Annotated in this window: 64 protein-coding genes, 1 pseudogene and 1 riboswitch (2 of these 66 cut by a window edge); of the genes and pseudogenes, 33 read left to right on the top strand and 32 right to left on the bottom strand. The window is 73.9% G+C overall.

The window, feature by feature from the left end:
- The 10 genes from ITJ40_RS03345 to ITJ40_RS03300 all read left to right on the top strand — a co-directional run.
- Positions 1 to 159: the final stretch of a DUF4012 domain-containing protein gene (locus ITJ40_RS03345; protein WP_194665730.1), read on the top strand. The gene continues 1713 nt to the left of window position 1, outside the view; the window shows 159 of its 1872 coding nt (coding positions 1714–1872); its start codon lies off the left edge, out of view; its stop codon occupies positions 157 to 159.
- A 157-nt stretch (positions 160 to 316) separates the two neighbouring features.
- Complete coding sequence (locus ITJ40_RS03340) at positions 317 to 907, top strand: YdcF family protein (protein ID WP_194665729.1); 591 nt, start codon at positions 317 to 319, stop codon at positions 905 to 907.
- Between the two features lie 67 nt (positions 908 to 974).
- Positions 975 to 1796, top strand: a complete 822-nt coding sequence (locus ITJ40_RS03335; protein ID WP_228511768.1) for an endonuclease/exonuclease/phosphatase family protein — start codon at positions 975 to 977, stop codon at positions 1794 to 1796.
- Between the two features lie 52 nt (positions 1797 to 1848).
- Positions 1849 to 2832, top strand: a complete 984-nt coding sequence (locus ITJ40_RS03330) for a RimK family alpha-L-glutamate ligase (RefSeq protein ID WP_194665727.1) — start codon at positions 1849 to 1851, stop codon at positions 2830 to 2832.
- Positions 2833 to 3043: 211 nt separating this feature from the next.
- Entirely contained in the window at positions 3044 to 3412 is a 369-nt protein-coding gene (locus ITJ40_RS03325; protein WP_194665726.1) for a DUF6507 family protein, read from the top strand.
- 228 nt (positions 3413 to 3640) lie between these two features.
- On the top strand, positions 3641 to 5647 hold the full coding sequence (locus ITJ40_RS17385) for a DNA/RNA non-specific endonuclease (RefSeq protein WP_194665725.1): 2007 nt from the start codon (positions 3641 to 3643) through the stop codon (positions 5645 to 5647).
- 12 nt (positions 5648 to 5659) lie between these two features.
- Positions 5660 to 6106, top strand: coding sequence for a hypothetical protein (locus ITJ40_RS03315; RefSeq protein WP_194665724.1), 447 nt, complete (start codon positions 5660 to 5662; stop codon positions 6104 to 6106).
- A gap of 58 nt (positions 6107 to 6164) precedes the next feature.
- On the top strand, positions 6165 to 6305 hold the full coding sequence (locus ITJ40_RS03310) for a hypothetical protein (RefSeq protein WP_194665723.1): 141 nt from the start codon (positions 6165 to 6167) through the stop codon (positions 6303 to 6305).
- 258 nt (positions 6306 to 6563) lie between these two features.
- Positions 6564 to 7079 (top strand): hypothetical protein, encoded by a 516-nt coding sequence (locus tag ITJ40_RS03305; RefSeq protein ID WP_194665722.1) that lies wholly within the window; start codon positions 6564 to 6566, stop codon positions 7077 to 7079.
- Between the two features lie 60 nt (positions 7080 to 7139).
- The gene (locus tag ITJ40_RS03300; RefSeq protein ID WP_194665721.1) at positions 7140 to 7607 is read left to right on the top strand and encodes a hypothetical protein; all 468 of its coding nucleotides are present in this window, start codon (positions 7140 to 7142) and stop codon (positions 7605 to 7607) included.
- Between the two features lie 93 nt (positions 7608 to 7700).
- Here the strand turns inward: ITJ40_RS03300 and ITJ40_RS03295 are convergent, their stop codons facing one another.
- The 7 genes from ITJ40_RS03295 to ITJ40_RS03265 form a co-directional block, all read right to left on the bottom strand.
- A complete protein-coding gene (locus ITJ40_RS03295; RefSeq protein ID WP_194665720.1) occupies positions 7701 to 8084 on the bottom strand; it encodes a chorismate mutase in 384 nt (127 codons plus the stop codon).
- Between the two features lie 82 nt (positions 8085 to 8166).
- Positions 8167 to 8586: an organic hydroperoxide resistance protein gene (locus tag ITJ40_RS03290; protein WP_194633794.1), complete on the bottom strand. Its 420-nt coding sequence runs from the start codon at positions 8584 to 8586 to the stop codon at positions 8167 to 8169.
- Positions 8587 to 8744: 158 nt separating this feature from the next.
- Positions 8745 to 9410: a response regulator transcription factor gene (locus ITJ40_RS03285; protein WP_194665719.1), complete on the bottom strand. Its 666-nt coding sequence runs from the start codon at positions 9408 to 9410 to the stop codon at positions 8745 to 8747.
- A complete protein-coding gene (locus tag ITJ40_RS17380; RefSeq protein WP_194665718.1) occupies positions 9407 to 10759 on the bottom strand; it encodes a histidine kinase in 1353 nt (450 codons plus the stop codon). The genes ITJ40_RS03285 and ITJ40_RS17380 overlap by 4 nt, the downstream gene beginning before the upstream one ends.
- Positions 10760 to 10812: 53 nt before the next feature.
- Positions 10813 to 12876, bottom strand: coding sequence for a serine hydrolase (locus ITJ40_RS03275; protein WP_194665717.1), 2064 nt, complete (start codon positions 12874 to 12876; stop codon positions 10813 to 10815).
- A 102-nt stretch (positions 12877 to 12978) separates the two neighbouring features.
- Positions 12979 to 13377, bottom strand: a complete 399-nt coding sequence (locus tag ITJ40_RS03270) for a VOC family protein (RefSeq protein ID WP_194665716.1) — start codon at positions 13375 to 13377, stop codon at positions 12979 to 12981.
- Complete coding sequence (locus ITJ40_RS03265; RefSeq protein ID WP_194665715.1) at positions 13374 to 13646, bottom strand: hypothetical protein; 273 nt, start codon at positions 13644 to 13646, stop codon at positions 13374 to 13376. Before ITJ40_RS03265 ends, ITJ40_RS03270 begins: the two co-directional genes overlap by 4 nt.
- 320 nt (positions 13647 to 13966) lie before the next feature.
- Between ITJ40_RS03265 and ITJ40_RS03260 the strand changes: the two genes are divergently transcribed.
- Positions 13967 to 14437 carry a hypothetical protein gene (locus ITJ40_RS03260; RefSeq protein WP_228511766.1) on the top strand — a complete coding sequence of 157 codons (471 nt, stop codon included), beginning with the start codon at positions 13967 to 13969 and terminating at the stop codon, positions 14435 to 14437.
- A gap of 370 nt (positions 14438 to 14807) precedes the next feature.
- Complete coding sequence (locus tag ITJ40_RS03255; protein ID WP_194665714.1) at positions 14808 to 15173, top strand: hypothetical protein; 366 nt, start codon at positions 14808 to 14810, stop codon at positions 15171 to 15173.
- A gap of 30 nt (positions 15174 to 15203) precedes the next feature.
- Here ITJ40_RS03255 and ITJ40_RS03250 read toward each other — a convergent pair whose 3' ends face one another.
- Both ITJ40_RS03250 and ITJ40_RS17335 read right to left on the bottom strand, forming a co-directional pair.
- Complete coding sequence (locus ITJ40_RS03250) at positions 15204 to 15845, bottom strand: GNAT family N-acetyltransferase (RefSeq protein WP_194665713.1); 642 nt, start codon at positions 15843 to 15845, stop codon at positions 15204 to 15206.
- 67 nt (positions 15846 to 15912) lie between these two features.
- On the bottom strand, positions 15913 to 16434 hold the full coding sequence (locus tag ITJ40_RS17335) for a hypothetical protein (protein WP_194667003.1): 522 nt from the start codon (positions 16432 to 16434) through the stop codon (positions 15913 to 15915).
- A gap of 147 nt (positions 16435 to 16581) precedes the next feature.
- On the opposite strand from ITJ40_RS17335, the gene ITJ40_RS03240 reads away from it, so the two are divergent.
- From ITJ40_RS03240 to ITJ40_RS03210, 7 genes are all read left to right on the top strand, one after another.
- Entirely contained in the window at positions 16582 to 17250 is a 669-nt protein-coding gene (locus tag ITJ40_RS03240) for a response regulator transcription factor (RefSeq protein ID WP_194665712.1), read from the top strand.
- On the top strand, positions 17247 to 18728 hold the full coding sequence (locus ITJ40_RS03235; RefSeq protein ID WP_194665711.1) for a HAMP domain-containing sensor histidine kinase: 1482 nt from the start codon (positions 17247 to 17249) through the stop codon (positions 18726 to 18728). The genes ITJ40_RS03240 and ITJ40_RS03235 overlap by 4 nt, the downstream gene beginning before the upstream one ends.
- A gap of 67 nt (positions 18729 to 18795) precedes the next feature.
- Positions 18796 to 19491, top strand: coding sequence for a hypothetical protein (locus tag ITJ40_RS03230; protein WP_194665710.1), 696 nt, complete (start codon positions 18796 to 18798; stop codon positions 19489 to 19491).
- The gene (locus ITJ40_RS03225; protein ID WP_194665709.1) at positions 19478 to 19705 is read left to right on the top strand and encodes a helix-turn-helix transcriptional regulator; all 228 of its coding nucleotides are present in this window, start codon (positions 19478 to 19480) and stop codon (positions 19703 to 19705) included. Before ITJ40_RS03230 ends, ITJ40_RS03225 begins: the two co-directional genes overlap by 14 nt.
- A 41-nt stretch (positions 19706 to 19746) precedes the next feature.
- Positions 19747 to 20685, top strand: coding sequence for an alpha/beta fold hydrolase (locus tag ITJ40_RS03220; RefSeq protein WP_194665708.1), 939 nt, complete (start codon positions 19747 to 19749; stop codon positions 20683 to 20685).
- 43 nt (positions 20686 to 20728) lie between these two features.
- On the top strand, positions 20729 to 21115 hold the full coding sequence (locus ITJ40_RS03215) for a nuclear transport factor 2 family protein (protein WP_194665707.1): 387 nt from the start codon (positions 20729 to 20731) through the stop codon (positions 21113 to 21115).
- Positions 21112 to 21672, top strand: a complete 561-nt coding sequence (locus tag ITJ40_RS03210; RefSeq protein ID WP_370531984.1) for an AAA family ATPase — start codon at positions 21112 to 21114, stop codon at positions 21670 to 21672. Before ITJ40_RS03215 ends, ITJ40_RS03210 begins: the two co-directional genes overlap by 4 nt.
- 19 nt (positions 21673 to 21691) lie before the next feature.
- Here ITJ40_RS03210 and ITJ40_RS03205 read toward each other — a convergent pair whose 3' ends face one another.
- The 5 genes and pseudogenes from ITJ40_RS03205 to ITJ40_RS03185 form a co-directional block, all read right to left on the bottom strand.
- A complete protein-coding gene (locus ITJ40_RS03205) occupies positions 21692 to 22396 on the bottom strand; it encodes an energy-coupling factor transporter transmembrane component T (RefSeq protein WP_194665706.1) in 705 nt (234 codons plus the stop codon).
- Positions 22397 to 22422: 26 nt separating this feature from the next.
- The gene (locus ITJ40_RS17375) at positions 22423 to 23910 is read right to left on the bottom strand and encodes an ABC transporter ATP-binding protein (protein ID WP_194665705.1); all 1488 of its coding nucleotides are present in this window, start codon (positions 23908 to 23910) and stop codon (positions 22423 to 22425) included.
- Entirely contained in the window at positions 23907 to 24524 is a 618-nt protein-coding gene (locus tag ITJ40_RS03195) for an ECF transporter S component (RefSeq protein ID WP_194665704.1), read from the bottom strand. The genes ITJ40_RS17375 and ITJ40_RS03195 overlap by 4 nt, the downstream gene beginning before the upstream one ends.
- A complete protein-coding gene (locus ITJ40_RS03190) occupies positions 24521 to 25150 on the bottom strand; it encodes a YkoF family thiamine/hydroxymethylpyrimidine-binding protein (RefSeq protein WP_370531983.1) in 630 nt (209 codons plus the stop codon). The genes ITJ40_RS03195 and ITJ40_RS03190 overlap by 4 nt, the downstream gene beginning before the upstream one ends.
- 56 nt (positions 25151 to 25206) lie before the next feature.
- A riboswitch (TPP riboswitch) is annotated at positions 25207 to 25308 on the bottom strand.
- A gap of 41 nt (positions 25309 to 25349) precedes the next feature.
- Positions 25350 to 25631 (bottom strand): annotated as a pseudogene (locus ITJ40_RS03185) (VOC family protein); the annotation flags it as partial.
- Positions 25632 to 25687: 56 nt separating this feature from the next.
- Between ITJ40_RS03185 and ITJ40_RS03180 the strand changes: the two are divergent.
- Complete coding sequence (locus ITJ40_RS03180) at positions 25688 to 25825, top strand: hypothetical protein (protein ID WP_194665703.1); 138 nt, start codon at positions 25688 to 25690, stop codon at positions 25823 to 25825.
- A gap of 39 nt (positions 25826 to 25864) precedes the next feature.
- Here ITJ40_RS03180 and ITJ40_RS03175 read toward each other — a convergent pair whose 3' ends face one another.
- The 5 genes from ITJ40_RS03175 to ITJ40_RS03160 all read right to left on the bottom strand — a co-directional run bounded on the left by ITJ40_RS03175 (position 25865) and on the right by ITJ40_RS03160 (position 29027).
- Positions 25865 to 26266: a hypothetical protein gene (locus tag ITJ40_RS03175; RefSeq protein ID WP_194665702.1), complete on the bottom strand. Its 402-nt coding sequence runs from the start codon at positions 26264 to 26266 to the stop codon at positions 25865 to 25867.
- On the bottom strand, positions 26263 to 26877 hold the full coding sequence (locus tag ITJ40_RS03170) for a nucleotidyltransferase domain-containing protein (RefSeq protein ID WP_194665701.1): 615 nt from the start codon (positions 26875 to 26877) through the stop codon (positions 26263 to 26265). Before ITJ40_RS03170 ends, ITJ40_RS03175 begins: the two co-directional genes overlap by 4 nt.
- Positions 26878 to 26960: 83 nt before the next feature.
- Positions 26961 to 27089, bottom strand: coding sequence for a hypothetical protein (locus tag ITJ40_RS17205; RefSeq protein WP_011931910.1), 129 nt, complete (start codon positions 27087 to 27089; stop codon positions 26961 to 26963).
- 92 nt (positions 27090 to 27181) lie between these two features.
- Positions 27182 to 28471, bottom strand: coding sequence for an adenylosuccinate synthase (locus ITJ40_RS03165; protein ID WP_194665700.1), 1290 nt, complete (start codon positions 28469 to 28471; stop codon positions 27182 to 27184).
- 79 nt (positions 28472 to 28550) lie between these two features.
- Entirely contained in the window at positions 28551 to 29027 is a 477-nt protein-coding gene (locus tag ITJ40_RS03160; RefSeq protein ID WP_194665699.1) for a DUF3151 domain-containing protein, read from the bottom strand.
- A 156-nt stretch (positions 29028 to 29183) separates the two neighbouring features.
- Here ITJ40_RS03160 and ITJ40_RS03155 point away from each other — a divergent pair, with 156 nt between their 5' ends.
- The 3 genes from ITJ40_RS03155 to ITJ40_RS03145 all read left to right on the top strand — a co-directional run bounded on the left by ITJ40_RS03155 (position 29184) and on the right by ITJ40_RS03145 (position 34302).
- On the top strand, positions 29184 to 29816 hold the full coding sequence (locus ITJ40_RS03155) for an SDR family NAD(P)-dependent oxidoreductase (RefSeq protein ID WP_370531982.1): 633 nt from the start codon (positions 29184 to 29186) through the stop codon (positions 29814 to 29816).
- Positions 29817 to 30124: 308 nt separating this feature from the next.
- Positions 30125 to 31291 carry an exonuclease SbcCD subunit D C-terminal domain-containing protein gene (locus tag ITJ40_RS03150; RefSeq protein ID WP_194665698.1) on the top strand — a complete coding sequence of 389 codons (1167 nt, stop codon included), beginning with the start codon at positions 30125 to 30127 and terminating at the stop codon, positions 31289 to 31291.
- Positions 31291 to 34302, top strand: coding sequence for an AAA family ATPase (locus ITJ40_RS03145; RefSeq protein WP_194665697.1), 3012 nt, complete (start codon positions 31291 to 31293; stop codon positions 34300 to 34302). Before ITJ40_RS03150 ends, ITJ40_RS03145 begins: the two co-directional genes overlap by 1 nt.
- Here the strand turns inward: ITJ40_RS03145 and ITJ40_RS03140 are convergent.
- Together ITJ40_RS03140 and ITJ40_RS16925 are read right to left on the bottom strand one after the other, a co-directional pair.
- On the bottom strand, positions 34295 to 34498 hold the full coding sequence (locus ITJ40_RS03140; protein WP_194665696.1) for a hypothetical protein: 204 nt from the start codon (positions 34496 to 34498) through the stop codon (positions 34295 to 34297). The genes ITJ40_RS03145 and ITJ40_RS03140 overlap by 8 nt on opposite strands.
- A gap of 542 nt (positions 34499 to 35040) precedes the next feature.
- A complete protein-coding gene (locus tag ITJ40_RS16925) occupies positions 35041 to 35577 on the bottom strand; it encodes a hypothetical protein (RefSeq protein ID WP_228511762.1) in 537 nt (178 codons plus the stop codon).
- 94 nt (positions 35578 to 35671) lie between these two features.
- On the opposite strand from ITJ40_RS16925, the gene ITJ40_RS16920 reads away from it, so the two are divergent.
- The 4 genes from ITJ40_RS16920 (at position 35672) to ITJ40_RS03120 (ending at position 39629) form a co-directional block, all read left to right on the top strand.
- Entirely contained in the window at positions 35672 to 36088 is a 417-nt protein-coding gene (locus ITJ40_RS16920) for a helix-turn-helix domain-containing protein (RefSeq protein ID WP_228511760.1), read from the top strand.
- Positions 36089 to 36169: 81 nt separating this feature from the next.
- Positions 36170 to 36865, top strand: a complete 696-nt coding sequence (locus ITJ40_RS03130) for a TetR/AcrR family transcriptional regulator (protein ID WP_194665695.1) — start codon at positions 36170 to 36172, stop codon at positions 36863 to 36865.
- The gene (locus ITJ40_RS03125) at positions 36862 to 37527 is read left to right on the top strand and encodes a hypothetical protein (RefSeq protein ID WP_194665694.1); all 666 of its coding nucleotides are present in this window, start codon (positions 36862 to 36864) and stop codon (positions 37525 to 37527) included. Before ITJ40_RS03130 ends, ITJ40_RS03125 begins: the two co-directional genes overlap by 4 nt.
- A complete protein-coding gene (locus ITJ40_RS03120; RefSeq protein WP_194665693.1) occupies positions 37524 to 39629 on the top strand; it encodes a YhgE/Pip family protein in 2106 nt (701 codons plus the stop codon). Before ITJ40_RS03125 ends, ITJ40_RS03120 begins: the two co-directional genes overlap by 4 nt.
- 22 nt (positions 39630 to 39651) lie before the next feature.
- Here ITJ40_RS03120 and ITJ40_RS03115 read toward each other — a convergent pair whose 3' ends face one another.
- The 4 genes from ITJ40_RS03115 to ITJ40_RS03100 form a co-directional block, all read right to left on the bottom strand.
- Positions 39652 to 39939, bottom strand: coding sequence for a hypothetical protein (locus ITJ40_RS03115; protein WP_194665692.1), 288 nt, complete (start codon positions 39937 to 39939; stop codon positions 39652 to 39654).
- Entirely contained in the window at positions 39936 to 40556 is a 621-nt protein-coding gene (locus tag ITJ40_RS03110; protein WP_370531981.1) for a cyanamide hydratase, read from the bottom strand. Before ITJ40_RS03110 ends, ITJ40_RS03115 begins: the two co-directional genes overlap by 4 nt.
- A 15-nt stretch (positions 40557 to 40571) precedes the next feature.
- Positions 40572 to 40841, bottom strand: a complete 270-nt coding sequence (locus ITJ40_RS03105) for a hypothetical protein (protein ID WP_370531980.1) — start codon at positions 40839 to 40841, stop codon at positions 40572 to 40574.
- A 131-nt stretch (positions 40842 to 40972) separates the two neighbouring features.
- Positions 40973 to 41698, bottom strand: a complete 726-nt coding sequence (locus ITJ40_RS03100; protein WP_194665691.1) for a hypothetical protein — start codon at positions 41696 to 41698, stop codon at positions 40973 to 40975.
- 111 nt (positions 41699 to 41809) lie between these two features.
- On the opposite strand from ITJ40_RS03100, the gene ITJ40_RS03095 reads away from it, so the two are divergent.
- Positions 41810 to 43738 (top strand): LamG-like jellyroll fold domain-containing protein, encoded by a 1929-nt coding sequence (locus ITJ40_RS03095; protein ID WP_194665690.1) that lies wholly within the window; start codon positions 41810 to 41812, stop codon positions 43736 to 43738.
- A gap of 22 nt (positions 43739 to 43760) precedes the next feature.
- Here ITJ40_RS03095 and ITJ40_RS03090 read toward each other — a convergent pair whose 3' ends face one another.
- Both ITJ40_RS03090 and fdxA read right to left on the bottom strand, forming a co-directional pair.
- Positions 43761 to 44255, bottom strand: coding sequence for a flavin reductase family protein (locus ITJ40_RS03090; protein ID WP_194665689.1), 495 nt, complete (start codon positions 44253 to 44255; stop codon positions 43761 to 43763).
- Positions 44252 to 44578 (bottom strand): ferredoxin, encoded by a 327-nt coding sequence (gene fdxA, locus ITJ40_RS03085; protein ID WP_194665688.1) that lies wholly within the window; start codon positions 44576 to 44578, stop codon positions 44252 to 44254. Before fdxA ends, ITJ40_RS03090 begins: the two co-directional genes overlap by 4 nt.
- A 106-nt stretch (positions 44579 to 44684) precedes the next feature.
- On the opposite strand from fdxA, the gene soxR reads away from it, so the two are divergent.
- Entirely contained in the window at positions 44685 to 45173 is a 489-nt protein-coding gene (soxR, locus tag ITJ40_RS03080; RefSeq protein ID WP_370531979.1) for a redox-sensitive transcriptional activator SoxR, read from the top strand.
- Between the two features lie 28 nt (positions 45174 to 45201).
- Here soxR and ITJ40_RS03075 read toward each other — a convergent pair whose 3' ends face one another.
- Positions 45202 to 46572 carry a carboxylesterase family protein gene (locus tag ITJ40_RS03075; protein ID WP_194665687.1) on the bottom strand — a complete coding sequence of 457 codons (1371 nt, stop codon included), beginning with the start codon at positions 46570 to 46572 and terminating at the stop codon, positions 45202 to 45204.
- Between the two features lie 154 nt (positions 46573 to 46726).
- On the opposite strand from ITJ40_RS03075, the gene ITJ40_RS03070 reads away from it, so the two are divergent.
- Complete coding sequence (locus ITJ40_RS03070; RefSeq protein WP_194665686.1) at positions 46727 to 47773, top strand: NAD(P)-dependent alcohol dehydrogenase; 1047 nt, start codon at positions 46727 to 46729, stop codon at positions 47771 to 47773.
- Between the two features lie 146 nt (positions 47774 to 47919).
- Here the strand turns inward: ITJ40_RS03070 and ITJ40_RS03065 are convergent, their stop codons facing one another.
- Both ITJ40_RS03065 and ITJ40_RS03060 read right to left on the bottom strand, forming a co-directional pair.
- The gene (locus ITJ40_RS03065; RefSeq protein WP_194665685.1) at positions 47920 to 49533 is read right to left on the bottom strand and encodes an MFS transporter; all 1614 of its coding nucleotides are present in this window, start codon (positions 49531 to 49533) and stop codon (positions 47920 to 47922) included.
- Between the two features lie 308 nt (positions 49534 to 49841).
- The gene (locus tag ITJ40_RS03060; protein ID WP_194665684.1) at positions 49842 to 50720 is read right to left on the bottom strand and encodes a hypothetical protein; all 879 of its coding nucleotides are present in this window, start codon (positions 50718 to 50720) and stop codon (positions 49842 to 49844) included.
- A gap of 140 nt (positions 50721 to 50860) precedes the next feature.
- Here ITJ40_RS03060 and ITJ40_RS03055 point away from each other — a divergent pair, with 140 nt between their 5' ends.
- The 3 genes from ITJ40_RS03055 (at position 50861) to ITJ40_RS03045 (ending at position 52269) form a co-directional block, all read left to right on the top strand.
- Positions 50861 to 51694 (top strand): alpha/beta hydrolase, encoded by an 834-nt coding sequence (locus tag ITJ40_RS03055; protein ID WP_194665683.1) that lies wholly within the window; start codon positions 50861 to 50863, stop codon positions 51692 to 51694.
- 102 nt (positions 51695 to 51796) lie between these two features.
- The gene (locus tag ITJ40_RS03050; protein WP_194665682.1) at positions 51797 to 51937 is read left to right on the top strand and encodes a hypothetical protein; all 141 of its coding nucleotides are present in this window, start codon (positions 51797 to 51799) and stop codon (positions 51935 to 51937) included.
- A 26-nt stretch (positions 51938 to 51963) separates the two neighbouring features.
- Positions 51964 to 52269 (top strand): hypothetical protein, encoded by a 306-nt coding sequence (locus tag ITJ40_RS03045; protein WP_194665681.1) that lies wholly within the window; start codon positions 51964 to 51966, stop codon positions 52267 to 52269.
- Positions 52270 to 52275: 6 nt separating this feature from the next.
- Here the strand turns inward: ITJ40_RS03045 and ITJ40_RS03040 are convergent, their stop codons facing one another.
- Both ITJ40_RS03040 and ITJ40_RS03035 read right to left on the bottom strand, forming a co-directional pair.
- Positions 52276 to 54066, bottom strand: coding sequence for a hypothetical protein (locus ITJ40_RS03040; protein ID WP_370531978.1), 1791 nt, complete (start codon positions 54064 to 54066; stop codon positions 52276 to 52278).
- Positions 54063 to 54541, bottom strand: partial view of an ATP-binding protein gene (locus ITJ40_RS03035; RefSeq protein WP_370531977.1) — the end only. 601 nt of this gene lie beyond the right edge of the window; only the last 479 of its 1080 coding nucleotides appear in the window; its start codon lies off the right edge, out of view; the stop codon is at positions 54063 to 54065. The genes ITJ40_RS03040 and ITJ40_RS03035 overlap by 4 nt, the downstream gene beginning before the upstream one ends.

Genomic DNA, 54541 nt, shown 5'->3' with positions numbered 1-54541 from the left:
ATCCGCACCGAGCTCGCGCCGCAGGACACGAAGACCGTCGACGTCACGTTCACGATGCCGGCGTCCGACTCCCCCGGCCCGCTCGAGGTGCGGCACACGCCGCTCGTGCGCCCGCTCGAGTCCGAGATCACGCAGGTCCCCTGCTCCACGGGCGGATGATCCGCCGAGGGCCGCCCGCCGCCCGACGACGTCGCGTCCCCGCCCCGGATGGGGGCTTCGCGGCCGTCATGCGCTCCCCATAGGCTCGATGAGTCGCCGCGGGACGCCCCCGCCCCCGCACGCCGCCCCCGCGGATCCTCCAGGCCGAGAGCACACGTTGACACCCAGCACCACCACCACCATCCCGCCCCGTCGGGCGCACCGCGTCCGTCGCTGGATCGTGCGTTCGCTCCTGGCGGTCCTCGTGCTCCTGCTCGCGTGGCTCCTGGCCGGCATCCCGCTCTTCGTGTTCCCGCCGGCGAGCCAGCCCGACAAGGCGGACGTCATCTACGTCATCGGCCCGCCCAACCCCACCCGCCGCGACCTCGCGGCGAAGCTGGTGGAGGAGGGCTACTCCGACACGGTCGTCTTCTCGGTGCCGCCGACGGGCCCGCAGTCGGCCGCGGAGCTGGCCGCCTGCAACGGGGAGTTCCCCTACGCCGTCACGTGCGACACCCCGTCGCCGTTCACGACGCAGGGCGAGGCGCGCTACCTGCGCGAGAAGTCCGAGGAGAACGGCTGGACGAGCGCCATCGTCATCACCTGGACCCCGCACGTCACCCGCACGCAGCTGATCTTCTCGCGCTGCTTCACGGGCGACCTCATGGTGGTCGAGGACCCGGTGGACTTCAGCCTCCGCCAGTGGGTGTCGCAGTACACGTACCAGACCGGCGCCTTCGTCAAGGCGCTCGTCACGCCCGGCTGCTGACGCCCGCTCCCCAGCCGATCGTCGCTCAGCGGCCAGGCGGTCAGCCGCACGGGGTTGAATGGTCGTCATGACCCCCGCGATCGGCCCGACGACCGGCGACGACATCCACCTGATCTCGCTCAACGTGCGCATGCCCTGGCACGGCACCCGCGAGGGCGAGGCCGACCACTGGCCCGAGCGCCAGGAGGTGCTCACGCGCTTCCTGCAGCAGGAGCGGCCCACGGTGCTCGGCGTGCAGGAGGCGCTGTGGCCGCAGATCCAGGTGATCGAGAAGGCGCTCCCGCCCTCGTACCGCATGGTCGGGCAGGGCCGCGACGGCGGCAGCCACGGCGAGCACGGCGCGATCTTCTACCAGGCCTCGCGCCTCACGCTCCTCGAGCACGACGTGATGTGGCTCTCCGACACGCCCGACGTGATCGGCAGCATGACGTGGGGCAACCCCATGCCGCGGATCCTCACCTGGGCCCGCTTCCAGGACGAGGCCACCGGCCACCCGCTCGTCGTGCTCGACACGCACCTCGACCACGACGTCGCCGAGGCCCGCGACCGCGCCGCGGAGGCCATCGCCGAGCTCGTGCGCACGCGCTTCGCCGGGATGCCGCTCGTGCTCATGGGCGACTTCAACGCGCCCGTCGACTCGTTCCCCTACGACGCGCTCACCCGCCGCGCCGGTCTCCGCGACTCCTGGCTCGACACCGCCCGCCAGGCGACCCCCGCCTTCGGCACGTTCCCCGACTACCGGCCGCCCGTGGTCGACGGACCGCGCATCGACTGGATCCTCGTGGGCGACCGCGTGGACGTCCGCGCCGCCGCGATCAACGACTTCGCCTGGCGCGGCCGCATGATGAGCGACCACCTGCCGGTGCAGGCGCTCGTGCGCGTGAGCTGACGCCGTCCGTCACGCGTCCGGCGCGGCCTCCCCGGCCTCGTAGCCTGGGGGGATGACCACCGCACCGAAGGTATTCGCCATCCACGAGAACCCCGAGTGGTTCGGGCCGTTCGCCGCCGCGCTCGACGCACGCGGCGTGCCGTACGAGGAGTGGCTCCTCACCGACGGCGTGCTCGAGATCGACGAGGCGCCGCCCGAGGGGATCTTCTGGTCGAGGATCAGCGCCTCGGCCCACACGCGCGACCACGCGCTCTCCAAGGACTACACGCGCGCCCTCATGTCGTGGCTGGAGGCGCACGGCCGCCGCACGGTCAACGGCCGCCGCACGATCGAGCTCGAGGTGAGCAAGGTCGACCAGCTCACGGCGTTGCGCGCCGCCGGGATCGAGGTGCCCCGTACACGCGCCGTGATCGGCAGCCACCGCATCGTCGAGGCGGCGCGGGGACTCCCGACGCCGTTCATCACCAAGCACAACCAGGGCGGCAAGGGCCTCGGGGTCCGCAAGTTCGACAGCGTCGAGGAGCTGGCCGCCTACGTGGAGGGCACGGACTTCGAGGAGCCGCAGGACGGGATCACGCTGCTGCAGGAGTTCCTCGAGGCCGCGACGCCGCGGGTCACACGGGTGGAGATCGTGGGCGGGAAGTTCGTCTACGCGATCCAGGCCGACACCGCGCGCGGCGGCTACCAGCTGTGCCCGGCGGACGCCTGCGCGATCGACCCGACCACCGGCGCGCTCGTGATGCCGCCCGGCGCGACCATCGCGCAGCAGCCGGGCGACACGATCTTCTCGCTGCGGGAGGACATCACCGCGGAGCACCCGCTCGTGGAGCGCTACGTCGCGTTCCTCGCCGGGCTCGGGATCGAGGTGGCCGGCATCGAGTTCATCGAGACCGCGGACGGCCGCCTCGTGACCTACGACGTGAACACGAACACCAACTACAACGCGGGCGTCGAGGCGGTCGCCTCCGCCTCGGGCCCGGGCGCGGTGGCGGAGCTCCTGGAGCGCGTGCTGCGGGAGGAGTACCCGGAGGCCTGAGGCCTCGGGGCCGTACCCGCGGATCCCCTGCCCGCGCTTGACGCGGTAACGCGGCCCCGGGATGCTGAACACGTCGTCGGGATGCCCCCGAAGTGGGGCGCCTAGGAATGCACGCAGCAGCCGCGATCAGGGCCCGACGACAGTCCACCGGATGCGGATGCCGCCTGCCTGGCCCCTCGCGTACGGGTGAGCGAGGTGGAGGAGAGGCCCTATGACGAACTACCGCATCGATCCCCCCGGTGTGAGCGAGGTGCTCACGGCGGTGCAGCGCGCGGCCGACGACCTCTCATCCGTGATGCGCGGGGTGTCGGGTGCGCCGGATGACGTGTCGACCGGTTCGGGGTCGTGCACGGCGGTGCCGAACGCGTTGGCGGAGTTCATGGACGCGCAGACGGAAGCGGTCACGGATGTGTCGAACCGCATCTCGGCGTGCCTGTTCGGAGCGGCGACGGCCACGGCGGAGTACGTGCAGGCGGATGACGTGATGGCATCCGACGTGCGCGAGGCGCAGTCGGAGGCCGAGAGCGCGGCATCGTCGGGTGACTTCAGCTGGTTCACCACGCGTGCGAGTGGCCGCTGATGCAGCCGCAGGTGGCGCAGGGCGGCGGTCTGTGCCGGGCGGATGGGCTGGTCGATCCCTCCGGCATCCCCGGGGTGACCATGGATGATCCGGACCGCGGCGTGGACGCTGGCGGCCGGCGGGGAGGGGATCGCGCAGCACGGTGACACGGCGTCGTCGAAGTGGCAGACGCTCTCGGCCGTGTAGCAGGCGCCGGAGTCGGATGCGCTGTTGGCGGTGATGACGCCGGTGGCGCAGAAGACCACGGAGGTCGGCCACGGTTTCACGACCGTCGCGACCGCGCTGAATGCGTTCGCCACGGCGGTCGATCCGCTCGTGGCGGAGTTGAAGCGGCTCCAGACGGAGGCGATCGCCTTCGTCGCGGAGGCGGTCCAGGGGTACGACCTGCCGGCGGTGGGCCCGCAGCCGGTGCAGCACCTCACCGACTACGGGATGGACTCCGGGCCGCCGGAGGAGATGTACTCGAGTCCCGCCCAGCACGTCGACTGGACCGAGTACCCGCCGTACGCGATGCACAACGAGAAGCTCATCACGGCGATCGCGGCGCAGGCGACGGCATTGGATCAGGCGCAGGCCGACTGCGTGAACGCGATCCGGGCAGCGGCGCATCCGTCGGCGCCCACGGAGCAGGTGCGAGGTGAGGACTTCACGGCGGAGGCTGCCGCGGGAGATCAACTGCCGTTCGGCATGAGAGCCCGCGGCCGGGACGAGGGCCAGTGCTCCCACAACTTCCTGTGGGGAGGCCTCGACGCCACGGTAGCCAACATCAAGGGCCTGTCGTCATTGGCCAACTTCGACCTGGACACGGGGCAGTTCTACGACTGGGCGCACTGGGGCGGCACCCTGGCCGGGACGGCCGAGGCGCTCGGCGTGCTCGCGGTTCCGACGCCGCTGGCATGGATCTACGCGAATGATCCCGGCGGCATGGTGCCCAAGGAGGTCCGGGACTCCTCGCAGTCCGTCCTGGACAAGCAGCAGCAGACGGTCGACGGCTTCCTGGGCAGTGCGGAGCAGTGGAAGACGGACCCCGCCGGAGCATGGGGAGCCCTGGCTGCGAACGTGGCGCCGATGCTCATCCCGGTGGGCGGTGAGGCCGCGGCGGGCGCGAAGGACGCCGCCACGGGCGCCAGGGTCGCAGCGCTCGGCACCCGCCTCGGCGAGGCGGCGGACGCGGCGTCCGTCGCGGGCAGGGTGGCGGGTGCGGGCGCACGGGCATCGGTCGCGGTCGGCTCCGGCATGGTCCGGGTCGGCGACCTCCTCACGACGGCCGTGACGAAGGTCGATGCGGTCAACCGCGCCGCGACCGGTGTCGCCGTCCAGGCCCTGCGCGCGGCCATCGACCGCATTCCCACGGTCCGCGTCGTGGTCGAGCACGCTGTCACGCCGGAGGGCGTCCGCATCCCGGTGCACGCGCACGTGGAGGTCGGCAGCCGAAACCACACCCACGCGATGACCGAGGCCGCCGACCGAGGTGCGGCGCACGGCGGACGCGACGCCCTTGCATCCGATCGACACGCTGGCGCGTCGGATGCATCACACGAAGGCCAACTGCAGGGGAAGCCCCATACGGGCCATTCGGACGCCGACTTCACGCCGTCGGATCGGCTCGCAGACAGTGGACGTCACGCAGACGGCGGCACGCTGGAGCACCCGAAGCCTGCGCCCGCCGAAGCAGGCGCGAAGACGCTTGCGCACCCCCGCCCCCTCGATCCGAGTGAGTACGCGAAGGACGACTACTGGCGCTCGCTCAGCCCGGAGGAGATCAAGGAGCTACCTGTCGTCCGCGATGGAAGCCACTTCCGGGCAGACAGGACCCTTCAGCCGAGCACCTGGTACCAGACGGGCGAGCACGAGTACCTGTATCGGACCAACGAACATGGACACATCGACCGTGTCATCATCCAAGATCTCCAGCCCAAGGTGCATGAGGGCCGTCTGCCCCATCAGCGGAACCCGCAGGGCAAGCTCTCCGGAGACGACGCGGGCCATCTCGCCGCCGACTCGGCTGGAGGCTCACCCAAGCTGGACAACATCATCGCCATGTCCTCGAAGAACAACAGGATAGAATTCAGGGCTCTCGAAAGAGAGCTCCTTGGTCACAAGATCGAGCATCCCGACGAGCGGGTCTCCATGGACATCCGCATCGATCCCGACCCGATGACGGGCAGGGCATCAGGTTTCGAAGTCGAGGCCACCTTAGACGGCCAGACGTTTATCAGGCCTTTTTACCAATAGGAAGAGGACACGATGTTGCAGCACGAGACGATCTTGAATGATCTCATCCAGAAATGGGTGTCACTGGGTCTCGAGTACGCGGACGGCGCCCCCAATCTGACGAAGATATACATATACGGTGCGTCTGAGCGAGACAGCGCATACGCGAACATGTTCTTCGAGCAGAGGGGGTCCGTCGTGTATGCGAACGAGCTCGAAGGCGTGGATGCCAGTCGGGAACGAGCCGTGGCAGTGCAGCGATTTCTACTGAAGGACCTCAAGGCGGCCGAGGTCCAAATGCACGAACTGGGCGCACGGATTCCGACGCAGTATCGCGTGACGTACGACACCGTCATACGACAGCTCGACATGCAGCTATCATACGAACCCATGTACGCGAAGCATCCCACGAAGATCATGGAGGAAGGCGCCGAGGATTGGCTCGACGGACGCCTGAGGAAGATCTTCGGTAGACGATGACCCCTCCCCGAGCGGAAGATGCACGAATGCACCGCGAGCAAGAGCGCGAGCAGACACAGTGGCACTCGACATCGCGATGATCGGGTACTCGAGCGACGTGAAGGCGCGGGATCTGGCGGAAGTCAGCATCTACGTGAATGCCGAGATCGAACATGCCCACGCCGCGAGGCCTCCTGGTGAATCACGTCTACTGCGATGAGTCGGGCACCGAATACGTTGAGCCCATCAAGCCGATATCGGAGGATGAGGCACGCAGGGGAGTCGCACCTTGAGATACGAGTACTGCCGAGAGTAGGACACGGCGTCTCGAGCGCCTCTCGAACCGCTTTCCGAGATGGAAGCACGCCAGCGTTACCTGCGTACGTAATCGCGCACGCCAAAAGCAAGGGTGTTATCAATAGAGACGTCGACGGATTCGAGTAAAATGCGGCCAGGTAGCGAGAGGCAGTGGCCCCCGATGAATTACATCTACTGCGAAGAGTGGGACGGCGAATTCAACGAGCCCATCAAACCATTGTCGGAGGCCGACGCGCGTAGCCGTTTCGACGGCCTGGTCCCCGAGCCTGACCATTGGTTCACCGTCGCGGCACTCAAGGATGACGCCCGAGATCGTGCGGTGCCTGAATTCCTGCTCGAAGTCATCCCTCATGCCGACTTCGTCAATGTCTCATTTCTCGACGAACTCGGCCGCCAGCGCTTTCGATACGGGTTCAAGAACCTGCAGGGCCGGCTCTTCATGTCCAACGTGACGGAGCACCGCTATCCCGCCGATCGGTCCTTCCATCCGATCAACGAGGCCAACGCCGTGGAGGAATTCGTCTTCAAGCCCGAAGGCTACGCCAAGCACGTCGTCATGGATGACGCAGATCCACTTACTCACGTCTCCGAGTACCGAGAGGTGAAGATGGATCGCCATTGGGAACGAGTGCCCCAGTTCGGCGACTGGGAGCATCTGGGCAAGTTCAATCGATGATTTCCGCTGCAATGGCGAGTGGATGATCATCGCTTCCCATCAAGAGAGACAATGCGACGGATGGATCAAGAACAGGTCTTGGCGGAGCTCATCGAGAGCTGGGTCTCACTCGCCCTCGAGTACTCCGACGGCGCTCCGGACCTGACCGAGATATTCGTCTACGCCGCCTCCGAGCGAGATAGGACGTACGCGAACGTCTTCTTCGAGCAGGATGGCTCCGTCATCTACGCCAGCGAGCTACGCGGCGTGGACGCCAGCTCGGACCGGACCGTGGCCGTGCAGCGCTTCCTGCGCAAGGACCTCAGGGCGGCCGAGACGCGGCTTCGCGAGCTCGGCGCACCCGTGCCGACGCAATACCGCGTGACGTACGACACGATCCTGCGACAGCTCGACATGCAGCTGTCACACGAACTCATCTACGCGAACCACCCCACGAAGATCATGGAAGAAGGAGCCGAGGACTGGCTCGACGGGCGCTTGAGGAAGATATTCGGCGACGATGACGCCCCTGCGCCGAGCGAGAGGTGATCGAGAGGAGCCGCAGGCGAGCGCACACGCGTGGACGATCACGATCGCACGCCGGATAGAACATCCGACGGTCGCGGCGCCGCCGGTGCCGCCTCAGGCCGCCGGCCCGCCGTCCTCGGGCGCGACCGCAGAGGTGGCGGCGACCTGGTCCTCGGCGATGCGCGTGTGGTGGTGGATGACCTCCGCGACGATGAAGTTCAGGAACTTCTCCGCGAAGGCCGGGTCGAGCTTCGACTCCTCGGCCAGGGCACGGAGGCGGAGGATCTGGCGGCGCTCGCGCTCGGGATCCGCCGCGGGCAGGCCGTGCGCGGCCTTCAGCCGGCCGACCGACTGCGTGAACTTGAAGCGCTCCGCGAGCATGTGGACGAGGGCGGCGTCGATGTTGTCGATGCTCCCGCGGATCTCCCCCAGCTCCTCGAGGGCGGCACGGGCGTCGTCGTCGAGGGGCACCCCAGCGGGGCCGGTGTTCTCAGGCATGCGATGACCCTACCCATCCGCGCCTGGACGACGGAGGCGGGCGTCCCCGATGGGGACGCCCGCCTCGTGTCGTGCGGGTGGATCAGTCGACGATGGTGACCTTCACGTCGATGTTGCCGCGCGTGGCGTTGGAGTACGGGCAGACCTGATGGGCCGCGTCCGCGATCTCCTGGCGGCGCTCGGCCGGCACGTTCGGGAGGTAGACGTCGAGCTCGACCGCGAGGCCGAAGCCGCCCTGGCCGTTGTCGCCGATGGAGACGCTGGCGGAGACGCCCGCGTCCTTGGTGTCGACGCCGGCGTTCTTGCCGACGAGGTGGGTGGCGCCCAGGAAGCAGGCGCTGTACCCGGCGGCGAAGAGCTGCTCCGGGTTCGTGCCCTCGCCCGAGCCGCCCATCTCCTTGGGGGGACGGGTGTCGAAGTCGATGCGGTCGTCCTCGCTGCGGACATGTCCGTCGCGTCCTCCGCCGGAGGCGTGCGCGATAGCGGTGTAGATGGGTTCCATGGATCCATCAGACCACGACGGGCCTGGGAGCGCGCGCCGTCCGCGGTGGACGTTCGCGGCACGGACGGTGGATCGCGGGCGAACGCGGCGGGACGCGCGCCGGCGGCCGACGCGTCGCCCGGGCGCGTCGCGGCGATCCTCCCGTGACCGGCCGCGGGTCAGGGCAGGAGGCCCGAACGGTAGCCCCACACGACGGTCTGCAGGCGGTCGCGGGTGCCGAGCTTGGTCATGATCCGCGTGAGGTGCGACTTCACGGTGCTCGTCTCGATCACGAGCCGGCCGCCGATCTCGTCGTTGGAGAGGCCGTCGCCGAGGAGCCGCACGATGTCCTGCTCGCGCGGCGTGAGCACATCGGATCCGGGGTGCACGGCGGACGCGGCGCGGCGGCGGGTGAACTCGGCCATCACGCGGCGGGTGGTCACGCCGTCGAGGGCGGCCCGGCCCTCGGCGAGCGCCCGCACGGCCTGGATGAACTCCTCGGGCTCCGCATCCTTGAGCACGAAGCCGCGGGCGCCCGCCTCGAGCGCGCCGAAGACGTACTCGTCGAGGTCGAAGGTGGTGGCGACGAGGACGGCGGGTCGCTGGCGGTCGGCATCGGCGTCGGCGTCGGCCCCGCTGATCGCGCGGGTCGCCTCGATGCCGTCGCCGCCCGGCATGCGCACGTCCATCACGACGACGTCGGGCGCGAGGCGGCGCACGAGCTCGACGGACTCGCGGCCGCCCGCGGCCTCGCCGACCACCTCGATCCCACCCGCCGTCTCCAGCACGACGCGGAAGCCGGCGCGGACGATGGACTGGTCGTCGACCAGGACCACGCGGATCACGCGTCGGCCCGGTCCGCCGGCACGGGCTCCACGGGCAGCTCGAGGCGCACGCGCCAGGTGCCGGATCCGGTGGGTCCCGCCTCCAGGCGGCCCCCGACGAGCGCGGCCCGCTCGCGCATCCCGACCAGGCCGTAGCCGGGCGCGGTCGCGGGGGCGGCGGCGGGCAGCGCGTTCTCGACGGTGAGGGCGATGCGCGTCGCGCCGGCCTCCGTCGTGAGGGTGACGGCGGATCCGGGAGCGTGCCGCCGGGCGTTGGCGAGCGACTCCTGCACGGTGCGGTACGCGGTGACGTCCGCGAGCGGGGCGAGAGCGGGCCCGGTGCCGATCGCGCGCTCCTCGACCTCGGTGCCCGACGCGCGGGCCGCCGCCACGAGCCCCGTCACGTCGGCGAGGCCGGGCACGGGCGCGGTGCCCGCCTCGCCGCCGCCCTCGCCGTCGGACCCCTGGCGGAGGATCCCGACGATGGAGCGCAGCGCGTCGAGGGTCTCGCGGCCCTGGCGGCGGATCCCGCGGAGGGAGTCCTTCGCGCGCTCCGGGTCGAGGTCCACCAGGCGCTCGGCGGCGCCCGCCTGCACGACGAGCGCCGTGAGGTGGTGGGCGGCCACATCGTGGAGCTCGCGGGCCATGCGCGTGCGCTCGGCGGCGACCGCGGCCCGGCTCCGCGCGGCCTGGTGCTCGAGGGTCTCGGCGGCGCGCGCGAGCACGTCGCGGTCGTGGCGGCGGCGGAGCGCCACCCAGGAGCCGACGGCGGCGCCGGCCGCGGCGATGAGCAGGCCGCTGACGAGGATCGACACGGCCGCGATGACCGTGTCGAGGGAGAGGCGCGCGTCCACGGCCGTGGGCACGAGCATCCCGCGCACCTGGCCGGTGGCGGCCAGGTACCCGCCGACGGCCTCGAGCCCGATGGCCGCGGCCATCACGCGGACGGTCGACGCCGGCGCGAGCCGCGACCCGACCGTGTAGGCCGCGACGACGGGGGCGGCCGCCCAGAACCCGAAGTGGGGCGGCAGCACCGCGACGAGCGCGCCCTGGAGGAGCGACACCGCCAGGAGGGTCGACCGCGGGTGCCGGCGACGGGACGCGAGGGGGACGCACTGCGCGACGGCGAGGATCCCGATGAGCGCGCCCTGCGTCGGCGACATGCTGCGCGAGGTGCCGTCCGCCCAGACGAGCGCGGCGAGGACCCCGAGGAGCAGCACCGTGAGCAGCGCCCAGGCCGCGGCGGCCGCCGCGTCGCGCCCGGCGGGGGTGCGGATCCCGACGCGGGCGAGGCCGGCGCGGACCCGGTCCCCGAGCACGCCCCGCGGGCGGACGGCGACGAGGGCGTCGGCGGGCGTCGGGTCGGTCACGCTCCGAGCATGGCAGGCCGGCCGGCCGGTGCCTGCGCCCCCGTCGCCGCGCATCAGTAGCTCACGCTCGGCGCGAGCAGGCGGAAGCCGACCGCGAAGGCGGCGACGGCGACCAGCGCGAGGAGGACGAGGATGCGTCCGGCGACGATCCACGCCCCGCGCCGCGTCCGCACGGCCTGCCACGCGGCGAGCGGGGCCGGGATCACCGCCAGGGCGCCGAGGAGCTGCAGCCCCTGCAGGGTGCGGAGCGCGCCGGCGGGCACGTCGACGAACGACAGGGCCTGGACCGCCGCGGCCGTCCAGCCGAGGAGCGCCACGAGGGTCACGGCCTGGCCGATGCGGGACAGCAGGTGGACCCGGCTGCGGCGGGGACGCGGCGCGGCGGGGACGGCGGCGTCGGCGCGCGCGGCACGGCGTCGGCCGATCCCGGCGATCGCGGTGGCCGGCCACGCCACCACCGAGACCAGCAGCACGGCGACGGACGCGAGCAGCAGCGGCAGCGCGACGGACGCGACCTGCCACGGCTCCGCCCGCAGCATCGTGAAGGACGCGCCCCAGGAGATCGCGTCCACCGGCCCTCCGTCGGCGGAGGCGCGGGTCGCGAGCACGGCGTCGCCGCCCACCTCGCGCCACAGGTCGTCGCCCGCCTTCTCGTAGACGCCCGTCGTGACGCCGAGCGGCTTCGGGGTGACGGCGATGGTGCCGTCGGCGCGCGGCACGATCTCGGTCTGGCCGCTGAGGTTCAGCAGCGCGCCCGGGTTCGAGAACGGGGAGCGCGAGGAGAGCCAGGTGCCGACGAGCGCGGCGGCGGCCTCGGGGTCGCCCGTCGGCGCGACGGCGGATCCCGCGGTGCCCTCGTCCGCGCGCAGGTACCGGTCGGCGAAGCCCTGCAGCACGGTCGTGCGCAGCTCCAGGGTGTCGACGGCGTCGCGGCCGTTGCCGTTGAAGGTGACGAAGATGCCGGCGTCGCTGTCCGGGAACATGCGCATGGCCGTGTGGAAGACGTTGGTGTCGCCGTCGTGGCCGAACGCCGCGACGCCGGGCGTGCTGTCGTCGAAGAAGCCGAGGTCCATGCGCTGGCCGGCGGCGAGGGCGCCGAGCTGGTCGGTGCCCAGGGCCGGGCGGTGCATCTCGTCGAGGGTCGCGGGATCCAGCAGCGCCTCGTCGTCGGGCAGGTCGCCGAGGTGGCCGAGCATGAAGCGCGCCATGTCGGTGGCCGTGGCGGAGAGCGCGCCGGCCGGCGCCGCGTTGACGACCTCCGTCGGGTACGAGGGCTGGGAGTCGTCGGGGTAGCCCTTCGCGAGGCGCGCGTCGAGGTCGGCGGGGAGCGGCTGCGCGAAGGACGACGAGGTCATCCCGGCACGGTCGAGCACCTCCTGCTGCACGAGGTCGACGAACGGCGTCCCGGCGACGCGCTCGGCGACGTAGCCGGCGAGGCTCGCGCCGTAGTTCGAGTATGCGGGGGTGGTGCCGGGGACGAAGACCTGCTCAGGCGGATCCGTCTTCATCACGTCGCCGAGGGCGCGCTCGCTGCCGGGCAGGCCGATGAGGCCCGTGATGACCTCCTCGAACCCGGACGTGTGGGTGAGGAGGTGCCGCAGCGTGACGGCGCCCTTCGGGGTGTCGAGGTCGAAGTCGAGGTACCGCTGCACGTCGGCGTCGAGGTCGAGGCGGCCCTCCTCCACGAGCTGCATGACGGCCGTGGCGGAGACCACCTTCGAGACGGAGCCGACGCGGAAGAGGGTGTCGTCGGGATCCACCGCGCGGACGGAGCTGCCCTCGGTGCCGGTGTCGGCGAGGCCGTAGCCGCGGGAGGTGAGCACCTGGCCGTCGGCGACGACCGCGACGGCGGCACCGGGGATCCCCGTCGTCGGCAGCGCGGAGCCGAGGACGCCGTCGAGCCAGGTGTCCACGTCGGCCCGCGTGAGGTCGTGGCCGCCCTGCTGGTGCTGCGGCGGGGCCGGGGGCGGCGGATCCGCGGGGGTCGCGGTCGTGGCGGCGCCCGCGGCGAGCGGGATGGCGAGGGCCAGGGCGAGCGCGCCGACGGTCGCGGCGAGGCGCCGGGAGCGACGGCCGCGGGTCGGGGCGGTGGAGGTGGAGCGGGGTGTCGTGTCCATGCCTGCAACGCTCCCGGCTGGGCCGCGCCCGCACAGGGCGCGGGAGTCGGCACCAGGGTTGCGACTCGAGTCGCAGGCGCACGACCGCCGAGTCGGCAGGCCTCAGGCGTCCGCGTCGGCGACGAGCTCGACCTTGAACCGCTCGCCGTCCTCGAGGAACGCGGCGCGGTGGTCGGGCCCGCCCGCGAACGGGTGCCGGTCGGCGTAGAGGCGCGCCCAGCCGTGGTCGGGCGCCTCGGCCCAGAGCCGGTCGACCTCGGAGGCGGATCCCGCGTGGAACGCGAGGTGGCTGAGGCCCGCGCCGCGCCGGTCGTGCGGGGCGTCGCGCGGAGCCCGGGCGATCACGAGGTACGCGTCGCCGAGGCGGAGGCTCCGGCCGTCGGCCCAGCTGGCGTCCTCCGCGTAGCCGAGCTCGCCGAGGATCCAGCCCCAGGAGGCCAGCGCCGCGTCGAGGTCGCGCACCTGCAGCTCCACGTGGTGGAGGGATCCGCGGGCCGTCACGCGGGACCGCGGCGCGCGATCGCGTGCTCGGCGAGGAAGACGGCGGACCCCAGCGTGAGCCGCCGCTCGGCCCGGCGCAGCATCCGGGTCGCCGCGACGACGTCGGCCTGGTGCGCGGGGTCGGCTTCCCGCAGCGTCCGCTGCGCCCACTCCAGCGCGGCGGTCGGCGGCTGCCCGCTCATGGCGGTCGGCCCGCCGAAGACCGCGTGCAGCCGGGCACGCGGATCCTCCCGGTCGCCGAGGATCGTGGCCGCCCACCTGCTCTGCATCGTGCCTCTCCCGTCGTCGCGTCGTCCCTCCACGGTACGGAGGAGGACACCGCGACCGCGTCCGCCGGACGGGGGAGGCGGGCGCCGCGGCCCGTCCGGACCGCGGGGGCGCGACCGGCGCGTCGCATGCGCGGACGCCGTATGGTGAGCCCGTCGCCCCGCATCGCCGGGGCCGAACGACGCGCCGCCGGACATCCGAACGTCACGTGCGCGAGCTGGTCCCCTCGTGACGCGCCGCCGCCGGTACCGGCCCGGCGCGCCGCCCCGCAGGACCGGGCACGGTTTCCCGGCCGGTCCCGACGCTGCGTCCCGTCACACCGATGTGCACCGCCCGGAGGCACTCCATCCCCCACGTCCGCAGCTACCCCGCCGCCGCCGCCTCGCGCGTCCACGCCAGCGCTCCACCGCCGCGCGCGGACGCCGATCCCGGCAGCCGCAGCTACCTCGACTTCGCCGTGGTGGCCGAGGACGACGGATGCCACTCCGTCGTCGTGACCTACGAGCACAGCGCATCCACCCCGCTCGCCCTCGGCTTCGCGCTCGACCGCGCGCAGACGCGCACCGTGCGCTACCCGCCGCTCGTCGAGGGCGCGACCCGCCGGACGCTGGCCATCGACGTCCAGATGCGTCGCGGACCCGGGGTGATCCGCGTGGCCGAGGGCCAGGACGACGCCCGGCTGCACGTCCACTCGCTGCGCGTCACGCGCATCCGTCCCCGCGAGGACCCGGGCGCAGGGGTCGCCGTCCCGCCCGTGACGGACCCGCTCCCGCAGGAGACCGGCGCGGCGTAGAGCCGCGTCGCCGCGCCCGGGAACGCACGCGGTGGATGCGCGCGGATGCACGCGCCCCCGTCTGCCCCCGCCCCTGGTGTTCCCTCACCCGAGCGGTTACGGTCGCACCAGTCCCGATTGATTACCCGTCGCTGGGGACGTCATGTGGCACCGCCGGAACGCGACGGTTCGGCGCTGCGACGTCGATCACACCAGGAGCTCGCCCGAAACGGGCACCTGGGAGCAGGGCCCGACGCGCGGTCGCGCGTTCGTCGGGCTCGGGCTCGGTGACCCTCTCCTCCCCCTACCCCGCTCCGCTTGATCGGTGGGGCATCGGATCAGCTCGCGCACGTGCCCATCCCGCAGCCGCACGACGATCCAGGAGCCGCCCATGAGCCCGGACGGCCCCCTCCCGCTCGGCCGCCGCTCGATGCGCCGTGAAGACATCGAGCTCATGGTCGCGATCGCCTGGAACGCCGAGGGGCAGCAGCGCGGACTCCGCCCGCTGGCGTGGGAGGTCGGCGACGCGGACTTCGTGCACTTCATCGGGAGCGCCGACGCCTACTCGCGCCCGGCCCGTCGCGAGATCATCGAGGACTGGATCGCGGAGCTCGGCCTGGCGGACGTCATCGACTCCACCGCTCCCCCGCTGCACCGCGTCGGCGGCGACATGGTGTGGACCGGCGCCATCGACACCATCGGCATGCAGTTCCACTACCCCGCCGAGACCGGCGACGCGGATCCGGACCCGAGCTGATCCGTCCCGTCGCGTCGGGCGCGCGTCCGCTCAGGTCGCGGGCGTGCGGAACAGGACCGGTCGTCCCTCCCGGGCGGCGATGCGCGCGTCGAGCCCCGCGCGGACGGCCGGCCACTCGTCGGCGAGGATCGAGTGGATCGCCGCGTCGCGCCAGGTGCCGTCGGCGCGCCGCTGATCCCGTCGGCAGACGCCCTCGAAGGTCGCGCCGAGCTTGAGGATGGCGGCGCGCGAATGCGCGTTGCGCGCGTCCGCCTGGAGCTTGACGCGCCCGAATCCCGCGTCGAACGCGCGGCCGAGCAGGAGGCGCTTGGCCTCGGCGTTCACGACGGTGCCCCACACGCGCGGGTCGTAGGCGGTCCAGCCGAGGTGCGCGCGCTCGCGGCGCACGTCGAGCTCGGTGAGGCTCGTGGTGCCGACGACGACGCCGTCGTGCGGGCCGCCGACGAGGATCACGGCGCACGGCAGGTCGTCCCAGCGGAAGTAGCCGCGGGCCCACGCGTCGAACTCCGCCGGGTCGGTGCGGAGGCCGGCTGACCCGCCGCCGAAGCCGCCCGCGAAGACGGCCGGGTACGCGATCGCGTCGCGCAGGGCGGGGATGTGGTCCGGTGTGAGCGGGTCGAGACGCACGTGGGTGCCGACGAGGGGCGTGGGCGCGGGGATGGTGGCGGTCACCCGGCCATGGTGGCAGACGCGCGGCCGGGACCCGCGGTGGTCGCGGGCCCCGGCCGGGCGATGCGTCCTAGCTGCCGGACGTCGCCGCGGGCGCGGGCGTCGTGGCGGGCGTGCCGCCGGACGTCGAGCCCTCGGAGGAGCCGGGCGTCGTGGCGGGGGCCGCGGGACCGGCGGGCGGGGTCGGTGCCGTGCCGCCCGCGCCGACGGGCGGGGCGGGCGGGGCGCAGCCGTCGGCGGGCGGGGCCGGCGGCGTGGGCGGCGTGGCGGGCGTGCCGTCCGCGTTCGTCGGGGGCGCCGGGGGCGTGGATCCGTCGGGCAGCGTCGCGGGCGCGGGCGGCGTGGATCCGTCGGGCAGCGCGGGCGGGGCGGGGCAGGTCGCGGAGGTGCCGCTCCCGGATCCGGCCTGGCCGCTGGTGTCGCCGCCGTTCCCGTCGGCGAAGGCCGCCGAGGAGAAGAGCGCGACGAGGCCGAGGGAGGCGCCCGCGATGCCGACGGCGATGCCCGCGCGACGCTTCCGCGGGGACGGGGTCGGCCCGCCAGGCTCCCGGTTCCCGGGCCGCTTCTCGAAGACGGTGATGGTGTCGTCCATGGTGGTCCTTCCGTGTCCGCCGCGGCGCAGGGTGCGCCGCGGTCGGTGATCCCAGGCTCGGCGGCGGATCTGAAGTCCTCCTTAAGTTCCGCGCCCCGAGCGGACATGCGGCCGGGAGCCCCCATCCGCGCCTCCTACAGTCGGGGCATGCTCCCTCCCGCCCGCGTCCTCGTGGTGGAGGACGACGCCGCCATCCGCGCCGCCGTCGTCTCCACGCTCACCGCCGAGCGCTTCGTCGTGCGCGGCCTCGCATCCGGCGTGGAGCTCGAGGAGGAGGTCAGGGGCTTCCTGCCCGACCTCGTGGTGCTCGACTGGATGCTCCCCGGTCCGAGCGGGATCCAGCTGGCCGAGCGGATCCGCCGCTGGAGCGACGCGAGCGTCATCATGCTCACCGCCCGGGACGCCGTCGAGGACCGGCTGCGCGGCTTCGGCCAGGGCGTCGACGACTACATCGTCAAGCCGTTCGCGCTCGCCGAGCTCGTGGCCCGCGTCGGCGCGGTGCTGCGGCGTCGCGGGCGGCTGGCGTCCGTGGTGGAGATCGGCGACCTGCTCGTGGATCCCGACGCGGGCCTCGCCCGGCGCGGCGGCGAGCAGCTCGAGCTCACCTCGATCGAGTTCCAGCTCCTCGCCTACCTCGCCGCGCACCGCGGCCGCACGCTCTCGAAGACGCAGCTGCTCACGCAGGTGTGGGGGTACGACCAGGCCGACCCGAACCTCGTGGAGGTCCACATCAGCGCGCTGCGCAAGAAGATGGAGGCGCGGGGGCCGCGGCTCCTGCACACCGTCCGCGGGCTCGGCTACCGGGTGGAGGCGTGAGCGCGCTCGCCCGCGGTCGCGCGCGCGCCGTCGCCCTCGCGCCGGGCGCGCCGCTGCGCACCGGATCCCTCCGCACCCGCACCGTCCTGGCGGTGCTCGCGCTCCTCGCCGTGCTGCTCGTGGCGCTCTCGCTCACGGTGCAGGCGATCCTGGGGGCGCAGCTCCGTCAGCAGATCCAGGACCGGCTCGCCGACCGCGCATCCGCCGCCGCCGCGCTCGTGGGCGTGCTCGACGACGACGCGCTCGCCGAGCGGCTGAGCGCGCAGGGCGTCGCCGTGCAGATCACGAGCCCGGACGGCGGCGCGGTCTCGGTGCGGCCGGGCCGGGATCCGCTCGGCGCCACGCTGCCCGGGCCGGATCCCCTCGGCGAGGCGCCCGGGTCCGGGTCGGTCAGCACCCCCGCGACGCCGCGCGCTGACGCCGTCACCGTCGCCTCCAGCTCCGTGAGCTCCTCCGCCGACTCCCTCACCCTCCGCTCCGACCTCAGCGACGGCACCGTCCTCGAGCTGTCGGCGGGCACCGGATCCGTGGACGGCACGCTCGCCTCCCTCCGCGGGATCCTCGCGGTCGCCTCCCTCGTGTTCCTCGCGCTCGCGGCGGTCGCGCTCGTCGTCGTCGTGCGCCGGACCCTGCAGCCGCTCGAGGACATGACCGGCGTCGCCCGCTCCATCGGCCGGGGCGACCGGGGCCGCCGTCTCCGCCCCACCCGGCCGGGCACCGAGCTCGGCCGCACCGCGACCGCGTTCGACGAGATGCTCGACGACATCGAGCACGCGGAGCACCAGGCCCTCGCGGCGGAGGCCCGCATGCGCGCGTTCGTGGCGGACGCGGCGCACGAGCTGCGGACGCCGGTCGCCGGGATCCGCGCGTCCGCCGACGCGCTCGTGCGCACCGACCCGAGCGCCGAGGAGCGCGAGCGCCTGTCGGTGCACGTGGTCCGCGAGGCGATCCGGGCGGGCCGCCTGGTCGACGACATGCTCATGATGGCGCGCCTCGACGAAGGGCTCTCGGTCGAGGGCCGACCCGTGCGGGTGCCGCAGGTGGTCGAGCAGGCCGTCGCCCAGCAGGCGGCGCGCACGCCGGGGACGCGCGTCGTCGCCGAGGTGCGCGGCGCTCCCCCGGCCGTGCGGGCGGATCCCGACCGGCTCGCGCAGATCCTCGACAACCTCCTGCAGAACGCCGCCCGCTACGCCGCGTCCGAGGTGCGCGTCGAGGCGGAGGCGGCGGACGCGGCGACCGTGCGCATCACGGTCGCCGACGACGGCCCCGGCGTCCCCGACGCCGACCGCGAGCGGATCTTCGACCGCCTCGTGCGCCTCGACGACGGCCGCGACCGCCAGCACGGCGGCGCGGGCCTCGGCCTCTCCATCGCCCGCGCTCTCGCCCGCGCCCAGGGCGGCGACCTCGTGTGCCTGCCCGCTGTCCCGGGCGCCGGCGCGCGCTTCCGGCTGACGCTGCCGGTGGTGGATGCGGGCTGAGGGCTTGCGCCCGACCCTCCGAGTGTTATCGAATGTCGATCACATCGAATATCGACAAGGGGACGCCATGGCGAGCACGGGGATCATCGAGAGCCGGCCGGTGCGCGAGCGGCCGCCCGTGCTGCGGATCACCCGCTTCGTGCTGCTGCTCGTGATGACGTACACGGCGATCGCGGACGCGAGCCGGGCCATCAGCACCGTGACCGGCCTCCACGTCGCCTTCGGCATCGACCCGCGCCTCCCGCTGAGCGACCTCCCCCAGCTCGCGCGGGCCGACCTTCGCCCGGGGGCCGCGGGCACGCTCGGCGACGCGGACCTCCTCCTGCGCATCTTGGGTGCCGTCCCGTCGCTGATCCACGCCATCACGGTCGTCCTCGCCGTCGCCTGGCTCCTTCGGGCTCTCCGGGGCATCGCACAGGGCCAGCCGTTCCACGCGTTCGTCGTCGCGAACTGGCGGCGGCTCGCGCTGACCCTGCTCGGCGGCGGCGTCCTGCAGGTCGTGGCGGGCGGGATCGCGACCGCCTACCTCGCCGCGGGTCTCGGCCTCGGCGCCCCGACCGTCGCGCTGAGCGCCTTCGGCACGTTCGGGCTCGGGGGTCTCGGGGGGCCGCAGACGTTCCTCGGCGGCGACTACACCGACGTGATGAGCGCGCCCGTCGAATGGCCCGTCGACCTGCTCCTCGCGGGTCTCGTCGCCCTCGCGCTCACGGCCGCGTTCCGTGCGGGCGCCCGCCTCGCCGAGGACGCCGATGGCGTCGTCTGACGCGCACCGCATCGCCTGCCACCTCGACGCGGTGCTCCAGGCCCGCGGCATGACCCTCACCGAGCTGTCGGCGCGCACGGGGATCACGATGGCCAACCTCTCGATCCTCAAGAACGACCGCGCGAAGGCCATCCGCTTCACGACGCTCACGCTCATCTGCGACGCGACGGGCGCGACCCCGCAGGAGCTGTTCTCGATCCGGCCCGCGCACTGACGCCGTCTGTCGCGCGGCCACCCCCGGCCTACGCTGACGACATGAGCACCGACGCCCGCGCCCCGCGCACCCTGTCCGAGCACCGGCCCCCGGACGCGGAGGACCTCGTCATCGAGGTCCCGGCGGCGCGGCTGTCGGCCGTGCGCGTGCCCGCCCGCACCGGGGATCCGGCGACCGCGCCCGTCGCGCTGCTCGTGCCGGGGTTCACGGGGTCGAAGGAGGACTTCCTCCCGGTGATGGGCCCGCTCGCCGATCGCGGCGTCACGGTCGTGGCGTTCTCGCAGCGCGGGCAGTGGGGATCCACCGGGCCCGGCCAGGCCGAGCCGCCCGTCGACGCGTCGGGCTACGAGCTCGAGACCCTCGGCCAGGACGTGCACCACGTCCTCGACGCGCTGGCGGGCGTCGGCGGATCCGGCGGCCGTCACGTCGCGACCGATGCCGCGCCCGCCGCGCCCCTCGGCCCCGTGCACCTGCTCGGCCACAGCTTCGGCGGCGTCGTCGGCCTCCAGGCCGTGATCCGCGATCCCGGCCGCTTCGCCAGCTACACGCACTGGAACTCGGGCCCCCGCAGCCGCGCCGACCGCTCCGAGCAGATCGCCCTCGTCCGCGCGTCGGGCAGCGCCGGGCTCTGGCCGCTGTGGTTCCTGCCCGAGCAGCTCGACGGCGGCGATCCGGAGGTGGAGTGGTTCCGCACGCGCTTGTTCGGTACGGCGTCGGCGCAGCTGCTCGGCGCGCTGGAGATCATGCAGGCGCAGACCGACCGCGTCGACGAGCTGCGCGCGACGGGGATCCCCGTGCTCGTCTCCCATGGCGACGCCGACGACGCGTGGCCGCAGGACTGGCAGCGCGACATGGCCGAGCGCGCGGGCGCCCGCTACGAGGTGGTGGCGGACGCGGGCCACTCGGCGCAGGTCGACCAGCCGGAGGCGAGCGCGGATCTGCTCGCGGGCTTCTGGCGGAGCGCGACACCCGGCGGCTGATCGCCCGTCGGTCCACGGACCGCCCTCTGGTACCTTCGCGCCCATGCTGGTCCCCCACTACCTCCACGCCCTCGAGACGGCCGACGCCGCAGCGGCGATCGCCCTCTTCGCGCCGGATGGCCTCGTGCGCTCCCCGCTCTACGGCACCCTCCCCGCCACGGACTTCTACCCCGCCCTGTTCGCCGACACCGCGGCATCGCGGCTCACCCTGCGGCGCGTGATGCACGGCGACGACGAGGGCACCCCGACGGTAGCCTTCTGGTTCGACTTCGCGTGGGTGCTGGCGAACGGGGATCCCGCGCCCTTCACGGTCGTGGACGTCGCCGAGCTCGACGACGAGGGCCGCATCGCGCAGCTCCACATCGTGTACGACACGGCGCCGATCCGCGCCGCGTTCGACCGCCAGCGGGCCGCTCGGCCCACGGCGTGACCGCGACCGCGGCCTCGACCATGATCGTGTGGATCAACGGCACCCACGGGGTGGGCAAGACGACGACCTCGCGGCTCGTGCAGGAGCGGATCCCCGGGAGCCGCATCCTCGACGCCGAGAAGGTCGGCGAGGTGCTCATGGACATCCGGCCGCCGCTCCCGCAGCTGGACGACTTCCAGCACTGGACGCCGTGGCGGCCGCTCGTCGTCGAGACCGCGCGCCGCGTGCTCGAGTACGCGGGCGGCCCGCTCGTGATGCCCATGACGGTGCTCGTCGAGGCGTACTGGCGGGAGATCAGCGGCGGCCTCGCCGCGCACGGCATCCCCATCCGCCACTTCGTGCTGCACGCCGACACCGCGACGCTCCGCGACCGCATCCAGCACGATCCGGACGTGGGCCCCTCCGCCTTCCGCTTCTCGCGCGTCGAGCCCTACGCGGAGGCCGCCCGCTCCTGGCTGCACGCGGAGGCGGAGGTGGTCGACACGTCGCGGATCACCCCGGCCGAGGCGGCGGACCGCATCGCGGAGGCCGTCCTCGCGGGGGCGCCCGTCGCCTGATCCGCCGGCGGGCCGCGCGTCAGCCCCGCGACCTCCGTCGCCACACCGTCCGCGGCTCGAGCCCGAGGCCCCGGGCCTCCAGCGACTGCGCCACGCGAGCCGAGCGGCGGATGCACGACACCAGCAGCGCGAACGCCGCCGACGCGAACGGACCCCGCCTCGGCCGGCCCCGCCGGTCGAGGGGCGCGCGCACGGACTGCGCCGCGCGGATCGTCGCCCACTCCGCGGGCAGCCGCTGCAGCATGCGCTGACCGGCGAGCACCGCGAAGGTCACGCGCGCGGGCAGCCGCAGGTCGAGATGCAGGCTGATCATGAGGTCGACCGGATCCACCGCGGCCAGGAATGCGACGGAGAGCGTGCCGAGCGCGAGCGTCCGGAGCGCGAGCGCGGCGCCCATCGCGACCCCCTCCTCCGTGATCCGGAACGCGCCCGCCTGCAGCAGCACCGCGCCGGGCCGGCTCATCGCGTTCACCAGCAGGATCCCGAGCGCGAACCCGCCGAACGCCAGCTGCGCCCGGAGCACCGCGCCCACGCGCAGCCGCGCGCCGAGGAGGGCCAGCGCCACCGCGAGGACGAGCACGCCGGCGGCGACCACCGGATCCCGCACCGCGATGAGGGCGGCCGACACCACGAGCAGCCCCACCAGCACGGCGGACGGGTTCCGCCGGGCGAGCCAGCTGCCGCGCGGATCCGCCCTACCGCCGGGATCGCGCGGGCGACCCACGGAGGACGTCGCACCCGCCGCCGCGCTCACGCGATCCCGCCCGCGACGAGGAGCGCCGGCGACGCGAGGAGCTCATCGACCCCGCCGTCGTGGATCACCGTGCCGCGCCCGAGCACGACGGCCCGCGTCGCATGGCGGGCCACCAGCGCCAGGTCGTGGGACGAGAACAGCACGGCGCGGGTGCGGGACGCCTCGGCGAGCGCGGCCATCGCCGCCTCGGCGTCCCGGCGGTCGAGCCCGAAGGTGGGCTCGTCGGCGAGCAGGACGGGACGGTCGTGCACGAGCATCGCCGCGAGGCTGAGCCGCCGCTTCTCGCCGCCCGACAGCCGGTGCGGCGACGCGTCCCGCACGTGCTCGAGGCGGTGGCGGCGGAGCGCGTGCGCGACGCGCGGATCGTCGGCGTCGAGCCCCACGGCCACCTCGTCCCGCACGGTGGCGGCGACGAACTGGTGCGCGGGATCCTGGAACACCATGCCGGGACGCGCCCCGGACACGCTCCCGGCGACGGGTGGCACGAGCCCGGCGAGGGTCCGCAGCAGGGTCGACTTGCCGGAGCCGTTGGCCCCGATCAGCGCCACCAGCTCTCCCGGCCGGAGCTCGAGGTCGACGCGCGCGAGCACGGGCGGGAGCGGATCCGGCGCGCGGCGGACGCGCCGCGGCCGCACGGCCGCCGGGTGCACGGCGAGCCCGACGGCACGCAGCACCGGCTCCGCCGCGGGGGCCGCGGACGCGCGCGGGACCGGCGCGGGCGCGTCCGCTGTCCACCCCGGCAGCCAGCAGCCGGATTCGGCGAGCGCCGCCGCGTGCTCCCGCAGCACCTCGTCGGTGGGGCCGTCGGCGAGGAGCCGGCCGTCGGGATCCAGCGCGAGGGTCCGCCCCGGCAGCCCCTCCGGCCCGAGCGCGTCGAGCCGGTGCTCCACCATCAGCACGGCGACCTCGCGCGGGAGCCGGGCGATCGCGTCGCGCACGGCCCGGACGCCCGCCGCGTCGAGCATCGCCGTCGGCTCGTCGAGCACGAGGAGCGCGGGCCGGGCGGCGAGCGCGGCCGCGATGGCGACGCGCTGCGCCTCGCCGCCGCTCAGCCGGTCCGTCTCCCGGTGTCGCAGGTGCCCGGCGCCGACGGCCTCGAGCGCCTCGTCGATCCGCGCGTCGATCTCCGCCGGATCCACGCCGTGGTTCTCGAGCACGAGCGCCACGTCCTGCTCGACCGTCGGCAGCACGACGGCGGCCGACGGATCCTGCGCCACGAACCCGACGTGCCGCACCCGGTCGAGCACGGGCGCGTCCACGAGCCCCGCCACGGTCGCGCTCCCCGTCAGGGTCGCGTGCACGGAGTGCGGGACCACCCCGGTGACGACGTGCAGCAGGGTCGACTTGCCGGATCCGGACGGGCCGATCACGAGGATCCGCTCCCCCGCGCCGATCCGGCAGGTCACGTCCCGGAGGACCTCCCGCGAGCGGAACGCGACCCCCACCCCGTCGAGCGCGACGACGGCTCCCCGCGCGTCCGTCACCCCTGCGCCCGGCCGATGGCGAAGTCGTCGACCGCGCCCGTGCGGACGAGCGCGTCGACGATCACCTTCGCCAGCAGGCCGCCGAGCACGACGCCCGAGGCCACCTGGATCGCGAGACGCACCCAGAACAGGTCGGTGCCGTACCAGTCGGAGCGGAACGCCGAGAAGAAGAACACGAGGAGCGCGCCGAGACCGCCCGACACCGCGTAGCGCAGCCAGCCGTAGCGGCGATAGCGCCCGGCCGCGAACGGGATCTCGCTCCCCGCGCCCTGGATCGCCGCCGACACGAAGAGGATCGGCCCCACCGCCGACCCGAGGAACACCACCTCGATGACCGACGCGATCACCTCCGCCGCGACGCCCGCGAACGGCCGCCGGATGATCGCGATCGCGATGGGCGCGACGAGCAGCCACCCGCCGAGCAGCACGTGCTGCGTGAGGTCGCCGAGCGGGCCGGCCGCGACGGACAGCGCCGTCCAGCCCTGCACGAGCGCCCAGTAGAGGAAGCCGAACACCACGCCGAGCGTGACGAGCAGCACGATGTCGCGGAGGTCCCAGCGCGCACGGCGCGGGGCGACCGGACGCGGATCCCGCGCCTCGACGGGCGCGCTCATGCGCGGGCCGCCCGGCTCGGGCTGTTCAGCGACACCGTGAGGTGGCTGGTGACGTGCGCCACCGAGCGGCCGACGAGCACCCAGCCGGCCGCGGCCGTGGTGATCACGTCGGCGAGGTCGCCGCGGAGAGCCGTCACGAAGTGCTGCGAACCCGCGAACGTGCCGGCCGTGCGGGCGTGGTCGATGGCCGCGTGGATGTCGCGCATGTGGTCCGCGGCGGGCGCGTCCGAGAGCGGGTAGAGCGCCCACTGCGCGGACGCGTCGATCCCCGTGGCGGGCGCCGTCGGCACCTCGCCGACGCGCACGACGCCCGTGCCGCACGCGACCTCGCCGGGGCAGCCCCGGGAGAGGGTGACGGTCGCCTGCACGTGCGCGCCGGATCCGGCGGCGTGGGCGAGCACGCCGACCAGCCAGCGGACGATGTCCTGCTCGGATCCGCCGACGAACGTGCTCACGTCGTCGGTGTCGACGACCAGGCCGTCGGCGGGGGTCGCGGCGAGGGCCCCGAGGATCACGTCGACGAAGTCGTCGCGCATGACGGCGAGGCTGAGCCGGGCGCCGACGCCGAACTCCTCGGGGGTGGGCGCCTCCTCGAGGCGGGTGGTGGGGGATGCGGTGCTGGTCACGCGCGTGCCTTCCGTGGTCGCGGACGCACGGGCGGGGCGCGCGCGGATGCGCGGCCCTCAAGAGATGCCTCCCTGCGCTGGCATGATCCAGATCAGGTACGACGGTCGAAGACTGGTGGTCTTCCTCTCAGCCCGGCCTACCGGACTCCCGTGTTCGAGACGACCCTAGCGGCATGGCGCGGGCCCACGTCGCCGCCCATCACGCCCGGTCGCGGAGCGTGACGCGGTCGCCGTCGGGGTCCTGGGACGTGGACGTGCGGCCGAACGGGCCGTCGATCGGCTCGGAGACGATGCGGTGCCCGTCCGCGACGAACGCGTCGTGGACCCCCTGCACGTCCGTCGCGTGCAGCCGCAGGGCCGTGCCCCTCGCCGGCTGCGGCGTACCGGCGATGTCGGTGCCGGGGACCACGCCGCGGAGCGCGAACGCGATGGGCGTCGTGGTGAAGACCGCGGCGTGCGGGGGTCCGGCGGGCGAGCGGACGCGCCTCACAGCGACGGGCCGCCGGCAGCCGGCAGCCGGCGAAGGCGAGCACGGCCGTGCGCACGGGGGACCTGCGGATGCTCGGCGACCTCAACGACACCGACCGCGAGGCGACGCCCTCCGCGCTGCGGAAGGCGGTCGCGGCCCTGCGGACGGACGAGCAGGGAACGAGCAGCGGAAGCCGTGAGCCGTGAGCCGTGAGCCGTGAGCCGTGAGCCGTGAGCCGTGAGCGACTATCCGGCCACCACCGCCGACGCGATCTCCAGCAGCGCCTCATGCGCGCGTCGTGCCCGGGCCACGTCCTCGGCGGAGACGGGGCGGTGCGCGTAGCCGGCCTTGGTCTTCATCGCGAGCAGCCGCTCGAGGTTCTTGGCCGCGTCCGGGTCCGCCCTGCGGAGCATCGCCACCGACTCCTGGTGGTTGCCCGTCGGCGAGTACTCCCCGCTGACGACGATCGAGATGACGTCCCCGGAGGCGATGCCGGAGTGCACCGCGAGGGTGACGTAGGCGTCGCCGAACTCGTCGGCGTCGTCGAAGGCCGCGTCCGCGAAGAGCTCCGCGGCATCCGCGAACTGCCTCGCCTTGCGGAATCGACCGTCCGCCTCGGTGCGCCCTGCTTCGCGAGCCGGTGTCATGCCCCTCCGATCTCCGTGCGGAACCGCGCCGCGCTTCCCGTCAACACGATCCCCTCGTCGGCGATCGACCTCAGGAGCGGCTCCGTCCCAGCTGCCCCTCGGATGTCGTCGCGACCGTAGTCGATGATCCGCGGATCGTTCCCCGTCCATCGATGGATCCGGCGGGTGATCTCCGAGACGTCATCCGACCACTCGTCGGAGACGGGCTGATCGCGCACGAGCAGCAGGTCCAGGTCGCTGTCGACGCCCATGGAGAGCCGCGCGCCCGATCCGAAGAGCACGGCGTACCGGGGTGCGACGCGGAAGGCCGCCAGGGAGGCCCGGATGCGGTCATGGAGCTCCCGATCGAGACGCGCGAGCTCGAGGATCGCCGGAGCCGCGAGGTGGTCGCGATTCAGCCGGTGCAGCACGGCCTTGCCGGCCGGCTGCGTGTCGACGACGCCCTGCTCCGCGAGCCGGCGCAGGACGCGGCGCACGCCTTCGGGCGACCCCGTCCCGGCGAGGCCGCGGATCCGCGCGACCGTGAACCAGGAGTCCGACCGCGCGAGCACGCGGAGGACGTCCCCGTCGATCGTCGGGGTGATCGTTCGGAACGGATGCTGCAGCTGCATGCCCAGGATCGTAGTCGGTCGCCAACTATCCTGGTCGACGGCGGTGGATCGAGTCGGGCGCGTTCCGCAGGTCCGGACCCGCGCTACCGCTCGACGACGAGCCGCCTGAGCTCCGCCGACGACACGTACCCGAAGCGATGCAGCTCGCGCCACGCCGCCACGTACTGCTCCTGGCCCATGTCCAGATCCGCCTGCAGGCGCTCGCGGTTCATCGTGCGGGCGTCGGCCCGGCTGAGGAAGCGCGCGAGGTCGGCGGCGTCCGTGCCGAGGCGGGTGTCGTCGGCCCAGCCGTCGTGGATCAGGGTCAGGCCTCGAGGAGGTCGTGCAGCACGACGACCTGCTCGCGCTCCGGGCCCACGCCGATGGCGGAGATGCGGGCGCCGCTCATGCGCTCGATGGCCGTGACGTAGTCCTGCGCGTTCTTCGGCAGGTCCTCGAAGCGACGGCAGCCGGTGATGTCCTCCTGCCAGCCCGCGTACTCCTCGTAGATGGGGGTCGCGTGGTGGAAGTCGGACTGCGAGACGGGCACCTCGTCGTGGCGCACGCCGTCGACGTCGTAGGCGACGCACACCGGGATGGTCGCGAGGCCCGAGAGCACGTCGAGCTTGGTGAGCACGAAGTCGGTGACGCCGTTGATGCGCGCCGTGTAGCGCGCGATGGGCGCGTCGTACCAGCCGCAGCGGCGCGGACGGCCGGTGGTGGTGCCGAACTCGAAGCCCTTGGCGCGCAGGTACTCGCCCGACTCGTCGTGCAGCTCCGTGGGGAAGGGGCCCGCGCCGACGCGGGTCGTGTACGCCTTGACAACCGCGATGATCCGCTCGAGACGGTTCGGCGCGACGCCGGAGCCCGTGGCCGCGCCGCCGGACGTGGCGCTCGACGAGGTGACGAACGGGTACGTGCCGTGGTCGATGTCGAGCATGGTGGCCTGGCCGGCCTCGAACAGGACGGTCTTGCCCGCATCCAGCGCGGCGTTCAGCTCGAGCGACGCGTCACCCACCATGGGGCGCAGGCGCTCCACGTAGGAGAGGAGGCTCTCGACGATCTCCTCGGCCGAGATGGCCCGGCGGTTGTAGATCTTGACGAGCATGTGGTTCTTGGCGTCGAGGGCCGCCTCCACCTTCTGGCGCAGGATGTTCTCGTCGAAGAGGTCCTGGATCCGGATGCCGACGCGGTTGATCTTGTCCGCGTACGTGGGCCCGATGCCGCGGCCCGTGGTGCCGATCTGGCGCTTGCCGAGGAAGCGCTCCGTGACCTTGTCGATGGTGCGGTGGTAGTGCGTGATGACGTGCGCGTTGGCGCTCACGCGGAGCTTGGAGACGTCGACGCCGCGGGCGGCGAGCGCGTCGAGCTCGTGGAACAGCACCTCGATGTCGACGACGACGCCGTTGCCGATGACGGGCACGACGCCCGGCGTGAGGATGCCCGACGGCAGCAGGTGCAGCGCGTACTTCTCGTCGCCGACGACGACGGTGTGGCCGGCGTTGTTGCCGCCGTTGAACTTCACGACGTAGTCGACGCGGCTGCCGAGGAGGTCGGTCGCGCGTCCCTTGCCCTCGTCACCCCACTGGGCTCCGATGATCACTACTGCGGGCATGGCTCACTCCTCGTCGGGGCGGGTCGGTCGGGGTGGATCGGGTGTCGTGCGGTGGTGCGGGTGGTGCGAGGGCGGTGGATCAGTCCTCGCCGCGGATGACGATGGCCTCCGTGGGCGGGAGCGCCCCGGCGGTCATCGCCTCGATGTGGCCGGCGGCCGTGGGATCCGCGTCGCGGAGGAAGGCGCTGAGGCGCGAGACCTCGTCCTCCTCGCCGATGGCGGCGGCCGCGCGACGCAGCGCGTAGAGGGAGCGGAGCACGCCGCGGTTCGGCTCGTGGCTCCACGGCACGGGGCCCTGGCCCTTCCAGCCGGACTTGCGCAGGGAGTCGAGGCCGCGGTGGTAGCCGACCCGGGCGAACGCGTAGGAGGCGATGCGGTCGCCCTGGACGTACGCGGAATCCGCGAGCAGCGCCCAGACGAGCGACGACTGCGGGTGGTCGGCGGCGATGGCGCCGAGGGTGTCGTGATCGCCGTCGGCATTCTGGATGCGGGCGGCGACCTCGGGCTCGTCGGCCAGGCGCGTCTCGGGCACGCCAAGCAGGTTCTCTCCAGTCACACTCGATCCTACCAAGGCGGTCCTCCGCGTCCCGAGGGCGGCCGGATCCGATCGGTCCTGTCCGCCGGGCGACGCCTGCGGAGGGATCGGCGCGATCGGGGCATGCGGTCCTGGCCGCGGGCGTTGGCTGGGGGGGACCGACGAGAGGACATCCCCATGACCACCTGGTTCATCACCGGCGCATCGAAGGGCTTCGGCCGCGAGTGGGCGGAGGCGGCGCTCGAGCGCGGCGACCGCGTCGCCGCGACGGCCCGCGACACCTCCACGCTCGACGCGCTCGTCGAGCGGCACGGCGACGCCGTGCTCCCCATCCGTCTCGACGTCACCGACCGCGACGCCGGCATCGCCGCGGTGCAGCAGGCGGCGGAGCGCTTCGGCACGCTCGACGTCGTCGTCAACAACGCGGGCTTCGGCCAGTTCGGCGCGATCGAGGAGATCACCGAGGACGAGGCGCGCGGCCAGTTCGAGACCAACGTGTTCGGCGCGCTGTGGATCACGCAGGCCGCCGTCGCGATCATGCGCGAGCAGGGATCCGGGCACATCGTGCAGGTCTCGAGCATCGGCGGCATCAGCGCGTTCACCAACACCGGCATCTACCACGCGTCGAAGTGGGCGCTCGAGGGCCTCAGCCAGTCGCTGGCGCTCGAGGTGGCGGAGTTCGGGATCCACGTGACGCTCGTCGAGCCCGCCGGCTACAGCACGGACTGGTCGGGTGCGTCTGCCAAGCGGAGCCAGCCGATCGCGGCCTACGACGGCATGCGCGAGCGCCGGGCCGAGGGCTACAAGTAGACGACGCCGGGCGACCCGACGGCGACGCGCGACGCGATCCTCGCGATCGTCGACGCGGAGGAGCCGCCGCTGCGGATCTTCCTCGGCGACGGCCCGCTCGCCATCGCGGAGAAGGACTACGCGCAGCGGCTCGCGACGTGGCGCGAGTGGGAGGACGTGTCGGTCGCGGCGCACGGGAAGAAGGAGCCCTCCTCCGACGAGGGGTGATCCTCGGGAGCGGGATGCGCGGGGGCGCCGACCGGCCCGGCCGTGTCGGCGCCCTCCGGTAGCGTGACGGGCACCGCCGGCAGCCCCACGGAAGGACCCGCGTGCGCATCCTCCACACGAGCGACTGGCACCTCGGGCGCACCCTCCACGGCGAGGACCTGCACGCGCATCACGCCGCGTTCCTCGACCACCTCGTCACGCTCGTGGAGGAGCGGCAGGTCGACGTCGTGCTCGTCGCGGGCGACGTGTACGACCGCGCGGTGCCCGGCGTGCCCAGCGTGCGGCTGCTCGGGGACGCGCTCGCGCGGCTGAGCGCACTCGCGACCGTCATCGTCACGCCCGGCAACCACGACTCGGCGGCGCGGCTCGGGTTCGCGGCGGCGCTGCTGCGCGACGGTCTGCGGATCCTCGCGTCGGTCGATGCGCTCGACGTGCCCGTGGTGCTCGAGGACGCGGACGGGCCGGTGGCGTTCTACGGGGTGCCGTACCTGGATCCGGATGCCGTGCGCGTGACGCTCGCCCCGGCCGGCGCCCCTCCCCTGCCGCGCTCGCACGAGGCCGTGCTGGGCGCCGCGATGGACCGGGTGCGCGCCGACGCCGCCGAGCGACCCGATGCCCGCGTCGTCGTGATCGCGCACGCCTTCGTGACGGGCGCCGCGCCCAGCGAGAGCGAGCGGGACATCCGCGTGGGCGGGTTCGACCAAGTGCCGGCGTCGGTGTTCTCCGGCGCGGACTACGTCGCGCTCGGGCACCTGCACGGGGCGCAGGAGGTGCGGGCGGCGGGATCGGCGCGGCCCGTCATCCGCTACTCCGGCTCGCCTCTGGCGTTCTCGTTCGGGGAGCGCATGCAGCGGAAGTCGAGCGCGCTCGTGGAGCTGGCGGCCGACGGATCCACGACGGTCGAGCTGATCGACGCGCCCGTGCCGCGGCGGCTGGCGGAGGTGACGGGGACGCTCGCGGAGATCCTCGACGGGCGGCACGCCGACCTCGCGGACGCGTGGCTGCGCGTGCACGTGACGGATCCCGTGCACCCGCCGCACCTGGTGGCGCGCGTGCGGGAGGTGCTGCCGCACGCGCTCGTCGTGCTGCACGAGCCCGCGGGGCGCGTGGAGGGCGTGCGGTCGCGCGTGGTCGACGCGACGACGGATCCGCTCGAGGTCGCCGCCGACTTCGTCGAGTACGCGACCGGCGCGCCGCCCACCGAGGCCGAGGCGCTCGTGCTCCGCCAGGCCTACGAGCACGCCCTCTCCGCGGACCGGAGCGCCTGATGGACCTGCACCGCCTCACCCTCCAGGCGATCGGGCCGTTCGCCGGCGAGCACGTCATCGACCTCGCGGAGCTCGGCCGATCGGGGCTGTTCCTGCTCGAGGGGCCCACCGGATCCGGCAAGTCGACGCTCATCGACGCCGTCGTGTTCGCGCTCTACGGGTCGCTCGCGAGCGACGGGTCGAGCCGCGACCGCCTGCACAGCCACCACGCGGCGCCCGGCGTGGAGCCGTACGTGGAGCTGGTCTTCGAGACGGCCGCGGGGATCCACCGCGTGCGCCGCAGCCCGCAGCACCAGCGCCCGAAGGCGCGCGGCACGGGCACCACGAACCAGAACGCGACGGCCACGCTCGTGCGGCTCTCGTCGCCCGATGCCGAGGCGGGCGAGGTGATCGGCACCAGCACGCAGGAGGTCGGCACGGAGGTCGCGCGGATCGTGGGCCTCACGCGCGCGCAGTTCGTACAGACGGTCGTGCTGCCGCAGGGCGAGTTCGCCGAGTTCCTGCGCTCGACGGGCGAGCAGCGGCGGCTCGTGCTGCAGTCGCTGTTCGGCACGGCCGTCTACGACCAGACGGCGAAGCAGCTCGCCGAGATGCGCACGGCCGCGAAGGCGCGCACCGATGCCGCCGACGCGAGGGTCGCCGAGGCGCTCACCGGGCTGCGCGAGGCGACGCGGGTGGATGCGCTGGAGATCGCCGACGCCCCCGACACCGTGCGGCTGCTCGCCGAGCTGGCCGACTCCGCGGAGACGGCGCGGGCGGATGAGGAGCGAGCGCGACAGGGCGCGGGGACCGCGCTCGCCGACGCGGAGCGGGTGGCGCGCGCGCTCGACCGGCGGCGTGCGCTCATCGCGCGCGAGGAGGCCGTGCGCGCGGAGGCCGAGGAGATCGCGGGCCTGGCGCGACGCGCGGAGGAGGCGCGGCGGGCGGCGGCGGTCGCGGGCCAGCTGGCCGCGCGCGACCGGGCGGATGCGGCGAGGACCGCGGCAGAGGTCGCCGACGACGACGCCCGCGCGGCGTGCCGGGCGGAGCGGCCCGCCCTCGCGAGCGCGACCGCCCCGGCGCTGGCCGAGCGGCGCGACGCGCTCGTCGCCGAGCTGACCACCCTGGCCGACGCGGAGGCGCGCGAGCGCGCGCTGCCCCGACGCCGCGCCGACGTGCGGGCCGCCGTGGACGCGGTCGCGGAGCGCGAGGCCGAGGCCGCCGCGGCGGAGGCGGCGCTCGCGGAACGGCCGGCCGGGCGGATCCCGCTGGTCGAGGCCCGGGACGCCGCGGCCTCCGCGGCCGGCGGGGTCGATGCGGCGCGCGCCGCGGTCGCGGACGCGGAGGCGACCCGGCAGCGCGTGACGGAGCTCGAGGAGCTGGCGGCGCGGATCCGCGCGGCCCGGGACGCCCTCGACGCCCGTTCGGCCGCCGCGGTGTCCGCCGTGCGACACGAGGCGGAGCTGCGGCAGCGGAAGATCCGCGGGCTCGCCGGTGAGCTGGCCCGGGAGCTGGCGGACGGCACGCCGTGCCCGGTGTGCGGCGCGACCGACCACCCGCATCCTGCGCCGAGCGCCCCCGGGCATCCGGACGACGACGAGATCGAGCGGGCGGCCGAGGCGCGCGCCCGGGCTGAGCGAGCGCAGGGTGATGCGGTGGCGGCGCTCTCGGCGGAGACCGCGCGGCACGAGGTCGCGCGGGCGGCGCTCGACGGGATCACGGCGGAGACCGCCGACGCCGAGGTCGCCGCCCGCGCCGCGCGTCTCGCGGAGGCCGAGGCGGCGGGCGGCGCGCTCCGGGCCGCGGAAGCCGCGGTCGTCGCGCACGACGCGGAGACCGAGCGGATCCGCGCCCGCCGCGATGATGCCCGCGCCGCCCTCTCTGGGCTGCTCGAGCGCGTGATCCGCGCGCGCGAGCTCCTGACGGAGGACGAGGCGGCCGTGCGCACGGTGCTCGCGGAGCGGGACGCGGACGGGCACGCGACCGACGACGCCGACACCGCCGCCGCCCCCCGCGTCGCCGCCCTCGTCGTCGACCGCGCCGCCGAGCGCGCCCTCGTCGACCGCCTCATCGCCCTCGCCGCGGCCCGCGAGCGCGTGTCCGCCGACGCCGCCGCCCGCGCCGCCGAGCTCGCCCAGGCGCTCGCGGACCGGTCGTTCGCGACCGAGGAGGAGGCGCGCGCCGCCGCCCTCCCGCCGGCCGAGCTCGAGGCGGCCGCCCGGCGGGTCGCCGCGCACGAGCGGGAGCAGGCGGTCGTCGCGGAGGGGCTCGCGGATCCCGAGGTCGCGTCGCTCACGGGCGCCGAGCGCCCGGATCCGGATGCCGCCCGCGCCGCCCTCGACGCCGCCCAGGCCGCGGCCCGCGCCAGCGCCGAGCGCGCCGCCCGCGCGCGCGACCGCGCCGACCGCAGCGCCCGGGCGCTCGCCCGGCACGACGCCGCCCGCCGCGAGAGCGCACGCGCGGGCGACCAGGCGCGGGCCGCGATCCGCATGGCCGAGGTCGCGAACGCCACCACCCCCGAGAACACGCGCGGCACGACCCTCGGCACCTACGTGCTGCTGCGCCGCTTCGAGGACGTCGTGCGGGCCGCCAACGCGCGCCTGCGGATCATGTCCAGCGGCCGCTACGAGCTGGAGGTGAGCGAGGAGCGGGAGGCGACGAGCCGATCGCGGAAGACGGGGCTCGCGCTGCAGATCCGCGACCACGTCGTCGACCGCGTGCGCGAGCCCGCGAGCTTCTCCGGCGGCGAGACGTTCTACGCGTCGCTCGCCCTCGCGCTCGGCCTCGCCGACGTCGTGCAGGCGGAGGCGGGCGGGCTCCAGCTCGGCACGCTCTTCGTCGACGAGGGGTTCGGCACGCTGGATCCGGAGACGCTCGACGCCGTCATGTCGGAGCTCGGGCGGCTGTCCTCCGACGGCCGCACCGTCGGCATCGTCAGCCACGTCGAGGAGCTCAAGCAGCGGGTGGCCGACCGGATCGAGGTGCGGCGCCGGGCGGACGGGTCGTCGACCCTCACGTCGACCGTCAGCTGAAGGGGTCGCGCCGCTTCGACGCGAGGTGCCGCCGCCAGTAGAAGGTCGCCCCGCCGCCGAGGCCCGCCGCGAGGACGAACGCGATGACGCCCACGACGCCGAGGCCGCCCCCGGTCTGCACGGTGACGACGCCGAGCGCGACCATCACGAGGCACGAGCGCAGCAGGATGAAGGCCAGGGACCGGTCGCTCGTCATGCGGCGCCTCTCGGGGGTGCGGGAGCGGTGGGGAAGACGACCGCGATCCCCGAGCCTAGGCGGCGCAGCCGTGCGGATCCGGTGCGTGCGCGGGGTGCCGCCGGGGCGTCGCCGGGGCGCGCGCGGGGAGGCGACGTGCGGTGGCGTCGCAACCGGTCGGGGGACGCGCGTTCGCTCAGCGGATATCCGCGGAGCGACGACCCGCTCCCTGACGGGGCCGCGCCGAATGACCATCACCGTCCCGGACCCCGGAGGCGCCCGACCGCGAGTGCACGATGCATGATGAGCGGGAGGGCGGAGACGATCGACGCCCAGAGACCGCAGGAACCATGACCACCACGATGCCCCCCATCGGAACGAGGGATCCCTCGCACCGCCCGCGCACGCCCCACGCCGACACGGCGGGTCCCGATGCGGCGCTCGCCGCGTCGCCGACGGCCGCGTCCGACACCGGGTCGCTGGGCACCGGATCCCTGTCGCTCGTCGCCGGAGCCGGCGCGGCCGTGATGGGCATGGCCGCCGACGCCCGCGCTGCCGACGACTCAGCCGCCGCAGCCGTCGCGACGACCGCCGAGCCCGCCGCGACGGCCGCCGTCGCAGCGCCCGCCGACACCGCCACCGCCCCCGCTCCCGCCGCCGCGTCGACCGAGCCGTTCCTCCGCGCCGTCATGGCCGGCGCCGACATCGACGAGGCCACCACGAGCTTCGGGTCGATCCTCGAGGGGATCCGCTTCGCCCCCGACCGCCGCACGAAGACCTTCTCCTACCGCTACGCGATCCTCGGCAGCGAGCGCGTCACCCTCCGCACCTCGCGCATCGCCGGAACGCAGTGGGCCGAGAGCGGCCAGCTCCCGGAGCACGTGGTCACCTGGTTCCTCGAGGGGCAGATCACGGTCGACCGCGGATCCCGCGCCGTCACCTCCCGCGGCCAGCTCCCGTTCCTCCTCCCTACCGGCCGCCCGTTCCAGTACCAGGCGAGCTCGACCCGGCAGAACTGCGTCCACCTCGACGCCGGCTTCCTCGAGCAGACCGCGACCGAGTTCCACCACGGCCCGGCGCGTCCGCTGCTGTTCGAGCACCGCAGCGTGCCCAGCGCCGAGACGGCCGCCGTCTGGCGGCAGGCGGTCGCGGCCGCGGCCCCGATCATCACGGATCCCGACGCCTCCCCCCCTCATGCGCCTCGAGGCCGACCTGTCGCTCGCGCGCGCCACGCTCCGCCTCTTCCCGTGGGACGACGTGGAGATGCCCGCCGAGCTGCGCGCGCCGCGCATGGCCCACATCCGCGTGGCCGTGGAGTACCTGCACCACAACGCGCACCTGCCGATCACGCCCGCGGAGGCCGCCGCCGCCGCCGGCATCTCGACGCGCGTGCTCCAGCTCGCCCTCCGCCGCCACCACGGCCAGACGCCCACCGAGTACCTGCGCGGGATCCGCCTCCGCCGGGTGCGCGCGCAGCTCCTGGACGCGACGCCCACCACCACGACCGTCCGCAGCGTCGCCGAGGAGTGGGGCTTCGCGCACCTCGGCCGGTTCGCCGCGTCGTACGCGAGCGTCTTCGGCGAGCTGCCGAGCGAGACCCTGCGGAGCTGATCCGGGCGGCCGGGGGTCTGCGAGCTGGGAGCTCGCCGCACTAAGTTGCACACGCGTGTGCAGGATCACTACCCTGGTCGCATGACCTCCCTCGCCTCCGCGCGCGCGCCCCGCAAGGACGCCGCGACGAACCGCCAAGCCCTCGTCGACGCGGCCGTGGTCGCGCTCGACCGCGACCCGGACGCCTCCCTCGAGACCATCGCCGCCGCCGCCGGCCTCAGCCGACGCGCCGTGTACGGGCACTTCGCCACGCGCGACGACCTCGTGCGCGAGGTGCTCCAGCGGGGCGCCCGCCGCGTGGTCGACGCGCTGGCGGGGATCACGCACGACGACAGCCGGATCCACGTCGCCCTCATCGGCGCGCGGCTCTGGGCCGAGGTCGAGCAGGTGCGCGTGATGGCGCGTGTCGCGGTGCGCGGACCGCTCGCGCGCGAGGTCGGCGCCGAGCTCGCGCCGCTGCGGGCCGAGCTGCTGCGCGTCGTCGCGCGCGGCATCGCGGCCGGCGAGCTGCGCGGCGACATGCCGGCGCAGACGCTCGCGCGCCTGATCGAGGGCGGCGCGCTCGCGGTGCTCGACGAGGCGACCCGCAGCGACATCGGCCGCGCGGAGGGCCATTCGCTCGTGATCCTCACCTCGCTCGCCCTCTGCGGCCTCGACTGGCGCGCGTCGGGCGAGCTCATGGCCACCACCCCCGAGCTCCGCGAGTGCACGCCCCACGCGGCCGCCACGCCCGCCGTCGCACCGTCCGCCGCGGCCCGCACGGAGGCCGCGTCGTGATCGTCACCCTGACCGACGCGCGCGTCGGCGACGGCCCCGCGCCCGCCCTGCCCGCCATCTCGCTCTCCTACGGCGGCCCGGATCCCGTGGTCGCGATCGCCGAGACCGAGCTGCGCCCCACCGTCCTCTCCCTCGTCGCCTCCGGCCGCATGCGCATCGACGGCGGATCCATCGCCCTCGACGGCGACGACTCCGCCGGCGTCGCCCTGCGCGTCGCCGAGCGGGTCGCGCTCGTCGACACCCCGCGGATCAACGAGCCCGCCGACGACGTCACGCTCCGCGCGGTCGTCGCCGAGGAGCTCGCCCTCGCCGGGCACCGCTCCGGCCGGCACGAGGTCGGCGTGATCCTCGACGATCAGGGCCTCGCCGACCTCGCGCGCGCGCCGTTCTCGGCGTTGCCCGCGGTCGCCCGGATCCGCCTCCTCACCACGCTCGCCGCCTCCCGCGACGGCGTCGAGGCCGTCGTCGTCACCTCGCCCGAGCGGCACGGCGGCGTGGTGGCCGACTGGATGCGCGTCCTCCGCGACCTCGCGCGCTCCGGCACCGGCGTGCTCGTCGTCACGAACGAGGCCGCCGCGGAGGCCATCGCCGCGCTCCCCGCCGACGACGCGATCGCCACCCCCGAACCCACCCCCTCGATCGACGGAACGCAGACCCGATGAGACTGATCCCCCTGGTGCGCGCCGAGCTGACGCGCCTCACCGCCACCACCATGTCCAAGATCGCGCTCGTCGCGCTCGTGCTGGTGCCCGTGCTCTACGGCGGCCTGTACCTCTGGGCGAACCAGGATCCGTACAGCAGCCTCGACAAGGTCCCCGCCGCGCTCGTCGTGGCCGACCAGGGCGCCACGGTCGACGGCAAGCCGGTCGACTACGGCACCGACGTCGCGAAGGACGTGCTCGACGACGCCTCCTTCGACTGGCACGAGGTCTCCTCCGCCGAGGCGCGCACCGGCCTCGAGGACGGCACGTACGACTTCACGCTCACCATCCCGTCCGGCTTCTCCGCCGCGCTCTCGTCGGCATCGGGCACGGATCCGCAGCAGGCCCGGGTGGTCATGGCCACCGACGACGCCAACAGCTACCTCGCCACGACCATCGCGCAGCAGGCCGGTGCACGGATCACGAAGTCGGTCGCCTCGCGCGTCGGCACCGAGGCCGCGGGCAAGCTCCTGCTCGGCCTCGCGGACGTGCGCTCCAGCCTCGGCGACGCGGCATCCGGCGCGCAGCAGCTCGTCGACGGGACCGCGTCCGCGCGCTCCGGCGCCGATGCGCTGGCCGACGGGAACGGGAAGCTCGCGACCGGCGCCGACACGCTCTCCTCCGGGCTCGGCCAGCTCCGCTCGGGCACGGCGCAGCTGCCGGCGCAGACGAGGCAGCTCGCGACGGGCGCCGACCAGGTCGCGTCCGGCGCGGCGACGCTCTCCTCCGGCGCGACGGATCTCTCGACCGGTGCCGCAGCGCTCACGCCAGGGGCGCAGCAGACCGCGGCGGGCGCGCGGAAGGTGGCCGACGGCAACAAGCAGATCGCCGCGCTCGGATCCGCCGCCACCGCGGGCGCCGACAAGCTCGCCGGTCAGGTGCCGACGATCCGCGCGGCGATCCAGAAGCGCATGGAGGACGCCGGCATCCCGAAGGCCGACATCGACGCCGCGCTCGCGAAGCTCGACGTGCTCGGCACGGACATCACCGATTCCACGACGAAGACGGACGGCCTCAACACGCAGCTGCAGCAGCTCGCGACCGGCAGCGAGCAGGTCGCCCAGGTCAGCGCGCAGGTGGCCGCCGGGGCCGCGAAGCTGCAGACCGGATCCGCCACCCTCGCCCAGGGCGCCGGCACGCTCGCGTCCGGCAGCGCGCAGGTCGCGACGGGCGCGGATGCGCTCGCCAAGGCCTCCCCCGCCCTCGCCGACGGCATCGCGCAGGCCGCCGACGGCAGCGCGACCCTCGCGACCGGCGCGCACTCCGCGTCCGACGGCGCGACCTCGCTCGCGACCGGCCTCGGCACCCTCCAGGACGGCACGACGAAGCTGCGCGACGGCCTCGACTCGGGCCTCGACCAGATCCCCGCGTCCACCGAGGCGCAGCGGGACGCGCAGGCCGACACCATCGGCGATCCCGTCGCGCTCCGCCAGGATGCCGTGACCGAGGCCGGCGAGTACGGCGCCGGGCTCGCGCCGTTCTTCATCAGCCTCGCCGCGTGGATCGGGATCTATGCCCTGTTCCTCATCGTGAAGCCGCTGTCCCGCCGCGCGATCACGGCCCGGAAGGCGCCGCTGAGGATCACGCTCGCCGGCTGGCTCACGCCCGCGCTCCTCGGCATCGTGCAGATGGCCGGCCTCTACGCGATCGTCGCCGGGGCGCTCGGCTTCCACATCGCCCACCCGCTCGCCATGTACGGGACGATGGTGCTCGCCTCCGTCACCTTCGCGGCGATCATCCTCGCGCTCAACGTGCTGCTCGGCAGCGTCGGCCAGTTCCTCGGCCTCGTGCTCATGGTCGTGCAGCTCGTCACCGCGGGCGGCACGTTCCCCTGGCAGACCCTGCCCGGCCCGCTCGCCGCGCTGCACCACGTGCTGCCGATGAGCTTCGCGGTGGATGCGCTGCGGCAGCTCATGTACGGCGGCGACCTCGGGCAGGCCGCCCAGGACGCCGGCGTGCTCGCGCTGTGGCTGGTCGCGGGGCTCGCGGTGGCGCTGGCCGGGGCGATCCGCATCACGTCGCACCGCACGCTGCGGGACCTCAGGCCGTCGCTGATCGGCTGATCCCGGCGCGCGCCGGCCGCCCTCAGCGGTCGGCGCGGGGGCGGCGGCCGTCGCGCCGGGATCGCCCGCCCCGCGCGATGCCGTACGCGAGCGCCAGGCCCGCGAGGCCGACGACCAGCAGCGCGGCGCCGACCATCGTCGCGGTCGTGAGGAGGTGCACGCCGGATCCGCGGAACGGGTTCCCGGAGCCCACGAACGCGAACGACGTGACGACGACCGGCTGCGCCAGCGCGACGACGAGCGCGACCGTCCCGCCCACGATCGCGAGCACCGCCACGGCCAGCAGCGCGCGCATCCCGGTGCGGCTCATCGGAGCGCCTCGAGCGGATTCGCCGCGAGCTTCGCGATCACGCCGCCGTCGACGAGGCGCCGGGCGGCCGTCGTCGGCTTCCGCTCCGCCTGGTCGACGACGCAGGCGCCGAACTCGGCGGCCAGGTCGCCGCGGGGATGCGCCGCCAGCACCTCCCGCAGGTACCCCTCCGGCAGCGCGTCGGCCCGCGCGCCGGAGATGTCGAGGCCGGTGGCGACCTCCAGGAGGTGCCCCTCGACGTCGAGCCCCGGATCCACCGAGGGCCAGTTGTGCCGCACGATCGCGTCGAGGACGCGCTGCCGGCGGGCGGCGGGCCAGCCGGCGCCGGCCGTGAGCGCGACGCTCACGTGCCCGCCCGCGTGCTCGTACGAGATCGTGTGGTTGTCGAACTCCTCGACCGTGCCGATGTCGTACAGCACCGCCGAGACGTAGAGGATCTCGTGGTCCACGTCCGCGAGCTGCTCGACCACCGCGAACGCCTCGGCCCAGAGCCACGAGCGGAGCGCGTGGGCCGTCATCGCCGGCGACTGGTAGCTCGTGGCCAGCTCGAGGGCCCCGCGGGCGGCGGCCGTGTCGGGCACGGGGAAGTCGGCGATGCGCATGGACAACTGTGGCACGCGGCGCATCTCCGGTCAGGCGTCGTCGCGGCCGCGGCCGATCCGGATCCCCCACCAGAGCGCGAGGCCGACGACGCCGAGGGCGATCACGCCGGCGGAGACGATGGCCGCCGTCGAGACGAGGTGCACCCCCGACGGGACGAACGACTCGCCGGACAGCGGTGCGTACGCGAACCAGCCGGTGGCGGCGGGCTGCATCAGCCCGACGCCGAGGGTGACGGCGCCCGCCACCACGGCGAGCGTCGCCACGACGAGCAGGAGGCGCAGGCGGGAGGGTCGGATCACGGTCCCACCGTAGGGGCTCTCCCGGCACGCGCGGATGCTCGCGCACGGCGTCGTGTTCCGCGAGGAGCCGCGCCACGAGCCGTACGGCACCGTCGCGATCGTCGAGGGCCCGTCCGGCGCCGCGTGGGACCTCATGCGACCCCCGGTCGGCTGACCCGCCCGGGCGAGGAGGGCGTCGGCCGCGTCACGAACGCGAGCCGCACGTACGCGAGCTCGGCCCGCGGGATGACCGCCGTGAGGATCCGGTCGCCGACCTGCGCGCCCACCGCCACGACGTGCGCGTCGCGGTCCAGCCGGAGGCCGTCGACGCGCGCCCCGTCGATCTCGACCTCCGCGGGCGCCAGGTCGGCCGGAGTCGGCGCGTCCCGGAGCACGGTCGGCATGCGGCCGTCGGTGCGCTCGGCGCGGAAGGAGTTGATGAGGATGTGCTCCGCGTGCTCGACGAGCGCGCGCTCGACCGTGGGCGCGAACGGGTCGCCGTCGTGCTGGACGGCCGGCGTCGTGCGGACCGCCTCCGCGAGCAGCGGGTACCGCAGCCGCTGGCGGGCCTCCTCGATCCACGCGGGGAGCGGACGGACGGGTGGCGCGTCGAGCATCGCGCGCGTCTCCGCGTCGATGTCGGCGAGGTTCACGGGATCGTCGTGGTCGTCCGGGTTCCTCCAGACCGTGAAGCCGACGCCCGCGTTCTCGAGGTGCACAGGCCCCCCGTCCGCGCTGTGGCCCTGGTACCCGGCGCCCGCCTCCTCCACCGTCGGCTGCGACGCGAAGGTGAACAGCGCGACCCCGAACTCGGCCGTGATGGAGTCCGCGGTCGGCGGAGTCGGGAGGTCCATGGGGTCGGCGTCGTGGGACTGCATCGCCCCAGCCTGTCGCCCGCGGCCCGTCCCGGCAACGCCTCGCGCCCCCGCCGCCGCCCGTCCACCGCTGCGTCGCATGGCATTCAGCGGCCGGCTCTACCGTCGTCCCCCGTGACCCAGGACCCGACGACGTCTCCCTCCTCCTCCGCCCTCTCCCGACGCGGCTTCCTCATCACGACCGGCGCGGCCGGCGCGCTGGGCGTGGCCGGCCTCGGCGGCGCCCTCCCCGCCGTGGCGGAGACCGCATCCGACGACGCGCTCGGCGCCAGCGCGGTGAAGACGCCCGCCGCGCAGCAGGGATCCGGCGCCCGCTGGAAGCCCGACACCGCGTCGCCCCGCTTCACGATCGCCGTGCTCCCCGACACGCAGTACCTCTTCGACGGCGCGTCGATCCACCCGGAGCCGCTCGAGGCGTCGCTCCGCTACGTGCTGGCCGAGCGCGACCGGCACAACATCGTCTTCCTCGCGCACCTCGGCGACGTGACGCAGAACGGCGCCGAGAAGGAGATCCAGGCGGCCAGCGCGCAGTTCACGCTGCTCGACAAGGCGGGCGCCGCGTGGAGCGTGCTCGCCGGCAACCACGACGTCGACTCCTCCACCGACGACCAGCGCGGCCGCACGCCCTACCTCGACGCGTTCGGGCCGAAGCGCTTCACGAAGTCGCCGAGCTACCGCGGATCCAGCCCCGACGGCTACAACTCGTTCCACACCTTCACGGCGGGCGGCCGCGACTGGCTCGTCCTCGCGCTCGACTGGCGCACGAGCGCGCGCGGCGTGGAGTGGGCGCGCGGCGTGCTGGCGGCGCACCCGACCCTGCCGGTGATCCTCACGGCGCACGACATCGTCGACTCGAAGCCCGACGGGTCCGCCGTGCTCGACGACTACGGCCAGGGCCTCTGGGACTCCTTCATCTCCCAGCACGACCAGATCTTCCTCACGCTGAACGGCCACTACTGGAAGCCCGGCCGCACCACCAAGCAGAATCGCGCGGGCCACGACGTGGACCTGCACCTCGTGAACTACCAGGACCGCTACTACGGCGGCGCCGCGATGATCCGGCTGTACCGCGTGGACCTCGAGCGGAACGCGATCGACGTCGAGACCCTGTCGCCCTTCCTCCTCGGCGGCGGGCTCGGCACGGGCAACGAGCTCGCGGACGAGGAGGCGGCCCTCTCCGGCGACGTCGACCGGTTCACCGTGTCCGTCGACTTCGAGCAGCGGTTCGCCGGGTTCGCGCCCGTTCCCGTGCGCGCCGCCCGGTCGGCCGCGCAGATGCTCGTGCCCGGCACCGTCGCGTACTGGCGCTTCGACGGGCACGCGGACGGATCCGCGCTCGGCACCACCGCGCGCATCGCGGACGCCTCGGGTCGCGGCAACGACCTCGTGGTCGCGAACCGCGCGGGAGCGGCACCCGGATCCCTGCGCTTCGCCTCCGCGCACCACGACGACCAGCCCGGCTTCGGCAGCCTCACCCTCACGGGCGGCAAGAAGAGCGGCGACTACCTCCGGACCGTCGACGGCGCCCCGCTCGACGCCGCGACCTTCCGCCAGGGCTACACGGTCGAGGCGTTCGTCCGCATCCCGGCCGACTTCGACGGCGACGCGGACGGCTTCAGCGCGATCCTCTCCCGCGCCGCATCAGCCAAGGACGCGGGCAAGACCCCCGGCGACGCGGGCGACCCGGACGAGCCCGCCGCGACCCTCAGCGTCTCGGGCAGCCGCGAGATCCAGTGGTGCGTCTACCCGACGACGCAGCAGGGATCCCTCACGAACTGGTCGCACGAGCTGCCGGCCGCGACGTGGTGGCACGTGGCGGTCGTGAACGACGGCCAGCACACGACGATGTACGTCGACGGCTGCCCGGTGGTGCGGAACCCCTCCACCTCGAACCGCGGCCTGTCGGCGGCGTCCCCCGCGACCTCGTGGCTGCTCGGCGCGAACCTCTACGCGGGGAAGCTCGACCACGTGCTGCCGGCGTCCATCGGCGACGTGCGCATCGTGGAGCGGGCGCTCAAGCCGTCGGAGTTCATGAACGCGTGACGCCCCCGGCGGCGGCCCGCCCTCAGAGCTCCGGGTGGTCGTCCTCGAGCAGGTGGAAGCGGCGGTCGCGGTAGACGAGCGGCGGGGCGGCCTCGCCCAGGATCACGTCGAGGACCTCGGCGACGACCAGAACGGATCCGCCCACCGGCACGGTCTGCAGGGTGCGGCAGCGGAGGGCGGCGCGCGCGTCGGCGAGCAGCGGCTCGCCCGTCGGCAGCTCCTGGAAGCCCTGCTCCTCGGTGAAGCGCGGCGACCCGGAGACGGCGAAGGCGCGGGCGAGGGCGGCGTGCTGCCCCGCGAGCAGGTGCACGACGTAGCTGTCGGCGGAGAGGATCGCGCCGGCCGATCCCGTGGCGCGCGTCACCGAGAACGAGAGCGCGGGCGGATCCACCGACAGGGACGCGACGCTCGACGCGGTGAGGCCGGACGGCCCCTCCGCGGTGCGCGCGGTGATGAGCGCGACGCCGGCCGGGTGACCGCGGAACGCGGCCTTGAAGAGATCGGGATCGGCGCTCACGCCGTCGCGCCCTCGCGCGGGATGGCCGCGACCACCGGGTGGTCGTACGCGACGGCGCCGACCTTGACGGCGCCGCCGGGCGATCCCATCTCCGCGAAGAACTCGACGTTGGCGGTGTAGTAGTCGGACCACTTCTCGGGCAGGTCGTCCTCGTAGTAGATGGCCTCGACGGGGCAGACGGGCTCGCAGGCGCCGCAGTCGACGCACTCGTCCGGGTGGATGTAGAGCGACCGCTCGCCCTCGTAGATGCAATCGACCGGGCACTCGTCGATGCAGGCGCGGTCCTTCACGTCGACGCACGGCAGGGCGATCACGTAGGTCACAGGGCGTCTCCACGGGTGGGGGCCGTCGTGACGGCGGGGCGGGTCATGCGCATGGTGTCCACGTTAGAACCTCACGTACGCTTGAGGTCAATCGGGAGGGGACGTCGTGGCGGATGCGCAGGAGCCGGCGGCCGTCGCGGCGACGCCCCGGCACGCGCCCGGCGAGCTGCTCACGGTCGGCGAGATGACCCGGCGCACGGGCGTCGCCGCCTCCGCCCTCCGCTTCTACGAGGACCTCGGCCTCATCGCCGCCGAGCGCACCGCGGGCAACCAGCGGCGGTACGCGCGGCACATGCTGCGACGCGTGTCGCTGATCACGGTGGCCAAGCGCCTCGGGATCCCGCTCGCCGACGTGCAGTCCACCTTCGACGACGTGCCGCTCGACCGCCCGCCGAGCCACGCCGACTGGCAGCGCGCGTCGCGCCGCTGGAAGCGCCTGCTCGAGGAGCGGCGCCGCAGCATCGAGCGCCTGGAGCGCGAGCTGACGGGCTGCATCGGCTGCGGGTGCCTGTCGATGAAGGCGTGCGGCCTCCTCAACCCGGACGACGCGCTGGGCGACCGCGGTGCGGGGCCGCGGCGGGTGCAGCTCGACTGACGCCCCTCGGCGACGGGCGACGACACGCTCAGCCGCGGTCGAACCGCATCCCGCAGGCGCGCGCGTCCGCATCCGCCGCGACCTCGCCCGTGCGCGCGAAGTCGGCCCACACCTGCCGCACGGCGCGGCCGCGCGCGGCGACCTCGGGCCACGCCGCAGGCGGGACCAGGCGCATCCGGGTCCACGCCGCGCGCGTGCCGAGGATCAGCGGCACGTCGGACGTGTGCCCCGCGCCGATGGGGCTCGACGCCGGCGCGGCGCGGAGGACGTAGCGCACGGCCCGGCCGCCCGCGGCCCGGTGCCGGGCTGCGAACGCCCGGACGGGCCGCGTGTAGACGCGACGAGTGGTGGGCCCCACGACCGCGCGCATCAGGATCGCCCGCAGCGCCCGGCCGAGCAGGGGTACGCGCAGCAGCGGCGCGATCACCGGCAGCGCGGGCAGGTACATCGCGGTCTCGTCGCGCGTGGTGCCGATGAGGAGGTCGACCTCGGGAGCGGCGGCCCGCCAGGCGGCGTCCCGGTCGGCCTCGGCGGGCAGCGGCGCGTGGCCGTAGCGCGGACCCCAGGGCAGGCCCGCGCGGATCCCCGAGGCCCACGACGCGCGCTCGGCCCGGGCCTGCCGACGCAGGACGGCCTCGAGCGGCGCGTCGGCCGGGAGCGACCGCGTCACGCGCGCCATAGCCCGGAACATGCGCTCGCGCCCGCCCGTGATCCCCACCGGCGGGCTCTGCACGATCGCCCGCCGGAAGAGGCCGCGGGCGCCGTCGCTGATCATGAGGTGCAGGATCGCGTCGCCGCCGGCGGACTGGCCCATCGCGGTGACGGAGTCCGGGTCGCCGCCGAACGCGGCGATCGAGTCGCGGACCCAGCGCAGCGCCTCCAGCTGGTCGAGGAGGCCGAGGTTCGCGGGCGGCCCATCAGGACCGCCGCCGCCGAACCCGAGGTACCCGAGCCGCGCGGTCACGGCCACGACGATCACGCGCTGCTCCACCACGAGCGCGCGTGGATCGTGGATGGCGAGGTCACCCGCGCCCGTCGTGTAGCCGCCGCCGTGGAACCACACGATCACGGGCAGCATCTCGCCGGGCGCCTGGTCGGCGGGCAGCGTGATCGAGAGCCGCTGGCAGTCCTCCGAGCGGGCGACGCCGTCGAGGGCGCCCTGCATGAGGGTGTCGAGGATCCGCGACGACGGCTGCGGGCACGCGGGCGCGGGGTGCACGGCCGCCCGCACCACGGGCGACCCGTCGGATCCGGTAGGCGGCACCGCGGGCACGGGCGGCGCGCCCCGGCCGGCCGTCGCGTAGGGGATCCCCAGGTAGCGGATCACGTCGCCGTCGCGGAGCCCCTGCACCTCGCCGGATCGCGTGCGCGTCGGGGCGGTGAGGTCGGGTGCGGGCATCCTGCCACGCTATCCGGCGGCAGCGCGGGCGCCGGCGCCCGTTTCGGCGAACCGCCCCCGCAGGCGTAGCGTCGAGGGGTACCGCATCCGAAGAGGGCGCGGCCGGATCGACCCGATCCCTCCCCTCCCCCACCGGACAGCACAAGGAGAACCCATGCGCACCGTCAACGCCTACGCGGCCCCGTCCGCCACCGACCCCATCGTCAAGACCACCATCGAGCGCCGCGACGTCGGCCCGAAGGACGTCTCCATCGACATCGCCTACTCGGGCGTCTGCCACTCCGACATCCACACCGTCCGCGGCGAGTGGGGCCCCATCCAGTACCCGCAGGTCGTCGGCCACGAGATCGTCGGCCGCGTCACCGAGGTCGGCGCAGACGTCACCAAGCACAAGGTCGGCGACCTCGTCGGCGTCGGCTGCATGGTCAACTCCTGCAAGGAGTGCGAGCAGTGCACGGCCGGCCAGGAGCAGTACTGCCTGAAGGGCAACATCCAGACCTACGGCGGCACCGACCCGGCCGATGGCACCATCACGCAGGGCGGCTACTCCGAGGCCGTCGTCGTCGACGAGGACTTCGTGCTCCGCGTCCCCGAGTCCCTCGACGTCGAGAAGGTCGCGCCGCTGCTCTGCGCCGGCATCACCACCTACTCGCCGCTGCGCCACTGGAACGCCGGCCCCGGCACGCGCGTCGCGGTCGTCGGCATGGGCGGCCTCGGCCACATGGCCGTGAAGATCGCGCACGCGATGGGCGCCGAGGTCACCGTGCTCTCGCAGACGCTCTCCAAGAAGGAGGACGGCCTGCGTCTCGGCGCCGACCGCTACTTCGCGACCAGCGACGACAGCACCTTCACGGAGCTCGCCAGCTCGTTCGACCTGATCATCAACACGGTCTCCGCGAAGCTCGACATGTCGAAGTACATCGGCCTGCTCGCGATCGACGGCACGCTCGTCAACGTCGGCGCCCCGTCGGAGCCGCTCGAGATCCCCGCGTTCGCGCTCATCCCCGCCCGCCGCAGCTGGGCCGGTTCCATGATCGGCGGCATCGCCGAGACGCAGGAGATGCTCGACTTCTGCGCCGAGCACGGCATCGTGCCCGAGACCGAGCTCATCTCGGCCGAGCAGATCAACGAGGCCTACGAGCGCGTCCTCAAGTCGGACGTGCGGTACCGCTTCGTCATCGACGCGAAGACGTTCGCGTAAGCGGCGGATCACGTCGAAGGGCCCCGCGGATCATCGGATCCGCGGGGCCCTTCCGCGTCGAAGCGCGGTCGCCCGGCCGCCCGGGCGCCACAGCGTCCGTCCCCGCGGAGCAGCGCGTGCAGCGCGTGCAGCGACCGCAGATGCTCTCACAGCGGCCCCCGTCGACCATCCCGCGCCATCGCGACGCGGCGGACCACCGCCCATGCCAGATCCCACAACACGAAGGCACCCCAGACCATGTTCCCCGTGTAGAGGGCGTTGGACAACAGGTCGGCATGGGATTCTCGTCCCCAGACGAATCTGCCGGCAGTGAACATGTCGCGATACCAGGACAGATCAGCTGCGATCAGCGGGATCTGCACCAACCCGTAGATGGTGGCGTGGATGAGCGCGACGGAGGCCGGGGACCTCCGCTCGTCCTTCGTGGACACCTGTGAGGCGACGGGTGACGGGTCATCGTCGGGGGCCGTCACCTGATGGCCGTCACGATCGAGCTGATCGGAGAGCATGATCTTCTCCTCCGCCGTTCCTCGCGAGCCGCCCGGCGACTCCGGCGCGTGCTTCGAACCGACCCGACGGTAATAGAGGCCGGGAACGACCGCGACGCACACCAGGCAGATCGTGACCGCAGCCCCAGCGACCCACCCAGGGGAATTCGAGTCCAAGGCGAACCCGCCGCAGACCGCCCCAGCCGCGCCGCCTATCAATGTCCAGCTCTCGTAGCGCCCCACGGCACGTCCGACCGTGCCGGGATAGATTCTCACGGCCGTCGCCTGCTGGACGGGGTTGAGCCAGCCCCATGACCAGCACATCATCGCCCAGCCCGCTGCGAGCGCGATCTCACGAGCGTCGAGAGTCAGGAGCAGGATTCCGCCTGCGGATAGCAGCAGAGCGACGACGACCACGGTCCGTTCCCCGAGCACGCGAATCACGCTCTGTCCGGTGAATGGCGCTATCGAATAGGCGATCAGGCCGGGCACGTAGACCCAGACGATCTGCATGATGTCCAGCCCGAAAGCGTTCTGGAGCCTCAGCAGCAGATAGATCGACGCCGCCGCTTCGACGAACGACACGAGCACCACCACGGCGGAGAGGCGCCGGCGCTGCGCAGCGAGACCGCTGTCAGGACCAGCGTCGCCAGACGCGTGCACCCGGGGTGTCGACGAATCGCTCCTGATCCTGCGCCTGCCAGATGCTCTCAGAATGGACAGGGCAGCGACTGCGGCCGCTGCTGCCCCCAGCGCGAGCACTCCTCGGTAATCGAGCACCGGCAGCAGGGACAGCGCGAGGACATAGGCCACCCAGACACCGGTCCCCTCCGCTGACGTGAGTGCCGAGAAGCTCGAGTGAGCTTCTCTCTGCGTCGCGACGTGCGCTCGCAGCGGTACCCAGAAGAAAGCGGATCCGGCTCCGAGCAAGATGGCGGAAAACAGGAAGGCATCGAGTCCGTGCGCGAATGTCATCAACATGATGCCGCCCGCGTAGAGGGTCGCCCCGCCCGCGGCGAGCAGGGGTCCAGCACCGCGGTCGACTGCGCGGCCCGCCACCGGACGCAATGCGAATGCGACGGCCAGTTCCACAGCCAGAATGATGCCGATAACGGATGGGGAGAGCTCGAGCGCTATACCCGCCCAGAGCGGGAGCAAGAAGTCGATGAGATCTTCCAGCCCACCCATGATTCCGGCGGAGAACAACAACGCCGTGGGCACGAGGCGCTTTGATTGCGTCGCGGATGTCGGATCTGGCTTCACCACGCTCATGCTACGCAGTGTCGGTCACGTCCCGCGGAGTGATGGATTCTCTCACCACCGCGCGGATCGGTGGTATATCTGAGGAATTTCGAGGAGCGCCACCGCCTCGTCGATGATCTCGGTGGGCTCGTCCATGGTGGACGGCTCGAGCATGGCCGCTGGGGAGAAGTGGCGCCGTTCGCCGGCTTCCCGCTCGTCGCGCTCCTCGGGGATCGCGAGAAGCGGGTCCGGAAGCCTTCGTTCGCGAACACGCAGGGAAGCCTCGGGCGGCGGGGGTGTGCGCTCCGCCCTCCCGCGCAGACGAGGGACCCGGCGGATCAGTCGATCCGCGGGGCGTCTCCGCGGCCGGGCGCGGGCTGCGCAGACACCCGCAGCAGGGCGTGCAGCGACCGCGTCATGCTGTGGACGAACGCGTCCCGCGCGGCCTCGTCGACGAGGTCGAGCGAGAGGTACGGGTTGAGGTCCTCCAGCTCCACGAGCAGCAGCTCCCCCTCCCGGGTGCGGCACGCGTCGACCCGCTGGATGCCGTGCTCGACGTCGTTCCAGTCGACGAACCGCTGCGCGAAGTCCCAGTCGGCCGGGGTGGCCGCGTAGGGCTCGAGCCGCCACCTGGCGGCCGGATCCGGGGCGTACAGCGCGTACTGCGGCGTTCGGTCGACGAAGCAGAACGAGATCTCGTGCGCGAAGTCGATGCGGGGCTGCAGGAGCCGGCCCCCGAGGTCGACGGTCGCGAGGTCGTCGCGCGTGACGAACTCGAGGCCCAGGGAGTCGGCGCCGAACCGCGGCTTCACCACGAAGGCGTCCACCGCGGGGAGCCGGTCGAGGTGCACGAGGTCGTCGACGGTGGGGATCACCGGATATCCCGCGGCGAAGAGGTCGAGCAGGTACTGCTTGCCGACCTGGTCGGCCTTGCCGCGGAGGTCGGTGAAGACCGGGACGCCGCTCTCCCGCGCCGCCGTCCGGAACGCCTCGTATCCGGCCATGTCGTGGATCACCGGCCCGCTGTTGCGGACCACGACGACGTCGAACCGGTCCATGAGGCCCACCGCCGCCGACGGGTGGCAGATCGCGACGTCGAAGTCCGCGCCGAGGCGGGCGGACAGGGCGATGTCCTCGTCGCAGTACCGGCGGCCCTTCGCCCGGTAGCCCAGGTCGCTGACGAAGAGGAGGCGGGGACGGGTCGCGTTCGCGGGCATCCCCGCACCATAGCGGTCGCGGTCCCGCCACGCGCCCGACCGCCTCCCAGGGCGGGGGATGCAGGATGCTCCCGTGAGTCCCCCTCACCCGGGGCGTCCCGCCGGCGCCCACGGCGGCCGACCCCGAAGGGCGGGAGACCATGACCCACACCGTGCGCCTCACCGAGCCGACACGCTCCTTCGTCGAGCACTACCCGGACCTCGTCTACGCCCAGTTCCAGGACGGGCACCTCCTCCCCGGCGGACGGAAGCTGCACTTCGACCTCCTGAAGCCGGTGTCCGCGTCCCCCACGCCGCTGGTGGTGTTCATCAAGGGCGGCGGCTTCCGCAACGTCCACCGCGTCCGCTACCTCCCCGCCCTGGTGCGGCTCGCGGAGCGCGGCGTCGCGGTCGCGAGCGTCGACTACCGGACGAGCAACGAGGCGCGCTTCCCCGCGCCGCTCGACGACGTCCGCGAGGCCATCCGCTACCTCCGCGCGCACGCGTCCGAGCTCAACCTCGATCCCGCGGCCGTCGCGCTGTGGGGGAACTCGGCAGGTGCGACCATCGCCACCATCGTCGGCGCCGCCGAATCCGAGGGGATCTGCGCCGTGGCCAGCTGGTACGGCATGCACGACCCGCTGATCTCCGCCGGCTTCCGCGAGTCGGGCTCGCCGCTCCGAGCAGCGCTCGGGGCACCCGACGAGGAGGGCGGGCGGTGGTTCCGGCCGTCCGACCACATCACCCCCGGGTCGCCGCCGACGTTCCTCCTGCACGGCACGGACGACCGGGTCGTGCCGGTGGAGCAGAGCCTCTCCCTGGCCGCGACCCTGGCGGAGCAGGGCGTGCCGCACGAGCTCATGCTGGTGGCGGGCGGCCACCACGACTTCGCCGAGATGAGCATCCGCACCGACGCCCTCGAGCGCACCGCGGACTTCCTGCACGGCCACCTCCTGCGGGCGGCGGGGGCGTCGGGCGGCTCGACCGGCGCGTGAGCGCGGCCTCCCGCGACGTGATCGGGGTCGGCGGGTCCGCCGCGGGTCCGTCCGCCACGCGACGGACGCGCCCGCGTGCGCGGGGTCGGTAGCGTCGATCGCATGGACATCTCCTCGATGATCATGGGCGCGGCGATCGCGTCCATCGCCTGGATCGCCTTCTGGCCGTCGGCGGAGCTGAAGAGGCTCCGGGCGATGGAGGCCGCCACGAGGGCGAGCGAGGATCCGGGGACGCCCGCATGACGCACGACGGAGGAGGCACCGGACGGATGATCGTCAACCCGGGCCCGTGGGAGCATCCGTTGCGCCCGTGGGCCGCTGGCGACGAGGACGGGGCGATCAACCTGGGCCTCCTCGTGGGATCGCTGGGCGCCCGCGACGCCCTGATCCGCCTGCATCGCGGTGAGCCGCTCGACGACCACGACCTCGCGCTGTTCGGCATCCTGAACTTCCAGGCCTTCCTCATGACCTACGGGCCCGTCGTCGCGCTGCTCCCCGAGCCGCGGCGGCCGCGGCTGCACCCGGCCGCGCTCGAGCTCCTGCCGGAGCTGGCCGGAGATCCCGCGTCGACCTAGGCGCGCTCAGGAGAACCGGAAGACGGGTCCCTTCGGGCGGAACGGGAGGCTCGCTCCCTCCGGGAGCAGGAACGCGTGGGGGCGGCGGATCCGGAGGACGTCGATCGCGCCGTCCGTGATGACGAGGATCGGGCCGTCGTCGGGGAAGTCCTCGGCGCGCTCGAGCAGGTGCACGGCCGGCTGCAGCACCGTGCCGCCGCGACCCCGCACGCGCACGCGGCCGGCGATGTCGTCGACGTCGAGGTACCCGGCGTCGTAGGCCGCGGCGTCGCAGAACACGACTCGCGCGGCGGGCACGTCGTGGGCACGGGCGTACGACGCGATGGCGCCGAGGGCCTTCCCGAGGAGGCGCGCGTCCATGGATCCCGAGGTGTCGAGGACGACGCCGAACGTCCGCTGCACGGTCGGCACGTCGGGCGTGAGCCAGCCGGGTCGCGGGATGTCGGGCGTCGCGGCCTGCCGCCGGGAGGGACGGGAGTACGTCTGCACCGGATCCAGGGCCGGGAACAGCTCCTCGAACCAGCGGGCGAGCTCGACGTCCCAGCGCAGGGGCGGCTGCGCGAGCGCGCGGATCTCCGCCACCAGCGCCGACGGGAGATGGCCGCGGCCCTCGGCCACGTGCAGATCGAGGCCCGTCCCCAGCGAGCGCCGGAGCAGCTCGTCGAGGTCGACCGACGCGCCCGCGCTCGGCATCCGGCCGCCGGCGTCGAGGACGTCCGGCTGGGCGCGGCCGCGCAGGGTGGCCAGCTTGCGGTACCGGCGCGCGTCCGTGGCGATCGCGTCGTAGACCTCCTCGCTCGACCGCCCGGCGAACCGCGGGTCGTGGAGGAGGCCGGCGGGCATCTGCCCCACGGCCATCTCGAGCAGCCAGCCGTTGATGACGAAGTCCGTCGCGATGTTGAAGAGGTACGGGTCGCGTCCGCCGATGCGGGTGTGGTGGGACAGGGCGGCATGAAGCGTCTCGTGGGCCAGGATGAAGCGCCACTCCTGCTCCGAGTGCACGGCGAGCGGGTTCACGTACAGCTCGCCGGCGACCGGATCCACCGCCGCGACGGGGATGTCCCACCCGCGCGCCAGCTCGGCGTCGGCGACCAGGGTGAGGGTCGACGTGGTGGCCCCGAGGAGCGGGTACGCCGACAGGAACCACCGACGCGCCCGCTCCCACGGCTGCAGCGGCGCCGAGGGGTCGTCGAGGGAGCGCCGCGCGCCGCCGGCCACGTCCATGGCGGCCGACACCGCGTCGGTCAGCCCGTAGGCGAAGAGCTGCGGCCAGTCGGGCGGGCCGCCGTACGAGCGCCGGCCCTTCGTGACGCAGGGCGCCGCGCCCGCCGTGCCGCAGGTCTCGAACCCGGCCGGGACGCCGGACAGCCGCCATTCCGCGGCGAGGCGCTCGGGCGCGCCGACAGGCCACACGGCGGGCAGCGCGAACGGGGTCCGCCCGAACTTGAGCGAGGAGAGGAAGCGGCCCACCTCCACGTCGGCCGCCGTGGCCTCGGCCCGGGAGGATGCCGGCGGACGCGGCTCGAGGTGGCCGAACCCCAGGTGCAGCACCAGGTGCGCGAACACCCACGACCACTCCTCCGGGCTGGCCCGCCGGTCGGGGTCGACGACGATGTCGCACGTCTCGGAGTCCACCTGCGCCCACCCGTCGTCCGGGCGCAGCCCGGCGAACCGTCGCACGCCCAGCTCCTTGGCGATGTGGGAGAACATCGGGTGCCGGCGGACGCTGCTCCAGCCGAGCATCACCGCCGCGAGCCCCGGGTCCTTGGGTCCCGTCGCGTTCCTCCGGGGCGTCACGCCGAGCGCTTCTCCGCGAGCCGGGGCACGTCCCGCACGAGCTCGACGAGGAACCAGGCGGGGAGGATCGGCGCGCCCGAGTCGTCCGGCGCGACCACGATCTGCGCGATCTCGAGCGAGAGGTCGGCCAGCTCGATCAGCAGGCCCTTGGCGCGGATCGCGAACTGCCGACCGGCCGGCGACGCGTGGCGCATGTCGGCGGGGAGCTCCTTCGCGAGCCGGGCGCGGAACGAGAGGGCGTGGAAGTGCAGGAGGTCGCGGTCGGCGACCTCGGCCGGCCAGCGCAGGTCGCCGCGGATGATCGCGTCGAGGTCGTACGCCCGCTCGCGCATCTTGTACCAGGCGGCGAACGAGGCGGCGTGCGACGCCGAGACGCAGCCCGCGGCGAGCATCGCGACGACGTCCGGGTCCGGATCCTCGCCCCACGAGGTGAGCGCGTCGGCGAACGCGTGCCACGACCGGGGCGTCGAGAACG

This window comes from Clavibacter sp. VKM Ac-2872, assembly GCF_015351105.1.
Classification (GTDB): Bacteria; Actinomycetota; Actinomycetes; order Actinomycetales; family Microbacteriaceae; genus Clavibacter.
This window is presented reverse-complemented; position numbering and strand designations above follow the sequence as displayed.

Bases quoted from the DNA above. Each gene is read 5' to 3' on its own strand.
- ITJ40_RS03145 (WP_194665697.1), top strand. From the start codon at position 31,291: ATGGACCTGCACCGCCTCACCCTCCAGGCGATCGGGCCGTTCGCCGGC.
- ITJ40_RS03225 (WP_194665709.1), top strand. From the start codon at position 19,478: ATGGCGTCGTCTGACGCGCACCGCATCGCCTGCCACCTCGACGCGGTG.
- ITJ40_RS17205 (WP_011931910.1), bottom strand. From the start codon at position 27,089: ATGAACCGCGAGCGCCTGCAGGCGGATCTGGACATGGGCCAGGAGCAG.
- ITJ40_RS16920 (WP_228511760.1), top strand. From the start codon at position 35,672: ATGCGCCTCGAGGCCGACCTGTCGCTCGCGCGCGCCACGCTCCGCCTC.
- ITJ40_RS03055 (WP_194665683.1), top strand. From the start codon at position 50,861: ATGACCCACACCGTGCGCCTCACCGAGCCGACACGCTCCTTCGTCGAG.
- ITJ40_RS03315 (WP_194665724.1), top strand. From the start codon at position 5,660: ATGTTGCAGCACGAGACGATCTTGAATGATCTCATCCAGAAATGGGTG.
- ITJ40_RS03100 (WP_194665691.1), bottom strand. From the start codon at position 41,698: ATGCAGTCCCACGACGCCGACCCCATGGACCTCCCGACTCCGCCGACC.
- ITJ40_RS03140 (WP_194665696.1), bottom strand. From the start codon at position 34,498: ATGACGAGCGACCGGTCCCTGGCCTTCATCCTGCTGCGCTCGTGCCTC.
- ITJ40_RS03155 (WP_370531982.1), top strand. From the start codon at position 29,184: ATGACCACCTGGTTCATCACCGGCGCATCGAAGGGCTTCGGCCGCGAG.
- ITJ40_RS03335 (WP_228511768.1), top strand. From the start codon at position 975: ATGACCCCCGCGATCGGCCCGACGACCGGCGACGACATCCACCTGATC.
- ITJ40_RS03065 (WP_194665685.1), bottom strand. From the start codon at position 49,533: ATGAGCGTGGTGAAGCCAGATCCGACATCCGCGACGCAATCAAAGCGC.
- ITJ40_RS03170 (WP_194665701.1), bottom strand. From the start codon at position 26,877: ATGCAGCTGCAGCATCCGTTCCGAACGATCACCCCGACGATCGACGGG.
- ITJ40_RS03255 (WP_194665714.1), top strand. From the start codon at position 14,808: ATGAGCCCGGACGGCCCCCTCCCGCTCGGCCGCCGCTCGATGCGCCGT.
- ITJ40_RS03305 (WP_194665722.1), top strand. From the start codon at position 6,564: ATGAATTACATCTACTGCGAAGAGTGGGACGGCGAATTCAACGAGCCC.
- ITJ40_RS03300 (WP_194665721.1), top strand. From the start codon at position 7,140: ATGGATCAAGAACAGGTCTTGGCGGAGCTCATCGAGAGCTGGGTCTCA.
- ITJ40_RS03045 (WP_194665681.1), top strand. From the start codon at position 51,964: ATGATCGTCAACCCGGGCCCGTGGGAGCATCCGTTGCGCCCGTGGGCC.
- ITJ40_RS03175 (WP_194665702.1), bottom strand. From the start codon at position 26,266: ATGACACCGGCTCGCGAAGCAGGGCGCACCGAGGCGGACGGTCGATTC.
- ITJ40_RS17335 (WP_194667003.1), bottom strand. From the start codon at position 16,434: ATGGACGACACCATCACCGTCTTCGAGAAGCGGCCCGGGAACCGGGAG.
- ITJ40_RS03195 (WP_194665704.1), bottom strand. From the start codon at position 24,524: ATGAGCGCGCCCGTCGAGGCGCGGGATCCGCGTCCGGTCGCCCCGCGC.
- ITJ40_RS03325 (WP_194665726.1), top strand. From the start codon at position 3,044: ATGACGAACTACCGCATCGATCCCCCCGGTGTGAGCGAGGTGCTCACG.
- ITJ40_RS03290 (WP_194633794.1), bottom strand. From the start codon at position 8,586: ATGGAACCCATCTACACCGCTATCGCGCACGCCTCCGGCGGAGGACGC.
- ITJ40_RS03230 (WP_194665710.1), top strand. From the start codon at position 18,796: ATGGCGAGCACGGGGATCATCGAGAGCCGGCCGGTGCGCGAGCGGCCG.
- ITJ40_RS03070 (WP_194665686.1), top strand. From the start codon at position 46,727: ATGCGCACCGTCAACGCCTACGCGGCCCCGTCCGCCACCGACCCCATC.
- ITJ40_RS03295 (WP_194665720.1), bottom strand. From the start codon at position 8,084: ATGCCTGAGAACACCGGCCCCGCTGGGGTGCCCCTCGACGACGACGCC.
- ITJ40_RS03115 (WP_194665692.1), bottom strand. From the start codon at position 39,939: ATGAGCCGCACCGGGATGCGCGCGCTGCTGGCCGTGGCGGTGCTCGCG.
- ITJ40_RS03120 (WP_194665693.1), top strand. From the start codon at position 37,524: ATGAGACTGATCCCCCTGGTGCGCGCCGAGCTGACGCGCCTCACCGCC.
- ITJ40_RS03050 (WP_194665682.1), top strand. From the start codon at position 51,797: ATGGACATCTCCTCGATGATCATGGGCGCGGCGATCGCGTCCATCGCC.
- ITJ40_RS03165 (WP_194665700.1), bottom strand. From the start codon at position 28,471: ATGCCCGCAGTAGTGATCATCGGAGCCCAGTGGGGTGACGAGGGCAAG.
- ITJ40_RS03265 (WP_194665715.1), bottom strand. From the start codon at position 13,646: ATGCAGAGCAGGTGGGCGGCCACGATCCTCGGCGACCGGGAGGATCCG.
- ITJ40_RS03220 (WP_194665708.1), top strand. From the start codon at position 19,747: ATGAGCACCGACGCCCGCGCCCCGCGCACCCTGTCCGAGCACCGGCCC.
- ITJ40_RS03060 (WP_194665684.1), bottom strand. From the start codon at position 50,720: ATGCCCGCGAACGCGACCCGTCCCCGCCTCCTCTTCGTCAGCGACCTG.
- ITJ40_RS03330 (WP_194665727.1), top strand. From the start codon at position 1,849: ATGACCACCGCACCGAAGGTATTCGCCATCCACGAGAACCCCGAGTGG.
- ITJ40_RS03275 (WP_194665717.1), bottom strand. From the start codon at position 12,876: ATGGACACGACACCCCGCTCCACCTCCACCGCCCCGACCCGCGGCCGT.
- ITJ40_RS03130 (WP_194665695.1), top strand. From the start codon at position 36,170: ATGACCTCCCTCGCCTCCGCGCGCGCGCCCCGCAAGGACGCCGCGACG.
- ITJ40_RS03260 (WP_228511766.1), top strand. From the start codon at position 13,967: ATGTGCACCGCCCGGAGGCACTCCATCCCCCACGTCCGCAGCTACCCC.
- ITJ40_RS03215 (WP_194665707.1), top strand. From the start codon at position 20,729: ATGCTGGTCCCCCACTACCTCCACGCCCTCGAGACGGCCGACGCCGCA.
- ITJ40_RS03240 (WP_194665712.1), top strand. From the start codon at position 16,582: ATGCTCCCTCCCGCCCGCGTCCTCGTGGTGGAGGACGACGCCGCCATC.
- ITJ40_RS03075 (WP_194665687.1), bottom strand. From the start codon at position 46,572: ATGCCCGCACCCGACCTCACCGCCCCGACGCGCACGCGATCCGGCGAG.